At 46.3% G+C, this 57,671-nt stretch carries 54 protein-coding genes (2 of these 54 running past the window's edge); 32 read left to right on the top strand and 22 right to left on the bottom strand.

Going from position 1 to position 57,671, the window contains the following annotated elements:
* The 3 genes from glgC to LY387_RS23370 all read left to right on the top strand — a co-directional run.
* A protein-coding gene (gene glgC / locus LY387_RS23380; RefSeq protein ID WP_234496572.1) for a glucose-1-phosphate adenylyltransferase crosses the window boundary here: on the top strand, positions 1–35 show its final stretch. It extends 1,183 nt beyond the left edge of the window; only the last 35 of its 1,218 coding nucleotides appear in the window; the start codon falls outside the window, past its left edge; it ends in the stop codon at positions 33–35.
* A gap of 196 nt (positions 36–231) precedes the next feature.
* Positions 232–846: a hypothetical protein gene (locus LY387_RS23375; protein WP_234496571.1), complete on the top strand. Its 615-nt coding sequence runs from the start codon at positions 232–234 to the stop codon at positions 844–846.
* A 124-nt stretch (positions 847–970) separates the two neighbouring features.
* A complete protein-coding gene (locus LY387_RS23370) occupies positions 971–2,113 on the top strand; it encodes an iron-containing alcohol dehydrogenase (protein WP_234496570.1) in 1,143 nt (380 codons plus the stop codon).
* A gap of 70 nt (positions 2,114–2,183) precedes the next feature.
* Here LY387_RS23370 and LY387_RS23365 read toward each other — a convergent pair whose 3' ends face one another.
* Genes LY387_RS23365 through LY387_RS23345 form a run of 5 tightly spaced genes read right to left on the bottom strand, consistent with a single transcriptional unit; the run spans position 2,184 to position 5,919 of the window.
* Positions 2,184–3,029 (bottom strand): sugar phosphate isomerase/epimerase family protein, encoded by an 846-nt coding sequence (locus LY387_RS23365; protein ID WP_234496569.1) that lies wholly within the window; start codon positions 3,027–3,029, stop codon positions 2,184–2,186.
* On the bottom strand, positions 3,022–3,810 hold the full coding sequence (locus tag LY387_RS23360) for a triose-phosphate isomerase (RefSeq protein WP_234496568.1): 789 nt from the start codon (positions 3,808–3,810) through the stop codon (positions 3,022–3,024). The genes LY387_RS23365 and LY387_RS23360 overlap by 8 nt, the downstream gene beginning before the upstream one ends.
* Complete coding sequence (gene dhaL / locus LY387_RS23355; protein WP_234496567.1) at positions 3,807–4,442, bottom strand: dihydroxyacetone kinase subunit DhaL; 636 nt, start codon at positions 4,440–4,442, stop codon at positions 3,807–3,809. Before dhaL ends, LY387_RS23360 begins: the two co-directional genes overlap by 4 nt.
* Positions 4,439–5,446 (bottom strand): dihydroxyacetone kinase subunit DhaK, encoded by a 1,008-nt coding sequence (locus LY387_RS23350; protein WP_234496566.1) that lies wholly within the window; start codon positions 5,444–5,446, stop codon positions 4,439–4,441. Before LY387_RS23350 ends, dhaL begins: the two co-directional genes overlap by 4 nt.
* A 14-nt stretch (positions 5,447–5,460) precedes the next feature.
* Positions 5,461–5,919, bottom strand: a complete 459-nt coding sequence (locus LY387_RS23345) for an RpiB/LacA/LacB family sugar-phosphate isomerase (RefSeq protein WP_234496565.1) — start codon at positions 5,917–5,919, stop codon at positions 5,461–5,463.
* 417 nt (positions 5,920–6,336) lie between these two features.
* On the opposite strand from LY387_RS23345, the gene LY387_RS23340 reads away from it, so the two are divergent.
* The 9 genes from LY387_RS23340 (at position 6,337) to LY387_RS23300 (ending at position 15,534) form a co-directional block, all read left to right on the top strand.
* Positions 6,337–6,990, top strand: coding sequence for a GntR family transcriptional regulator (locus LY387_RS23340; RefSeq protein ID WP_234496564.1), 654 nt, complete (start codon positions 6,337–6,339; stop codon positions 6,988–6,990).
* A 68-nt stretch (positions 6,991–7,058) separates the two neighbouring features.
* A complete protein-coding gene (locus LY387_RS23335; protein ID WP_234496563.1) occupies positions 7,059–7,883 on the top strand; it encodes a transketolase in 825 nt (274 codons plus the stop codon).
* A 19-nt stretch (positions 7,884–7,902) separates the two neighbouring features.
* Positions 7,903–8,868, top strand: a complete 966-nt coding sequence (locus LY387_RS23330; protein ID WP_234496562.1) for a transketolase family protein — start codon at positions 7,903–7,905, stop codon at positions 8,866–8,868.
* Between the two features lie 101 nt (positions 8,869–8,969).
* Positions 8,970–9,938 (top strand): sugar phosphate isomerase/epimerase family protein, encoded by a 969-nt coding sequence (locus LY387_RS23325; RefSeq protein WP_234496561.1) that lies wholly within the window; start codon positions 8,970–8,972, stop codon positions 9,936–9,938.
* 70 nt (positions 9,939–10,008) lie between these two features.
* The gene (locus tag LY387_RS23320; RefSeq protein WP_234496560.1) at positions 10,009–11,022 is read left to right on the top strand and encodes a Bug family tripartite tricarboxylate transporter substrate binding protein; all 1,014 of its coding nucleotides are present in this window, start codon (positions 10,009–10,011) and stop codon (positions 11,020–11,022) included.
* A 75-nt stretch (positions 11,023–11,097) separates the two neighbouring features.
* On the top strand, positions 11,098–11,949 hold the full coding sequence (locus LY387_RS23315; RefSeq protein WP_234496559.1) for a hypothetical protein: 852 nt from the start codon (positions 11,098–11,100) through the stop codon (positions 11,947–11,949).
* 12 nt (positions 11,950–11,961) lie between these two features.
* Positions 11,962–13,491, top strand: coding sequence for a tripartite tricarboxylate transporter permease (locus LY387_RS23310; protein ID WP_234496558.1), 1,530 nt, complete (start codon positions 11,962–11,964; stop codon positions 13,489–13,491).
* 9 nt (positions 13,492–13,500) lie between these two features.
* Positions 13,501–14,472 (top strand): D-2-hydroxyacid dehydrogenase, encoded by a 972-nt coding sequence (locus tag LY387_RS23305; protein ID WP_234496557.1) that lies wholly within the window; start codon positions 13,501–13,503, stop codon positions 14,470–14,472.
* 6 nt (positions 14,473–14,478) lie between these two features.
* On the top strand, positions 14,479–15,534 hold the full coding sequence (locus tag LY387_RS23300; RefSeq protein ID WP_234496556.1) for an aldose epimerase family protein: 1,056 nt from the start codon (positions 14,479–14,481) through the stop codon (positions 15,532–15,534).
* On the opposite strand, the gene LY387_RS23295 is transcribed toward LY387_RS23300, so the two are convergent.
* The 5 genes from LY387_RS23295 to LY387_RS23275 all read right to left on the bottom strand — a co-directional run bounded on the left by LY387_RS23295 (position 15,527) and on the right by LY387_RS23275 (position 21,220).
* The gene (locus LY387_RS23295; protein WP_234496555.1) at positions 15,527–16,339 is read right to left on the bottom strand and encodes an ABC transporter ATP-binding protein; all 813 of its coding nucleotides are present in this window, start codon (positions 16,337–16,339) and stop codon (positions 15,527–15,529) included. The genes LY387_RS23300 and LY387_RS23295 overlap by 8 nt on opposite strands.
* Before the next feature lie 25 nt (positions 16,340–16,364).
* The gene (locus tag LY387_RS23290; protein ID WP_234496554.1) at positions 16,365–17,219 is read right to left on the bottom strand and encodes an ABC transporter ATP-binding protein; all 855 of its coding nucleotides are present in this window, start codon (positions 17,217–17,219) and stop codon (positions 16,365–16,367) included.
* Positions 17,220–17,242: 23 nt separating this feature from the next.
* The gene (locus LY387_RS23285; protein WP_234496553.1) at positions 17,243–19,081 is read right to left on the bottom strand and encodes an extracellular solute-binding protein; all 1,839 of its coding nucleotides are present in this window, start codon (positions 19,079–19,081) and stop codon (positions 17,243–17,245) included.
* Positions 19,082–19,153: 72 nt separating this feature from the next.
* Positions 19,154–20,194 (bottom strand): ABC transporter permease, encoded by a 1,041-nt coding sequence (locus tag LY387_RS23280; protein ID WP_234496552.1) that lies wholly within the window; start codon positions 20,192–20,194, stop codon positions 19,154–19,156.
* A 3-nt stretch (positions 20,195–20,197) separates the two neighbouring features.
* Positions 20,198–21,220 carry an ABC transporter permease subunit gene (locus LY387_RS23275; protein WP_234496551.1) on the bottom strand — a complete coding sequence of 341 codons (1,023 nt, stop codon included), beginning with the start codon at positions 21,218–21,220 and terminating at the stop codon, positions 20,198–20,200.
* A 379-nt stretch (positions 21,221–21,599) separates the two neighbouring features.
* Between LY387_RS23275 and LY387_RS23270 the strand changes: the two genes are divergently transcribed.
* Complete coding sequence (locus LY387_RS23270; protein WP_234496550.1) at positions 21,600–22,079, top strand: hypothetical protein; 480 nt, start codon at positions 21,600–21,602, stop codon at positions 22,077–22,079.
* 235 nt (positions 22,080–22,314) lie between these two features.
* Here LY387_RS23270 and LY387_RS23265 read toward each other — a convergent pair whose 3' ends face one another.
* The gene (locus tag LY387_RS23265) at positions 22,315–22,986 is read right to left on the bottom strand and encodes a GntR family transcriptional regulator (RefSeq protein WP_234496549.1); all 672 of its coding nucleotides are present in this window, start codon (positions 22,984–22,986) and stop codon (positions 22,315–22,317) included.
* 151 nt (positions 22,987–23,137) lie between these two features.
* Here LY387_RS23265 and tcuA point away from each other — a divergent pair, with 151 nt between their 5' ends.
* The 10 genes from tcuA (at position 23,138) to LY387_RS23215 (ending at position 35,578) form a co-directional block, all read left to right on the top strand.
* Positions 23,138–24,526, top strand: coding sequence for an FAD-dependent tricarballylate dehydrogenase TcuA (gene tcuA / locus LY387_RS23260; protein ID WP_234496548.1), 1,389 nt, complete (start codon positions 23,138–23,140; stop codon positions 24,524–24,526).
* Positions 24,510–25,643, top strand: a complete 1,134-nt coding sequence (gene tcuB, locus LY387_RS23255) for a tricarballylate utilization 4Fe-4S protein TcuB (RefSeq protein WP_234496547.1) — start codon at positions 24,510–24,512, stop codon at positions 25,641–25,643. Before tcuA ends, tcuB begins: the two co-directional genes overlap by 17 nt.
* A 190-nt stretch (positions 25,644–25,833) precedes the next feature.
* A complete protein-coding gene (locus LY387_RS23250) occupies positions 25,834–26,505 on the top strand; it encodes a response regulator transcription factor (RefSeq protein ID WP_234496546.1) in 672 nt (223 codons plus the stop codon).
* 8 nt (positions 26,506–26,513) lie between these two features.
* A complete protein-coding gene (locus LY387_RS23245) occupies positions 26,514–27,941 on the top strand; it encodes a sensor histidine kinase (RefSeq protein ID WP_234496545.1) in 1,428 nt (475 codons plus the stop codon).
* Positions 27,934–28,992, top strand: a complete 1,059-nt coding sequence (locus tag LY387_RS23240; protein WP_234496544.1) for an ABC transporter substrate-binding protein — start codon at positions 27,934–27,936, stop codon at positions 28,990–28,992. The genes LY387_RS23245 and LY387_RS23240 overlap by 8 nt, the downstream gene beginning before the upstream one ends.
* Positions 28,993–29,085: 93 nt before the next feature.
* Positions 29,086–30,156, top strand: a complete 1,071-nt coding sequence (locus LY387_RS23235; RefSeq protein ID WP_234496543.1) for a 4-oxalomesaconate tautomerase — start codon at positions 29,086–29,088, stop codon at positions 30,154–30,156.
* A 185-nt stretch (positions 30,157–30,341) separates the two neighbouring features.
* A complete protein-coding gene (locus tag LY387_RS23230) occupies positions 30,342–31,469 on the top strand; it encodes a Bug family tripartite tricarboxylate transporter substrate binding protein (RefSeq protein WP_234496542.1) in 1,128 nt (375 codons plus the stop codon).
* 131 nt (positions 31,470–31,600) lie between these two features.
* A complete protein-coding gene (locus LY387_RS23225) occupies positions 31,601–33,586 on the top strand; it encodes a tripartite tricarboxylate transporter permease (protein ID WP_234496541.1) in 1,986 nt (661 codons plus the stop codon).
* Positions 33,587–33,600: 14 nt separating this feature from the next.
* Positions 33,601–34,452: a universal stress protein gene (locus tag LY387_RS23220; RefSeq protein WP_234496540.1), complete on the top strand. Its 852-nt coding sequence runs from the start codon at positions 33,601–33,603 to the stop codon at positions 34,450–34,452.
* A 19-nt stretch (positions 34,453–34,471) separates the two neighbouring features.
* Positions 34,472–35,578: an alpha/beta hydrolase gene (locus LY387_RS23215; RefSeq protein ID WP_234496539.1), complete on the top strand. Its 1,107-nt coding sequence runs from the start codon at positions 34,472–34,474 to the stop codon at positions 35,576–35,578.
* Positions 35,579–35,755: 177 nt separating this feature from the next.
* On the opposite strand, the gene galM is transcribed toward LY387_RS23215, so the two are convergent.
* From galM to galE, 4 genes are all read right to left on the bottom strand, one after another.
* Positions 35,756–36,808: a galactose-1-epimerase gene (gene galM / locus LY387_RS23210; protein WP_234496538.1), complete on the bottom strand. Its 1,053-nt coding sequence runs from the start codon at positions 36,806–36,808 to the stop codon at positions 35,756–35,758.
* A 15-nt stretch (positions 36,809–36,823) separates the two neighbouring features.
* Positions 36,824–37,984 carry a galactokinase gene (galK, locus tag LY387_RS23205; RefSeq protein WP_234496537.1) on the bottom strand — a complete coding sequence of 387 codons (1,161 nt, stop codon included), beginning with the start codon at positions 37,982–37,984 and terminating at the stop codon, positions 36,824–36,826.
* Between the two features lie 64 nt (positions 37,985–38,048).
* The gene (locus tag LY387_RS23200; protein WP_234496536.1) at positions 38,049–39,104 is read right to left on the bottom strand and encodes a UDP-glucose--hexose-1-phosphate uridylyltransferase; all 1,056 of its coding nucleotides are present in this window, start codon (positions 39,102–39,104) and stop codon (positions 38,049–38,051) included.
* A gap of 37 nt (positions 39,105–39,141) precedes the next feature.
* Positions 39,142–40,152 carry a UDP-glucose 4-epimerase GalE gene (gene galE, locus LY387_RS23195; protein ID WP_234496535.1) on the bottom strand — a complete coding sequence of 337 codons (1,011 nt, stop codon included), beginning with the start codon at positions 40,150–40,152 and terminating at the stop codon, positions 39,142–39,144.
* A 679-nt stretch (positions 40,153–40,831) separates the two neighbouring features.
* Between galE and LY387_RS23190 the strand changes: the two genes are divergently transcribed.
* From LY387_RS23190 to LY387_RS23170, 5 genes are all read left to right on the top strand, one after another.
* Positions 40,832–41,449: a Crp/Fnr family transcriptional regulator gene (locus tag LY387_RS23190; RefSeq protein ID WP_234496534.1), complete on the top strand. Its 618-nt coding sequence runs from the start codon at positions 40,832–40,834 to the stop codon at positions 41,447–41,449.
* A 7-nt stretch (positions 41,450–41,456) separates the two neighbouring features.
* Positions 41,457–41,828, top strand: coding sequence for a YidH family protein (locus tag LY387_RS23185; RefSeq protein ID WP_419153460.1), 372 nt, complete (start codon positions 41,457–41,459; stop codon positions 41,826–41,828).
* Entirely contained in the window at positions 41,825–42,145 is a 321-nt protein-coding gene (locus LY387_RS23180) for a DUF202 domain-containing protein (protein ID WP_234496533.1), read from the top strand. Before LY387_RS23185 ends, LY387_RS23180 begins: the two co-directional genes overlap by 4 nt.
* A gap of 8 nt (positions 42,146–42,153) precedes the next feature.
* Entirely contained in the window at positions 42,154–43,455 is a 1,302-nt protein-coding gene (locus LY387_RS23175; RefSeq protein ID WP_234496532.1) for an anaerobic sulfatase maturase, read from the top strand.
* A gap of 166 nt (positions 43,456–43,621) precedes the next feature.
* On the top strand, positions 43,622–44,347 hold the full coding sequence (locus tag LY387_RS23170) for an IclR family transcriptional regulator (RefSeq protein WP_234496531.1): 726 nt from the start codon (positions 43,622–43,624) through the stop codon (positions 44,345–44,347).
* Between the two features lie 72 nt (positions 44,348–44,419).
* Here the strand turns inward: LY387_RS23170 and LY387_RS23165 are convergent, their stop codons facing one another.
* From LY387_RS23165 to LY387_RS23135, 7 genes are all read right to left on the bottom strand, one after another.
* Positions 44,420–45,508 (bottom strand): ABC transporter ATP-binding protein, encoded by a 1,089-nt coding sequence (locus LY387_RS23165; protein ID WP_234496530.1) that lies wholly within the window; start codon positions 45,506–45,508, stop codon positions 44,420–44,422.
* Between the two features lie 55 nt (positions 45,509–45,563).
* Complete coding sequence (locus LY387_RS23160) at positions 45,564–46,439, bottom strand: carbohydrate ABC transporter permease (protein WP_234496529.1); 876 nt, start codon at positions 46,437–46,439, stop codon at positions 45,564–45,566.
* An 8-nt stretch (positions 46,440–46,447) separates the two neighbouring features.
* Positions 46,448–47,317: a carbohydrate ABC transporter permease gene (locus LY387_RS23155; protein WP_234496528.1), complete on the bottom strand. Its 870-nt coding sequence runs from the start codon at positions 47,315–47,317 to the stop codon at positions 46,448–46,450.
* Between the two features lie 59 nt (positions 47,318–47,376).
* Positions 47,377–48,606: an ABC transporter substrate-binding protein gene (locus LY387_RS23150; protein WP_234496527.1), complete on the bottom strand. Its 1,230-nt coding sequence runs from the start codon at positions 48,604–48,606 to the stop codon at positions 47,377–47,379.
* A 251-nt stretch (positions 48,607–48,857) separates the two neighbouring features.
* Positions 48,858–49,496, bottom strand: a complete 639-nt coding sequence (locus LY387_RS23145; RefSeq protein WP_234496526.1) for a 2-dehydro-3-deoxy-6-phosphogalactonate aldolase — start codon at positions 49,494–49,496, stop codon at positions 48,858–48,860.
* The gene (locus LY387_RS23140; RefSeq protein ID WP_234496525.1) at positions 49,474–50,427 is read right to left on the bottom strand and encodes a 2-dehydro-3-deoxygalactonokinase; all 954 of its coding nucleotides are present in this window, start codon (positions 50,425–50,427) and stop codon (positions 49,474–49,476) included. Before LY387_RS23140 ends, LY387_RS23145 begins: the two co-directional genes overlap by 23 nt.
* 30 nt (positions 50,428–50,457) lie before the next feature.
* Positions 50,458–51,603: a mandelate racemase/muconate lactonizing enzyme family protein gene (locus LY387_RS23135; protein ID WP_234496524.1), complete on the bottom strand. Its 1,146-nt coding sequence runs from the start codon at positions 51,601–51,603 to the stop codon at positions 50,458–50,460.
* A 512-nt stretch (positions 51,604–52,115) separates the two neighbouring features.
* Between LY387_RS23135 and LY387_RS23130 the strand changes: the two genes are divergently transcribed.
* From LY387_RS23130 to LY387_RS23115, 4 genes are all read left to right on the top strand, one after another.
* Complete coding sequence (locus LY387_RS23130; protein ID WP_234496523.1) at positions 52,116–53,537, top strand: aldehyde dehydrogenase family protein; 1,422 nt, start codon at positions 52,116–52,118, stop codon at positions 53,535–53,537.
* Between the two features lie 65 nt (positions 53,538–53,602).
* The gene (locus LY387_RS23125; protein WP_234496522.1) at positions 53,603–54,580 is read left to right on the top strand and encodes a hypothetical protein; all 978 of its coding nucleotides are present in this window, start codon (positions 53,603–53,605) and stop codon (positions 54,578–54,580) included.
* Positions 54,577–56,118, top strand: a complete 1,542-nt coding sequence (locus LY387_RS23120; RefSeq protein WP_234496521.1) for a sulfatase — start codon at positions 54,577–54,579, stop codon at positions 56,116–56,118. Before LY387_RS23125 ends, LY387_RS23120 begins: the two co-directional genes overlap by 4 nt.
* A gap of 338 nt (positions 56,119–56,456) precedes the next feature.
* Positions 56,457–57,671, top strand: the 5' portion of a protein-coding gene (locus LY387_RS23115; RefSeq protein ID WP_234496520.1) for an MFS transporter. It continues 369 nt past the right edge of the window; 1,215 of the gene's 1,584 nt are visible here — the first part of the coding sequence; it begins with the start codon at positions 56,457–56,459; the stop codon falls past the right edge of the window.

Raw genomic sequence — 57,671 nt, 5'->3', positions numbered from 1 at the left:
TTGTAGTGATACCTGAAGGGTATGTGTTCGACTAGCTGACTCTCTTCTCCCCCGAAAGATATAGTTGCTCCTTGAATAAAACAATAGCCGCTCCCTAGAGAGCGGCTGCTTCGTTGTAGGTCTAACGCTAATTTGTTGCACCGTGACCCAGATTTCTCACATTACTCGCATACTTTCAAAAATATGGTCCTATAATTCTTGTATTACAGTCAGTTACATAGGAAGTAAACTATGAAGTTAAAGTCGTTTTTGGCTACTGCAATTGCTGCGAGCCTTTTGGTTGGGTGCGGAGCTAACACTACGCAAGGCGCCGCTGAAGGGGCCGCGGTTGGTGCAGTATCGGCGGGCATGCTTGGTGCACTAACCGACCTTATTGTCGATGGTGAGGTTGATACTTATCGTCTTAGCCGAAATGTCACCGCAGGTGCACTCGCAGGTGGTACAGCGGGCGCTATCGACGGTTACTCAAAAGACCAACAAGTAGAGGCTCAACAAGCGGCTCAGTCGGCACCGCCGGCTCCCTCTAAGCCAGCTTTAGAATTCGGACCAGATGTTGAAACGTCTATCGGTGCGCTTGTCGCTTGCCAACATGATGATGCGTATCGAGCAGCGCTAAAGGCAGAACAAGCGTCTCAGCAATCCTATAAAGAAGCAGGCGTCGCAATGCAGGCTCTCATAGACTACGACCGAGGAAACACCCAAGGGGTCGATCGCGCCGTTGATAAATACGTGAAACTGAGCTCCACCATGAACGATGCCAACCAGGCAAAGACTCAACTAGAAGCTCTGCACAAAGAACTGCAGCAAGAGCGTGAAATCGCCGGTTCAGCACCGACCTGCGGATAATCCTTCCAATTATGGGTCAGGTTTACCTTGAAGCCTGATCCATTCGCCCCAAGTATAAGTAAGAGCAATCGAACCGATTTCGATCCATTCGCATAATCGATAATACGATACATGAGGCAATGTCATGAAATTCAGCTATGTAAACCCTACTGTTATTCATTTTGGTCAAGGTCAAATTGAGCAAATTAGTCATAGCATCCCTAAAGATTCAAAAGTATTGGTCATCTATGGTGGTGGCTCCATTAAGAAGAATGGCGTGTACGACCAAGTTGCAACTGCGCTCAAAGACCATCAATGGTCTGAGTTTTCGGGTGTGGAAGCAAACCCAACCAAGGAAACGCTCGATAAAGCCATCGAGATAGTGAAATCCGAGAACATCAATTATCTGCTCGCCGTCGGTGGTGGTAGCGTCATTGACGGAACCAAATACGTCGCCGCAGCCTCTCTACACGACGGAGACAGCTGGGATCTCATCACTGGTAAGTACAAACCAGAGGCTGCCCTTCCATTGGGTGTGGTTCTAACGCTCCCGGCAACGGGCTCAGAATCAAATATGGGGGCGGTCGTGACTAAAAAAGCAACGCAAGAAAAGCTCGGCTTTTTGTCTCCAACCGTTCGTCCCGCGTTCGCTGTACTTGACCCAGATGCGATGAAAACTCTCCCTGAGCGCCAGCTGATCAATGGTCTCGTCGACGCATGGGTTCACGTTTGCGAACAGTACATTACGTCTCCAACAGGACATATGGTTCAAGAAGGTTACGCCGAAGTATTGTTGAGAAATCTTCTCGATCTCGGCAAAGCATTCGAACAAAGAGACGATGCATGGCGTGCGAACTTGATGTGGACAGCTAACCAAGCGCTAAATGGACTCATCGGCACAGGTATGCCTCAAGACTGGGCGACTCACATGATTGGTCATCAGTTAACGGCACTGTGGGATGTCGACCACGCGCGCTCGCTGGCTATCATTCAGCCTTCGCTACTCAGAAGCCAAATGGAGTTTAAGAAAGGCAAGATTGAACAGATGGGTCGCAACGTGTTTGGGCTAACAGATAGCGACGATCTTGCAGAGCGCACGATTCAAGCGATTGAGGCTTTCTACGCGAGTTTGAATGTCGATACTCAGCTTTCAGAGGTGCAAGGTGACAAATCTGAAGCCGTAGACGCAGTTATCAAGAAACTCGAGGACTATGGCTACCTCAAACTTGGTGAAAACCAAGCTATTAGTATTGACGTATCACGTCGTATCCTCGAACAGGCCCTATAAGAGCCATTCTACGATTTAGATAAACGAAATACCTTAAGTGCGGAAACCAAAACGGCTTCCGCACCTATTCTTACAAAATTCGAGCGCGAACAAACTCAATGGAAGAGCGCAACTTCATCTCAATATCTTGAATCGATAGCACTGAGTCCCTTGGCTTCAGCCTCGTTGAACCATCCACTAACCGCTCTAACGAGTATGGTGATTCAATACTGAAAAAAGGCATGCTTTCCTGTTGAAAGGCGACGTCAAAAAGCGCGTCATAGCGACCAGCACCATCACCAACTTCACAACATTGCCAAGCATCACCAGACTGAATTAAATCCTTAATATGGATGTGTTCCGCTACTTCAAGACTAGCAATAGAATGTTCAAGCACATCAAGCTCTGGACGATGAGACAAAAAATTACCTGGGTCGAAATTTATTCCAACAACCGAGCTGTCTACTTGCTCAATAAACGCATCAAAATCATCGGCATCATTGAGTAAGTAAGAGCGTGTATCCCCGACATTTTCTATCAATATCTTAATGCCGGATAACTTAGCGAGATCGAATGCTGCCCTAGCCTCGTTGTAGAACTGCTGCCACGTTGTGTCTCTTGGTGCATATAAGACTAACCTTGGACAAGCGAGCGTACAGCAGAGCTGGACACGCCTTAACAACCGCTCTTTACAGTTGCCTAAGTTCATCTCACAGTGAGCAGCAAAAGAGGTACACTGCATACCTCTTTGATCAAGGCTGCTTTTTACCCACTCGGCCAGTTCAATGGTGATGTCAGACTCTACCAGATCGTGTACCGCTCCTTTAATCAGAGCCAGCTCAATGTTTTTTACACCAATACGATGCAATGACTCTATCGCTTGGTCAAGCGTATAACCCGAATAGGCAACGGTACTGACTGAGAAGTTATCAAGCATAAGCCTGCTCCTCGATGACCTCCGTCACCAGCTGGATTAACCTTGCAAACCCCTCAGGTTGCCAAGCCGTTCGACCAACAAACAAACCATCGATATTCGGCTGTCTCAGCAGCATCTTGGCATTGTGGATGTTTACGCTCCCACCATAAAGAAGTGGAACAGATTGCGCGATCTTGGAGCCATAAAGTGTAGTTAGCCCAGACCTTATCGCAGCAAGACCAGTTTCTGCTTCTTCTGTCGATGCAGGCGTACCATTCTCGCCGATTGCCCACACTGGTTCATAGGCGATGAGCACGTTGGTCACTTGTTGAGGGGAAACTCCGTGTAGTGCAATCTTTATCTGCCGTAAGATAGACTCTTCTGATACTCCCCAACACTTTTCATCTGCAGTGTCTCCAACACAAATTAATGGTCTGAGGCCCGCCTTTAGTGACAGGATCACTTTTTTGTTAACTGTTGCGTCTGTCTCACCGAACCACTCTCGGCGCTCTGAATGTCCGATCTCAACGAGGGACGCGCCTATGTCTTTCGCCATATCTACAGACACTTCCCCTGTATAAGGTCCACTGCTCGCCCAGCCCACATTCTGGACACCCGTTAAGCATCGGGTCTCACTAAGTGCCGTTTCAAGTTGTTTTACATACGGAAACGGAGGTATCAGGAAAGTCTGCAGGTCAGCGCTAAGATTTGAAAGATGAGGTTTTATCAGTTTGCAGTATCTGACCACCTCATCGTTAGTTTTGTTCATTTTCCAGCTAGAGCCCAACCAGACCTTTTTCATGCGGGCTCTCCTTCTACAATTGAAGCTTCCATAAATTCTAAGATCAGTGACATTGAAATTGCCCCAGGATCTGGGTATCCCAGTGAGCGTTCGCCTAATGTTTTGGCTTTACCTGTCGTTGCAATCATAGACTTGGTTGCTTCAACGCCCTGCCTAGATGCCTCTACAATGAGTGGCATTGATTCGTTCAACGGCAAATGCGACAACTCATTGGCTTTTCGAGCCGCTGGAGCGAGAGCATCGATCATCGTTTTCGCGCCTTCATCCGCACCGCCTCGCTTACGAATGCCTTCTAGGCCAGCTGCCAAAAACTCCGCAACGACAGGGGTCGTCAGTTCAGGTTCACCAGCCACAGCCTTTCCGCCATTTCGGAACAAGGTACCGAAGATCGCCCCTGATGCTCCGCCCATAGTGGTCAAGAGTTTAGTGCCAACTTTGGTTAAAACATCACCCACATTATTAGCTTCAAATCCTTGATCAATCATGTCATAGACGTTTTGAAAGCCGCGTTCTATGCCTAGGCCATGATCACCATCGCCAATTGCTTGATCCACCTTAGTCAGTAGTGGCTCACTCTTGACCATATTTAAGGACATAGTTTTCAACATCTGTTTCGTTTCTTGACTGTTCATAGTGACTTCCTCAATGCAAATGACTGGCAAGGAGCCTGATAAAGCGACTTCAACTGCTCATCAAGCTTGAGTAACGAGATAGACCAACCCGACATCTCTAACGAGGTGCAGTAACCACCTACCAGGTTATCCACCACGGATACATTTTTCTCACTCAAATAATGATGAACCGCTCGGTTGGCGATAAGCAGTTCCATCTGAGTCGATGCGCCGAGGTTGTTAATGAGTAACGCTACCTCGTCGCCCTCTTTAAGTTCAGCCTCATGCTCTAGTATGGTCATCACTTCAAAGACCACATCATCAGCATTTGAGAGCTTGGATTTGCCAACACCTGGTTCGCCATGTAGGCCCATTCCTATCTCGATTTCATCGTCCGGGATCTGAAAATTGAAACCCTCGTTTCTAGGTATTGCGCAAGGACCGAGCGCGACGCCAATCGAACTCGTCGATCGAAGCGCATGCTCTCCCACCTCGACGACTTGCTCAAAACTGTCTCCACGAGCGGCAGCAGCACCGGCAACTTTGAGAACGAACAGGGCACCTGCAATGCCTCGGCGCTCTTTACTGTTGTCAAACGGAGCGGAAATAACATCGTCGTTGATGCGAATCGTGTGAGTTCGAACCCCTTCGTCCTCTAGTAGCTCTGCAGCAATATCGAAATTCATGTTGTCACCAGCGTAGTTACCGTAGATAAACACCACGCCATTCTCTGGATTCAGTGCCAAAGCTGTTTCGAAGATCGCATCAGGGGTCGGTGCAGCAAACACGTCACCAATAGCGACCGCATCCGCTAACCCTTCGCCCACATAGCCGCCATACATCGGCTCGTGACCGGCACCTCCACCAGTAAACACGGCTACCTTGCCGTTCAGAGGTGCTTTGCGAATGGCGCAGGTGTGATTTGAGATAGGCTCAAGATCACGACTCATCGCAGCCATAAACCCTTCAAATTGCTCACGAGCAACCGCGTTTCTGTCATTAATCAGTTTCTTTGGTTTTCTCATTATCTATCCCTCAATCACGATTGAGCGTGAAGCTCTGCCTCTATCTCACAAATCCTTTGTACTTTAGGCTTGGATGACTCATCAATCTCATCAGCATTAAGCCAAGCCTCTAAAATGGTTTTAGCAAGCTCCACCCCAATGACTCGCTCACCCATAGTGATGATCTGAGCACCATTACTCTTGCGAGCGCGTACTGCTGAGAAAACGTCGTGACACAGCGCGGCTCTTATGCCCGGCACTTTATTCGCGACAATCGATACCCCAATACCCGTACCACAAACGATAATTCCGCGCTCATGGGTATTATCGGCTACCTTTTTCGCAACACGCTCGGCAATATCTGCATATAAATTAGAAACATCCTTTGGTGCTTCACTATAGTCTGTATATTCATAACCTAACTTTTGTAAATGTTCACAAAGTACATATTTAAGGTTCACCGCCGCATCATCGCAGCCAATTGCAATACTCATATTACCTCCTAACTAATGGAGTAGATTTAACAACACTTATTATTAAAGTACTTTATTTTAGATAGGTCATATTTGAATTGCGTCACAAAGAATTTATTAATTTATTTCTTATTTATTTTGTGCATTAGTAATTAAAATTAGTCAGCTATTATATTTCAGTTAGACATTAATATATCAATCAAACACAATAACAATCCATAAGAATATTTTAATACTCTTTTTTTGTACATTAACTCACGAGGAAAATAAGTTATATTTTGTCTGTTAGCGTGATTCAGATCGCGTTTGAAATTAGCTGCTTATTTTATACTCAATAGCAATTAACGGATGTTTTAATAAATTTTTTAATGAATGCAGTAGAAAATTAATTGATTTTGCTCAGTTTTTGAGTGTCACATGGAGGCAGTGGTAAGCACTATGAAGCTATCAGAACAAGCATACAACAAGCTTAAATGCATGATTCTTGAGAATAAATTTAGAATCAACCAACAACTACTAGTCGATGAAGCGGTTGAGATTTGTGGCTTTAGCAGAACTCCTGTACGAGAAGCTCTGCTAAGACTACAGCAAGATGGACTCATAAAACTCCATCCAAGACACGGCCTTAAAATATGCGCCTTGTCAAGACGCGATGTAGAAGAGCTTTACGAGCTCATTGCACACCTTGAGGTGATGGCACTTGATATTTGTATATCAAAAGGACTTACTCAGGAGCAATTAGATATACTTCGTGACTATACAGCCAAAATGGAACAGGCATTAGATAATAATGACATTCAGCAGTGGGCGATCCACGACTTTGCCTTTCACGACCAAATATTTCAATATACTGAAAACTCTAGACTTATAGAAACCGCTAGAAAATATAACGAACAAAATAAGCGTTGCAAAGACATAGTCATTAAACTTAGACCATTACCATGGGACTCGATCATTGAACACAACAAATTAATCGACAACTTAGAGTCTGGCAACATTAATGAAGCAAGAGAAATGCATTTGGTTCACTGGGAGCAAGTTTCTAAACAATTCATTGAATTTTTAGACAATTACCACTTCCTAGATAAGTGATAATTGACAAGTAGCATTTAGCTTAAAAATAAATTTCTGATTTACATCCTATTTAAGGAGGAACACTTATGTCCAAAATAAGTGTAGAAGAGCTATATCAATTATCGAACGACATCCGAATTGATATTCTCGATATGGTCTATCACGCCCAGTCGGGTCACATTGGTGGTTCGTTCTCTGCTGCTGAAATCGTTACAACACTCTACTTTAGCGAGATGAACAACCTCGATCCTAGCAATCCCAAGCAGAGTAACCGTGACCGCTTCGTGCTCTCCAAGGGTCACGCATGTCCTGTCTGGTATGCCTGCTTATCACGCCTCGGATACTTTGAAAAGTCACACCTCAAGACGCTGCGGCAGATTAACAGCATCTTGCAAGGCCACCCTGATATGAAGAGCACACCAGGAATCGACACTACCACAGGTTCATTGGGTCACGGCTGCGCTGCAGCGACGGGTATGGCTCTGGAGGGTCAGCTCGCTAACGATGGCCGCCGTGTTTATTCCCTACTTGGCGATGGTGAATTGAATGAGGGCGTCGTATGGGAAACCGCGATGGCCGCAGCCAAATACAAACTCGACAATCTCGTGTTCTTCGTCGACAAAAACAACCTGCAGATGGATGGCACTAGTGACCAAATCATGCCACTGCTGAGCATAGAAGATAAGTTTGCTTCGTTTGGATGGAATGTGGTGACGATCGATGGCCATAACATTGAACAGATATTAGACGCATTACAAGCGGCACGTGATTTCAAAGGCAAGCCTACCTGCATTGTTGCTAATACGGTTAAAGGTAAAGGTGTCAGCTTTATGGAAGATGTTCGCAATTGGCATGGTAAGGCGCCAAGTGATGACGAGTTCCATGCTGCTCGTGCTGAGTTAGTCGCTTAATCAATCAAAGGGTATTCACATGCTTACAGTTACTAAATCCAAAAAACCAACCCGCCTTGCGTTTGCCGAGCGAATGGTTGAGTACGGCGAAATTAACACTGACTTTGCAGTATTCGAAGCTGACATTGGTTACTCAACCAACTCGTACCTTTTCAACGACAAATACCCTGAGCGCTATTTTCAGATGGGTATCGCCGAATTTGGCATGATGGCCTCAGCATCTGGCATGGCGGCGAATGGCAGACCCGTTGTGGTCGCGGGTTATGGCGTGTTCTTAACCATGCGAGCTTTGGAGAGCGTACGTAGCTTCATCTGCTATCCAAACCTGAACGTAAAGCTCATGTCTTCGCATGGTGGCACTACCGCTGCTATTGATGGTGTGACTCACCAAGCGTCCGAAGACATGGCGTTGATGTCAACGCTCCCGAACATGCACATCTTCGCCCCATGCGACACCGCATCTAGCCGAGCCTTGTTCGATGTAACGATGGAAACGCAGGGCCCTGTCTATTGCCGACTAATGCGTGACGCCTATTACGAACTCTACAACGAGTCAGCTGAGTTCAAGTGTGGTGGCAGCAATACTTTATTAAAAGGTTCTGACATCACCATCATTTCCTATGGCGACATTCTATTTCAAGCCCTTGAAGCGGCGAATGAACTCAAAGTGGCGGGTATCAGTGTCGAGCTTATCGATGCATACAGCGTCAAACCTCTGGACTGGAAGTCCATTAGCGCATCTATCAAAAAAACAGGTCGCGTCATCATCGCTGAAGGTCACCAGAAGCGTAATGGCATGGCCTACGACATCGCCGCTCGTATGGCAAAAGAGCAAATTCACGCTCAATTCGACCACTTAGGACTGGATGACACGTTCGCAGAGTCGGGCGCCTATCCACTGCTTCTCGACAAGTATGGATTGTCATCCAAGCACATTATCGACTGTGCCAGCGCCATGTTGGTGTCGACAGAAACCTCAGTTTAGTCGAACCCAATGTTTAGTCGAAAACAAGGTTTAATCGAAAACAAGGTTCAATCGAAAACAACGTTTAACAATGAAGTTTAGGCGAATGCCTAGGGAGATTTATGTTTAAACATGCAGTAATTACTCCGTTTCTCGGTCAGCAACGGGATCGTTTTTCTGAGTATAACGAACCAAAAACTCTGGAGCAGAAGCTACAAACGCTTCGCACCATTGATGGTATGTCAGGGGCTGAGTTGGTCTACCCCTATGAAGTGAACTACGACAACCTTACCGAGCTCAAGATTTTGCTCGCTAAGTATGACGTCAAAGTTGCCTGTATCAACGTCAACGTCAAGGTGGAAAAAGAGTTTATATCTGGTGGCCTAACTTCCCCAGATAAGGCTGTACGAGACCGCGCAGTCAGCTTTATCAAAGAAGCAAAAGATTACGCCGAAGAAGTTGGAGCCGACAAAGTACAGTGCTGCCCTCTAAGTGATGGTTACGAGTTCAGTTTCCAAGCGGACTATGTCGAGACATGGCAGCGTCTGTGCGAAACCTTTGGCGAAGCTGGCGAGTACAAGCCGCACATCCCATTGTTCATTGAGTACAAACCGAACGAAGTCCGTGGCCGATGTTATCTCGACAACGCAGCCAAGACCATCTGTCTTATCAAGGACATTGGCAATCCAAATATCGGCGTGACCCTCGATTATGGTCATTCGCTCTATGGCGATAACAACCCTGCGGAAGAGCTCGCCCTACTTAACTCGCTTGATATCAAGTACTACATCCACATCAACGATAACGATGGTAAGTGGGATTGGGATTACTTCTGCGGAAGTCGCAGTTTAATGCAATACATTGAATTTATTTACTATCTGAAGAAGTTTAACTACCAAGGTTGGCTTACATCAGATACCTCTCCAACGCGATGGGATATCGTAAAGATGTTCGAAGCAAACATTCGAATGACCAATCGCATCTCGGCTCGAATCGACGCGATCGGTATGGAGAGTTTTGGCGAAAGTTTGAGAAAGAAAGAGTACATGGATATCTGGGCCGATTTAGAGAGCTATTTCATCAAGATCTAACCCCAGTCTAGTAACCCGCAGTGACAATCTGGCACAAGACCGGATACTGCACTAAAACAAGGTGAAACAAATGAAGACAAGAACTCTACTTACAAGTGTTTTAGCTGCTGCGCTTGCCCTTAGCACCTCATTCGCAAACGCAGATGAACGCTACCCTACACGTAATATTACCGACGTTGTTACTTGGTCTGCAGGCGGTGGTACCGATGTCATCAACCGCGTTGCTACCGCATCGATGGCCAAGTATCTCGGCACAAACATCAACGTGATAAACAAGCCAGGTGGCGTGTCTGGTTCGGTCGGTCTCCTAGAAGGCTATAACTCAGCACCAGATGGTTATACGTTTGTCGGTCTTTCTGAGTCAAACGTTGCTGCTGCCGTGATGGGCGGTTGGGATAATCGTATGGATGTCTTTGACTACTTTATCGTGGCAAGCTCACCAGACGTTATCTCAGTATCTAAAAACTCTCCGTTCAATACCATTGAAGAGCTCGTTGCGCACGTCAAAGAAAACCCAGGCAAAGTCCGTGTTGGCGCAGGTTCAGCTGGCTCACTTCACCACATTAACTACCTAGCGTTTGAAAAAGGTATCGGTGGAGAGATGAACTTTATTCCATTCCCTGGTTCATCTCGCAGCCAAAATGCAGCGCTTAGTGGCGAAGTTGATGTAGTTATCACATCAGTGGCTGAGCAAAACCAACTGATTCAATCTGGCGACTTCAAAGCACTGGCTACGCTAACCGAAAATCCATTTACTGTTGGTGACATCACTATCCCTTCTGGTTTGCAAACCTACCCTGCTCTTCAAGAGTACCTTCCTATCTCACAAGCTATCGGCTTCGCAATGAAGAAAGAAACGCCTGTGGAAATTAAGAAAACCGTCGCCAAGGCATTCGCAAGCGCAATGCAAAGTGACGAAGTAAAAACTTACGCTAGTGAAAACCACTACGAACTCGTTGGTGAGTTTGGCAAAAAAGCGAATGAACGTATGGCTCGTCTTGAATCGCTATTTAGCTGGACGCTATGGGATTTAGAAGCTGCGAAAATCAACCCCGAAACACTCGGCATTCCTAAGCCTGAGTAGTGGACCTATCGACCAGTCACGCAATGTGGCTGGTCAACTCTTTCTTAATTAACTAATTGCTGTTTGGGGGCAACTATGTCTTCTCAAAATAAACTATCTGAACACGATGACGTGGATAAAGAGACGTTAGAGCAACAACAAATGCACGGATGGGACTTTGCCTTCTCATTAGTGGTCATGGTGTTTGCCCTAGTGGTAGTTGCCAACTCTTTAACCATGCCATTCTCTGGTACCGTTGGCGGTGTGACAACTGAATGGTATGAATCACCAGGACTGCTGCCACTCTTTATTGGCTGCTCACTGTTTGCTGCAGGGTTATCGGTATTCCTAAAAAGTAAGGCAGAGCAAGGCAAAGCTCTGTTCGCGAAACACTATAAAAACATCAATCCAACCGGCTTTCTTATCTCCGGTGGCGGCATCATTACTTACATTTACGTACTGATCACTTGGTATGACTTCTTCCTTGCATCTGCCGCGTTTCTTATTTTCTATATTGGTCTTTATTACTTAGATACAGAAAGCATCACCAAACAATTATTGAAGATCTACTCAGCGACCGTGGTTGTCTCTCTACTGTTATTTGGCTCGGGCGCGTCTGAGTATGCCAATGCTATCTACCCATACACAACCGATGTTGTGCTGGTTGTCAGTGCACTTGTCATGTCTAGCTATCTGTTCCACACGGCGAAACAGCATAGTGCTGAGATGACAGCAAAGGTCAGAAGACTGCTAATTATCAGTATCGTTTTTCCGGCAGTACTGTGTCCGATCTTTAGGTACTTCTTGTTAGTACCACTTCCTAACGAAGGTCTGATCGTCGAGCAAGTATTCAACCAAACCTATTACACCTATTTAGCACCACCGAAACAAACAGAAGCAATGCAGCTTTCAGATGAAGACATGCAAGCTCTCGAAGACGCATTCTAACAGGTGAAGAACATGGATATTCTATCTACATTCGGAAGTATGTTTTGGCATATTTTCACCTCCCCACTGCTGATCTTAATTCTCGTTGGCAGTACATTCTTGGGGATTATTTTCGGCGCAATGCCCGGCCTTACCGCAACACTGGGCGTGGCACTACTGACTACCCTAACCTACGGCTTAGACAATCAAACAGCACTGCTGGCACTGCTTTCAATTTATGTGGGTGGCGTTTACGGCGGTATGTATACATCTATTCTACTCAACATTCCCGGTACCGCGGCATCTGCGGCTACAGCAATGGACGGCTACCCCATGGCTCAGCAAGGTCAAGCAGGACGAGCGTTTGGTTTAGCCACGACCTCATCACTGATTGGCTCGGCTATTGGTATGGTGTTTGTCGCCCTGCTCTCTCCGGTTATTGCCAAGGCTGCGCTTCAGTTCACCTCATACGAGTACTTTTTGTTAGCACTGTTTGGCATTCTGATCTCCGGCAGTTTGACCTCTCCAGAGCTAGCAATAAAAGGCTGGATTGCAGGTCTGTTCGGCATTTGGTTATCCACTATTGGCCAAGACCATATGCAGATGTACCCTCGCTTTACTATGGGCATTCACGAACTCGACAACGGCATCGATGTAGTTCCCGTATTGATCGGTGCCTTTGGTATTCCGCAAATCATGTCGGTACTGGAATCGAAGATGAAGATGAAGTCGATGAATGCCAAGTCGATTGGCAGGCTGCTACCTGACTTCAAAACCATGTTCAAAAACACTCGTAATATCATTTCATCCGCGCTTACTGGTGTTGGTATTGGTGCAGTGCCCGGGATTGGCGAGGATATCGCAGCGTGGGTGGCGTATGGTATTTCTCGTAAAACCAGCAAGAAACCGGAAACCTTCGGCAAAGGTGCTCCAGAAGGGGTAATTTCGACTTCGACCGCCAACCAAGCCTGTGTGGGCGGCGCTATGATTCCCCTACTCAGCTTAGGTATTCCAGGCTCTCCACCCGCAGTCATGCTGCTGGGTGCGCTTATGCTGCATAATGTGGCACCAGGTCCAATGCTACTAAAAACCAACCCTTCGTTTATTCCAGAAGTAACGGCAATTCTGTTTGCGGCTGCAATCGCTATGTGGGTGTGCGGTATGATCTTGTCTAAACAGGTTATTCATATTCTGCGTATCCCACAAACGCTGTTCATGCCGCTTATCGCTGTGCTGTGTGTTATCGGTTCATTCGCTCTCGGCATGCGCGTCTTCAACCTGTATTTGATGGGTATCATCGGCATCATTTCTTACTTCTTTATGAAGCTGAAAGTGCCTATCGCACCATTAGTTATTGGTGTCATCCTTGGTCCTATGGCCGATACGTCGCTAAGAACGGGTCTCAAGACGACCGGCGGTAGCTTAATGCCAATGATTGAGCGCCCTATCTCTCTAATTTTGGTGTGTGTGATTGTGATGATCATCTGTAGCCAAATCCCTGCGGTGAACCGTGGGATCCGAACACTATTTAGCACCGTCAAAAACCGACTCGCCACATCTTAAGGAAACCGTATGAAAACCATTGTCTGCTTAGATGGCTACACATTAAACCCGGGTGATAACCCTTGGGCTCCCATTGAAGCTCTGGGCGAATTCAAGAGCTATGACCGAAGCACTGGTGGCACCGAAGAGGTCATTGAAAGGGCAAGAAACGCCAGTATTATCCTGACCAACAAGACCCCAATTAGTCGACAAATCATTGACGCCTGTCCAGAACTAGAGTGCATCGCTGTGTTGGCCACTGGCTACAACGTAGTCGACGTTGAATACGCTAAACAAAAAGGTATTCCGGTCATGAACGTGCCCGTTTACGGCACTGAAACCGTCGCCGAAATGGTGTTTGCTCATATCTTCAATTTTGCTCGCAACGTAAGTGCGATGAGTGATGATGTAAAGCAAAACCTTGGGTGGAGTCGAAACCAAGATTGGACATATTGGTTAACCCCGCAGTTAGAGCTATCGGGTAAAACACTAGGCATCGTCGGCTTTGGCAACATAGGTCAACAAGTAGGTGCGATTGGCTCTGCTTTTGGCATGAACGTTATCGCTCATGATGACTTCAGTACGCAAGTACCGAGTTACGCTCATGAAAAGGTAGCGCTAGAGACACTATTGGCTGAATCTGATTTCGTCTCACTGCACTGCCCTGCTTTGCCCGCCACTGAGAATATGATCAATCAAGCAACGCTAGAGAAAATGAAGCCAAGCGCCTTTTTGATTAACACTTCTCGCGGTCAACTTGTCGATGAAGAAGCACTCGCTGCAGCGCTCAACCAAGGCGTCATCTCTGGTGCGGCACTTGATACATTGTGGCAAGAGCCCCCAGTGGAGAGCAACCCATTGCTCAGCGCGAAAAACTGCATTATCACACCACATATCGCATGGGCAACGCTTGATGCGAGGCAGCGCATCATGTCTATGGTAGCTGAGAACATTCAAAGCTATCTAGATGGCGCACCAATGAATGTCGTCAATCCTCGATAGGAGACTATGATGCCGGTAAGCTCGCAACATATTGGTCAGTTTTACAATCAACCTGTACAAGAAGTGACGCTATCCAATCAGTCAGGGATGTCGGTATCCATATTGACACTCGGAGGCATCATAAGATGCCTTCATGTCCCGGACTCAGATGGCAAAGTGAATGACATTGTGCTTGGATACGATAAGCTCGCTGACTATGCCAAAGACACACATTACATGGGCGCAATCATTGGTCGCGTTGCCAATCGGATAGAAGGTGCCAAGTTCAATTACAACGGCGAGATTACTCAGGTCGACGGTAATGCCTACGATGGAAAGCATTGCGTTCATGGTGGACGCTTTGGGTACCACAACCGAGTGTGGCAGATCGCAAGAGTGGATGAAACTGATGATGAGATATCGCTTTGGCTCGTGCTTGAAGATGGAGATGGTGAAGAGGGCTTCAAGGGAAATGTTACCGTTTCGGCGAAGTATACTCTAACCAATACCAATCAGCTCAGGTTAGACATCAGTGCTAGCTCCGATATCGCTTCGCCAATGAGCATGACTGCGCACAGTTACTTCAACCTTAACGGGCATGAGTCAGGGAGCATTAATAACCATTTATTGCGTATCCCATCTGACCAAACCTTACAACAGAAGCAAGATAGGATACCGAATGGCGAAATTGTCACTGTCCGCCACACGGCTTTTGATTACTCTTCAGGGATGATGCTCGCTGAATGTGTAAACAACGATATTGACATCAACGATTCCTATGTTTTGAGTGAAGCTGAAAAAATTAGATTGGTCGGTGAGCTGCAAACATCGAAATTGGGGCTGAGAGTTTACTCCAATGAAGATACCGTGCACTTCTACAATGGACATAATCTGAATCAAGTATCTGGCAAAAACAACGTGGTTTATCAGAAGTTTGCTGGCGTGTGTCTTGAGCCGAAAGGGTATGTCAATGCGGTCAATATCAAACACTTCCCACTATCTCAGGTAACGCCAGACAAACCCTATCAGCATTCGATTGTTTATGAGTTTTATTACCCTGACGGCAATAAATCTTTTAACTAACAGGCCTAGAGCGGTATTTCGGATGCGTAATCGGTATCGCTGCTAACAGTGTTTTGGTGTACTCATGCTTCGGCGTTTTGTACACCTCTTCACTGGTTCCATACTCCACTACTTTACCCTCCTTCATTACAGCGACATTATCAGAGACATGCCTAACCACAGAGAGGTCATGAGAGATAAAGATAATGGCGAGATTCATCTCTGCTTGTAGGTCCAGCAGCAAATTAAGGATCTGCGCTTGGACCGACACATCCAATGCGGATACCGACTCATCACAAATCAACAGTTTGGGCTTCACCGCTATCGCTCGAGCAATACCAATACGCTGCCTTTGTCCTCCCGAAAATTCATGAGGATAGCGGTCAATCGAGTCCTCAGGCAGACCGACTTTTTCCAGCAGTTCTCGAACCCACTTCTGCCTCTCTACTGCGTTACCGAGTTTATGGATGATAAAGGGCTCTTCTAAGATCATGCCCACCGTATGGCGTGGGTTCAGCGACTCCATAGGGTCTTGAAACACAATTTGCATTTGCCTGCGCAGCGGGCGCATTTCGCGAGTCGATAGTTTGGTGATATCAGCTCCCTCGAACACAATTTTTCCATCATAAGGCTCGAGGAGCTTTAGAATAGTGTGGCCCAAGGTGCTTTTACCACACCCCGACTCACCCACTAACCCAAGCGTCTCGCCACGATTGACGGTCAAGGACACACCGTCCACCGCCTTCATTACGTATCCACGACGAAAAACCCCACCGCCACTACGAAAGTACTGTTTTAAATCGGTGATTTTTAGAAGTTCACTCATTCAGAACCTTTAACTGCCTTATCGATTATCGAAACATAGCGTCAGTGATGGGTTTGATATCAATCTTTTGCTTGGGCGGGTTGTCGATATTTGGAATTAGCCAGAGTAAGCGCTCTGTGTATGGATGCTTAGGGTGATCAAACAGCTCAAACACATCCGCTTGCTCTACAATCCGCCCCGCAAACATGACGGCTACGTCATCGCATATCTCGGCAACAACACCAAGATCGTGAGTAATAAATATCATCGACATCCCCGTCTCCTGTTGAAGCTCTTGCATCAACGTAAGAATCGAGGCTTGCACAGTGACATCCAGTGCGGTGGTCGGCTCATCACAAATCAATATGTCTGGCTTACAAGCCAATGCCATAGCGATCATCACACGTTGACGCATACCGCCAGACAAGTTGTGCGGGTACTCGTTTAATCTTGCTTCTGGCAATGGGATACGCACCTTTTTCAGCATATCGAGACAGGTCGCTTTTCTTTCAGATTTACTCAGTTCAGGTCGATGTAACTCCAATACCTCGTTAAGCTGCTTACCAACCGTTTGTACCGGATTTAGTGCCGTCATCGGGTCTTGGAAGATGATGGAAATACGATCCCCTCTCATCGAATACATCTGACTGGGCTCGAGCTTCAGTAAATCCGTATCTCGATATAAGATCCGTCCTTCTGTCACGACTCCATAAGGTTTGGGCAAGAGTCCCATGATGGACATTGCCGTAACACTTTTACCACTGCCAGACTCACCAACAATCCCCAGCGTCCTACCGGCTTTAAGATCAAAATTGACACCATGCAATACCTCACGGCAGTCATCATCATCGTGAAAACTTACCGCAAGATCTCGCACGCTTAGAATTACCTCATCTTGCATGAACACTCCATCCAGCATTTTGGTTATTGCAGTTTGTAGCTGTCATCAACCACAATCACAGGCTCGAAGCTCTCGCCTTTTTTCATTGCCTGCTTCGTCTGCTTCTTGAGTTCATCGTCAATCCAAAAGTTGGCGATGTCCGTCACCGAGAACATGGCTTGCGTTTGTTTGGTCATCCCATTTTCTGGAAGACGCAACCAGCGCCAATGCGCTTCGCGCGTGTATGGCACCATATATCCTGGAACAATGAGAAACTCCTCAGACACTTTCTGTTGGATCTGATGTGACAGCGCTTGTTTTTTGGCGACGTCAAATTCAACCACATATTGGTCAATGAGTTTGTCCATATCGGGATTTTGATAAAAGGTGTGGTTGTTGGTTTGAGGTTTTGCATTGTCAGAGTGTAGATACTCCCAATAAGCTGGGATCTCACCACCACCCATGTGCAAAAATGCTAGCTGATGTTTTTTCTCGAGCACAAACTTGAACGCCGAAGAGCCATCAACAAGATTAAGGTTAAACTCCAGTCCCGCTTGCTTAGCCTGTTCTTTGAGATAAGCGATCCTTGGTGTATGTGGCGGGAAACCATAAGTAATATCAAAGCTTAGTCGCTGACCTTGGGCATTAACACGAATGCCGTCTGTACCGATGGTATCAAAACCCGCCGCTTCGAAATAAGCGATCGCTTTATCTGGGTCAAAAGCCGGAGCTTGATTGTCTGGTCGATCATAGTCGCCATGCCCTGCTCCAAGCCCGTGAGGCAAACGCAGGTAATCACCGCGTAACACGTTTTTAATCATGCCGTCGTAATCGGAGGCATACATTATACCCGCTCGCACATTACGGTCGTCGAGCATCGGCATTGAGGTATTCATCCATAAGCCGCCCGCCCCCTGTACGGTTTGGTTATAGCCCCAGAACTTTTGGATGTATCCATTTTGATAAGGCTTACCGTCCGCCTTCTCATGCCACAAACTTGGCAGTATTAAGCCAAACGCATCCAAGTCACCCTTTTCAAAACGCTTTCTGGCAATGTCTGCATCACGAATAACGGTAAGGCGCACCTTCTCAACATTGTAGCGATTCTTGTAATATCGATTCTCATACCCCCACCAGTCCTGACCGACATGTTTGAACGTGACGCTCTTACCTTTCTTAACGTCAGACATGTAATACGCCCAAGTCGTTGGCTCAGCCTTGAAATTGAACTTCCTCACAAAGTTATCGTCAATACCATCACCGTTTTTATCGTTTTTGGAATCAGCAAAAAAGTGCTCGGGTCTTGGCTGTACCCCATTGCTTGGCAAGTTAATCTGAATCATCAGCTCATCTTGGCTCATTTTCGAGGCTGACTTAATGGCAATGGTGTAGTCATCAATCTTGACGACGTCGGCGATCTTGTTGGTAAAGAAGTCGTTGTACCATGGGGCAATAATGTCTTTGGATCGGTTGTAGGTCAGCATAAACAAATAGTCGTCCGCGGTGACCATCTCACCATCGGACCATTTTGCCTTCGGGTTCAACTTGAAATAGACAGTTTGATTGTCGTCACCATACGCCCATGCTTCAGCGAGCTGTGGAATCCACTTATTCGTATTAGGATGACGAGCAGCCAGCTTGGGAGTGCCGTCCATGAAGTAGTGACGCAAACCAGAATTTGAATCTGGTCCAACACTTCGAAGCGTTTGCGGGAAACTCGACATATATGTGCGCAACGTACCGCCAAACTGCGCTTCCTCCGACGCAAACAATGGCTCATTCATGTTATCTATCCATTGAAGATCCGCGGGAAGGTCAGCCGCGTTCACGCCCACAGATAGGGTTGTCGAAAGTACCGCCAGAGTCATGTAATTCTTGCTCATGCAATATCCTTATTTTTATTCGCTAAACGTTTCCGTGGTCTAGCTCTATACGATTAATATTAGTCACTTAGTTTAAACATAGCGGGTAAACTTCTTCGGGTCGAAGGCTGCCCTTACCGCTTCACCAATGAATGTCACCATGACTAAAACCGCAACAATGGCGGTTACTACCGAAGCGACGATCCAAGGTGAGTCTAAGTTCGACTTTCCTTGCTGAAGCAACTCTCCCCAGCTTGGCGTCGGTGGCATTAGACCTAATCCCAAATAATCGAGTGCGGTCAGAGCCGTGATATTTGCCGCGATAGTAAATGGTGCGAGTGTCACCACCATCACCATGGTATTTGGGAGGATGTGGTTGAAGACGATTCGAGCATTTGACGCGCCAAGCGCTTTGGCTGCCGTGACATACTCCCTTGCGACTTCTTTATAGGTCATGGTCCTCATGTACCAAGTAATGCCCATCCAACCAAACATGACAATGATGGCGACAAACAAAGTAAAACTCGGCTGAACAATAGAGACCAAAATCATGATGACGTACAAGAAAGGCACCATAGACCAAATCTCAATAAAACGTTGAACGAAAAGGTCAAACTTGCCGCCAAGAAAGCCCATAGCGCAGCCGACAGCCACACCAATCGCATAAGAAGCCGCCATGGCTAATAGTGCAAAACCCATAGCAATTCGAAAGCCGTACACCAATCTTGCCAATATATCTCTGCCGATGATATCGGTACCTAGATAGTGCTTAGTTTGAGCATCGGGCGCATTTGGAGGATAGTCCCCAGAAAAGTCTTGTTCATAAGGATCCCACGGCACTATCGGCATCAACACAAAATCATCACCTGCCGCTTGTTCAAAGGTTAACTTAAGTTGTCTGTAGTCGGCTTCACTGGCATTCGTTTGCCCAAATTCTGTTCCCAGATAGACACGGCTCACCACCGGAAAAAAATAATCACCTTGATACTTCACCACCAGCGCTTTGCTGTTAATAAGAAATTCAGCAAATAACGACATAATCAACATGAGTGACAGCAGAATAAACGACCAATAGCCACGCTTAATCCGTCTAAAATTATTGAGCTTTTTCTTTGTTAAAGGACTGACCTGCATCGCTTATCCCCCAAACTTCACACGAGGGTCGACAAGCGCGACACAGATATCGGAGATGATGTTTCCCAGAAGCAGCAGCACCGCATTAATCGCGACGATCCCCATTACAACGGGGTAGTCTCTTTCGACAATAGACTCATAACCCAGTAGCCCTATTCCATCAATGTTGAAGATGACCTCAATTAAGAATGCTCCGGTCATAAAGAACAGCAAAGAGTTACCAAAATGGCTGGCAATTGGTATTAGGCTATTTCGTAGTGCGTGCTTTCGCACCGCTTGCTTAAATGGCAAGCCCTTTGCGATCGCAGTTCTTATGTAGTCTGCTGACAGGTTTTCCATGAGATTGTTTTTCATCGTCATAGTAAGCGTCGCAAAGTCGCCGATGAGGTAACAGATTAAAGGTAGAATGGCATGCCACATAATGTCAGCAACTTGCTCTGACAATAGCTCAAAATCCTCAAAGTCATCGCTAGTGAAGCCCCCCATAGGCGTCCACTCTAGGTGATAACTAAACAGAGTAATAAGCAACACCCCCACAACGTAGCCTGGCAGTGCATACCCTACAAAGATTGCCACTGAAGAGAGCGAATCAAACACAGAACCATGCTTAAGTGCTTTGTAATAGCCAAGAGGGATGGAAATAAAATAGCTGATGAAGAACGTCATACCACCGTAAAACAGTGATACTGGAATACGCTCCGCAATCATGTCTGAAACCGGCTCGTAGTAGCGAGTAGACTCACCAAGATCCAACTGAACAAGGTTCGAAAGCCATTCCCAATAGGCTTGGGGAACGGGTTTATCGAGTCCGTAAAACGCGTTCAACTCTTGGATTTGATCTTCCGACAACGCAGAGTTACTGCCTGATATCGATAGCGAACCCCCATCCCCTTGTGTATGCAGGTTCGCCAGCATTCTCTCTACTGGACCGCCTGGTACTAATCTGGTGATCGCAAAAATAAGTATCGTCACCCCTAAAAAGGTCGGCACCACTAGTGCCAGGCGACGAAGAAAGTAAGAAAGCATTAATCAACTTCTCCATGTTTGCTGCTCCCTAAGAGAAAGATTAACGAGCTTAGAGCGACAAAACAAGTTACTGCCTTAATTAAGTCACTGAAAGAAAAGCAACTAGTAGAAGGCAACATATATCAAGGATAAGCAAATATTTTCCACACATCAGCAAATACGGACATTACATCAATACCCGAATCTAGCAGAGCATCGATGGACCTGATCCTTCATATTGTAGTTAAGTGTTTTAATTTCTGGGGTTACAGTAAATGGACTAAGAGTAGCAATTAACATCATTTCAATCTGGAGGGCTAGGTCTACAGGTTTTTTGATGTGCGCTAAAACACGAACAACAAAAATCACTCTGCAGCGCGGAGCGCATTAAGGTACAAGAATGAATAAACTTATGATCCCAGCTTTGGCAATAGTCGCACTCTCTGGATGTCAAACGACTAGCGTCAGTGAGATGATGGCTAACCCTAAGTCAATTGATAAGCCGTTTTCTTGCGAACTAGACAACCATGCAAACTTGATCATACAAAAAGACGGTCAAGGTGTTTATCTCTGGAGTGACTCCAATACTCCAATCGAAAACGTCACAGTGACGAATCACGAAATTCGTAAAATGAAAAACGGTTCACAGAACCATAAGTTCTCAATCATGCAGCGAGAGCACATCAGTGGCGACGTATACGGTGGCATAGAAGCAGATCTCACATTCAATGATGATGGTGAGCCAACTATGCGCGGTGATTGGGAGTTCAAATATATTCTAGTTTCAACCGATCATGGCACAAGAGAAAGCAAACCTAACGAGAGAATTATTAAAAAGGCAGTTTGTCGATGGGATACAGAGGCATCAATCGATTGGTAGGTCAACTGAACCATTTACAAATAAGGGTTGTCAGAAACTATACGGAAATAGTTCTAGATGACCTTTTAAATACTAAGCAATAATACTTTTAATTTCTTTGAAGATGTAAAGCAGACACTCGACATCTAACTGAGTTAGCTCAGCGCTGCCTCTGTTTCCATGGTACTTTTCAAAAAGTTTGACTCTAAAGGTAAAGAGTGCAGCGGAAATTGAAACCAATCTACACTTCAATCACTCACCCCTTAACTTCAACCTGTGAAGCCCTTTGCATCCGCATACGAATTCGATGCGCTTGCTGAATGTGATGCCTAGCGGCCTGTTCCGCTTTATCGCCATCGCGCTGGCGAATGGCATCAATGATCGCTTGATGCTCTTGGTACGCAGTTTGAGTTCGTTCGCCTTCTTGTAGCGTTGTTCCACCTAGAAGAGTGAGTGCATTTGATAATGAATTTAGTGCGTCAATTAAGTAGCGATTGTTCCCCGCTCGATATAGCGCTTGGTGAAACAGACGATTCGCCTCAGCGACCTTAATCGGGTCATTGGCATTACTTAACATGATGTCGTTGAAGTCTTCGAGCTCAGCTAATTCAATCTCTGAGGCATGCCGTGCTGCATATCGCGCTGCAGTGCCTTCTAATACCTCACGCACCTCATACAGCTCTATCACCTCTTTCTGATCCAGCTGCTTGATGACCGCACCTTGGCGTGGCAAATGGATCAACAAACCATCACTTTCTAAACGCCGAATGGCATCCCTGACGGGTGTTCTGCTGATGCCCAGCATCTCTGCAACTTCAATTTCTCTAACGCGAGTTCCCGGTGTCAGTTCACCGTGACGAATGGCTTGTAGTAGCTTCTGATAGGCCACTTCGGAGCGAGATTGATTACTCTTTTTTTCTTGTGTCATTTGCTATCGAACTCTAATCGAAGATCGTTCTAGATCTCAGTTGTGAAGTTTTTGTTATTCCAAACTTGACACAGGAATCAATAAGTTTCAAGCTAAAAATACAATTGTATACAATCGTATACATCAATAACCAAAAACAAGGAAGTATCGAATGAGCTTTGAAAGTGAGTCCTACGATGTGATTGTTGCTGGAGGTGGTCAGGCTGGCATCGTTGCTGCGATTGTTGCCGCCGAAAAAGGCGCGAGTGTTTGTCTGCTGGAAGGCGCTCCCAGAACCCACCGTGGTGGCAATACCCGTCACACCCGAAACCTAAGACCAATGCACGACGGCCCTATGTCTGTCTTAAGCGGTACCTACGACGAAGAAGAATATTGGCAAGACCTAATGCGTGTTACCAAAGGCAAAACCAATGAAGAACTTGCACGCTTGACGCTTCACCGCTCAACGGAGGCGGTTGATTGGTTAGAGCAGCGAGGCGTGCAGTTCCAGCCGCCGTTGGGAGGCACACTACATCTAGGAAGGACTAACGCGTTCTTCATGGGAGGCGGTAAACAGCTTGCCAATGCTCTCTATCGTCACGCTGAAAATTTGGGCATTGAGATCCACTACGATGCCATGGTCACCGACATTGAAATAAACAACGATGAATTTAAAAGTGTTTCAGTCGGCGATCAGACGATTAAAGGCAAAACATTTGTCGCCGCCGCAGGTGGTTTTGAGGCGAATGTAGAATGGCTGAAAGAGGCATGGGGCGATATTGCGGAGAACTTCCTGATCCGTGGTACTCCATACAACAAAGGCACTTTGCTGAAAATGCTGCTTAATGCAGGGATCAACTCCGTTGGCGAGCCAAACCAATGCCATGCGGTTGCGATAGATGGTCGAGCGCCACAATTTGATGGTGGGATTTGTACTCGCGTTGACTGTGTTTCTCTTGGAGTCGTCGTCAATAAGAATGCCAAACGCTTTTATGATGAGGGCGAAGATTTCTGGCCTAAGCGTTACGCGATTTGGGGCCGCCTTGTGGCCTCTCAGCCTGATCAGATTGCTCATGTCATTATCGATAGCAAAGCCAAAGGCTCGTTCATGCCTCCGGTGTTTCCAGCGGTGACAGCAAACTCAATACAAGAACTGGCCGAAAAAGTAGGCTTAGACGTTGAGGCATTCACTCAGACCATCGAAGAGTATAACGCCGCCGTTCAGCCGGGTAACTTTGATCACACCGAACTAGACCAAGTACACACCAAAGGACTTGAAGTTAACAAAACTAACTGGGCACGACGAATTGACACTCCCCCATTCTACGCCTACTCGCTGAAGCCCGGCATCACGTTCACCTACCTTGGTGTTGAGGTCAATAAGAATGCTCAGATGAGAATGTCTGATGGCAAGCTTGCCAAAAACCTATTTGCTGCTGGAGAAATTATGGCAGGCAACGTACTAGGACAAGGCTACTTAGCAGGCATTGGAATGACAATTGGAAATGTATTTGGACGAATAGCAGGAAGCGAGGCAGCGGATTATGCGATCAACAATTAAAGTAAAAGAAGTCGACAGAGTAATGACCATTTGTAATGCCTGCCGCTATTGCGAAGGTCACTGCGCCGTGTTTCAAGCAATGGAGCTTAGATTAGAGTTCAATTCAGATGATCTCGACTACTTATCTAACCTTTGCCATAACTGCGGCGCCTGTTACCACAACTGCCAATACGCGAAACCTCACGAGTTTGAACTCAACGTGCCTGGCGCCATGGCCGAGCTTAGAGAAGAGAGCTACGCACAATATGCTTGGCCAAGCTTTATGGGCTCAGCATTCAAGAACAATGGTTTTTGGGTAACTTCGTTATTATTGGTGTTAGTCACAGCATTTATGGTACTCGGTGCCTATTTCACTGGCGACAGTTTTTTCCAAGTACATGACAACGCTTTTTACGGCGTAATATCTCATAACGTAATGGTAGCGATCTTCGGTACCGTGGCGCTATTTGTTGCCATCGCTATGGTGATGTCGATTGTCAACTTCTGGAAGGTGATGCGATTACCTGCACCGTGGAAGCTAGATTGGGGATTGGTAGCCAAAGGGATTAAAGATGGCCTTACCCTCAAATACCTCGATGGAGGAAATGGTCAAGGATGCTCGTACCCTTCAGAGAAGCCATCGATGGCAAGACGTTACTTCCACCAAATGACGTTCTGGGGATTCATGCTTTGCTTCGCTGCAACCTCCACCGCAACAGTGATGCACTATGCGCTGGCGCTTCCTGCCCCGTATGACTTTATCAGTCTACCCAAACTATTTGGTGTGATTGGTGGTTTAGGTCTAATTGTTGGTCCTATTGGTCTAATGGCGCTGAAGCGTCAAGCCGTATCGGATACCAAAGGTAAAACCAACAAGGGTATGGACACGAGCTTCCTAATGCTATTGCTACTAACAAGCGTTTCCGGTCTGGGATTGATGGTTTTGCGCGATACGAGTTGGGTAGGACTTGGGCTGACGGTTCACTTAGGGATCGTTCTTACGCTCTTTATCTCGATGCCTTACGGCAAGTTTGTTCACGGTTTCTATCGCCTCATTGCCTTAATCACTTTCGTGGTAGAAAAAGAGCGTCACCAAGCGATTGTCGGTGTTGAGCCTGTCACCGAGCCAAACGCTTAATCGTATAATACTTTATATAAGCGCCTCAAAATCTGAGTAATTTTGAGGCGTTTTTTGTGTCCCATCACTTTTCTAATCAAGTAGGAATCGATAATCGTGACCTTTTCGGCAGAGACATTTACACCCTCAATGTAAACTACTCGTTAAATAGAAACCATGTATTAACACCCATTACTCCATGGAGGCTGAAATGCGAGTATTAGTAGTTGAAGACGATAAAATGATCAGCCAAGCCATTGAGCAACGCTTCACCGACCTCGGTCACGGCGTTGACTGCGCCTACGATGGCGACGTAGCCTACGCCATGGTCAGCCATACACCTTTTGATCTGATTATTCTTGATCTAAACCTCCCCTATAAATCGGGGGAACAAATCACTAAACGAATTCGACAAGTATCTGATACCCCTATATTGATTCTTACTGCAAGAAACGAGGTATTTGATCGCATCAACTTGCTTGATTTAGGGGCGGATGATTACCTAACCAAACCTTTCGATTTCGGAGAGCTTGAGGCGAGATGCCGGGCAATTGTGCGCCGTAGACAGGGCAGCGACCATAATGTGATTACCTACGGTGATATCGAGTTTGATAGTGTCAGTTGCTCGGTCAAAGTAAAAGGCGAACCTATCGACCTTAAGCAGCGTGAGTTTCGATTACTTGAAATTTTCATCACGCACCTAAACCGAGTGATGAGCAAGGAGGAGCTGATTGAGCACCTTTATGGCTACAGCAGTACGCCAAATCTTAATGCCATCGAAACCTATGTGGGTCGTCTGAGAAAATCGCTCAGTCACAGCAGTGTCGAGATCAAAACACTGCGCGGACTCGGTTATGTGCTGAACAACGCTTGCCCAAGCTAAGGGCCAGTATGTTCTCTCCCACCCGCTCGCTTCGATTCCAACTACTATTTGCTGCGACCCTCTCTCTCTGTGTGGTCGCGCTATTGGCATTAATGGCAGTAAAGCGCTATGCCTACGACACCGCGAAGATGACCTTTGATGAACGCCTAAGTAGTGCGGCGCTGCAAATTATCGATCATGTCCATTTCAATAATCTCAGTTTCAGTGTCGACATTCCCTTTTCTGCATTCAAAAGCCTGGCAAGCTCCGCTAATGACCGTGTGTTTTACTTGGTCACCTCTACAAACAACGAGTTTATTACCGGTTACGAAGAGCTACTCAATAATCCTATCGTTCAAACTCAAATCAACCAACACAACACGGTACTAGAACCAAAGCCAGACTATTTCTACCTGGATTTTATGGGAGAATCAGTGCGATTTAGTGTTGTCAGCCGCGCTATTAATACCATGCAGGGGAAGATCAATGTCTATGCCGTATTGGGACAAACCCTGCAGTCACGTATTGCCTGGGAAAGCGAAATCTACAACCAAGCTATCAAGATGCTAGTGGGTGTGATCCTCTGTTCACTGTTGGTTATTACCGCTTTGATATGGCGTGTGTTGCGCCCTATCAACGAGATAAACAGAAAGATAGCCAAGCGTTCAAACTTGGATCTCACACCGATATCGGTCGAAGGACCTCGTGAGATTAACCATCTGATCGAAACGATTAATGTCTTCATGTCGCAACTGGATGGCACCCTAAATAACCTCAAAAGCTTTACAGGAGAAGCGGCGCATCAACTCAAGACCCCGATAGCAGGAATTAAAGCTCAACTATCGGTGGCGCAAAGCAAAGTCCAAGACCCAGAGGCGCTCTCGTATATCAACAGAATATCAAGTTCAAACGACCACTTGGAACGCACCGTTGTGCAGCTTCTTAACCATGCCACCATCAAGCATCGCTTTCGTCGTGTCGAACCCCAGTCCGTTCAGTTTAACCAACTGGTAAAAAACTGCTGTCGCGACTTGGCAATGAATGCATTACAAAAAGGTGTGGAGTTGGATTATCAAGAGTCGGTTCAGTTTGTCATTCAAGGTGACGATTTTGCCTTAGCTCAGATGCTCAACAACTTAATTGAGAATGCGATCAAGTACTCTCCCAAAGACAGTAAGGTCGAGGTAGAAATCACCAAAATTGGTAGCAAAGCCACGCTTTACATTAGAGACCATGGGATCGGTATCGATGATAAGGACAAACCTCATGTTTTTGAGCGCTTCTATCGCAGTCCAAATGCACGTGAAAGTGGCACAGGCCTTGGTATGAGTATCGCCCTTGATGTTGCAGAAAAATCGAATGGCCAATTGATTCTGGAAGACACAGTACCGACTGGGCTTACAATAAAACTGCAATTTCCTCATTCAGTCTGGAAAGAGGTCTCTTCGGATGAATAACTTAACTAGACTCTTAACCTTATTATCTTTGGCTATTACTTCCAATGGATACGCTGCACTGACGTTGGAGCAAGACACACTGCACCCAGTCACTTTAAAGGTTCATGCCGCAGCCTATCTCTCGGAGATGCAGCCGCTAATCGATGATTTTGAGCGTCGCAATCCCGACATTCTTATTGACTATAAAGCAGTAAGCAGCAATCGACTTACCCAACAAATTCGAGACCCCGCTACCCCGCCGCCAGACGTTACTATCAGTTCAGTCATGGATCAGCAAATCCGTCTAGTTAATGATGGTTATGCACTGCGAACGCCCTATACCGATAAAAGCGTACTCCCTTCTTGGACCCATTGGCGAGAAGAGCTTTACGGCTTTAGTTATGAGCCAGCGGTGATTGTCTTCAATCGTGCTTTCCTCGACGGTAAACGCACGCCAACCAACCGTGTTGAGCTGATTCATTTTATTCGGCGCCATAGCAACGAACTGCAAGCAAAAATCGGTTTGTTTGATATTCGGAAAGTGGGCATGGGTTATCTACTTTGGTCATTTGAGCGCGCCCAAGCCACTAATTACGGTCAATTTTTAGAGCTGTTTAACTCCCATGATGCGCTGACGTTCAATAGCTCAGCAGCCATGCTTGAAGCCGTCAATCGGGGCGATATTAATATGGCCTACAATGTCATCGGCTCTTATGCTAAGTCCTTTGAAGAGGATAACGATGGCATCGTGGTAGTCGCTGCTACCGACTACACCCCGGTAATTATTCGAAGTGCCTTTGTAAACAAGACAACAGAAACGCCGATCCATGCGCAACGCTTTTTAAACTATCTCCTTTCTTATCAAGGGCAAAAAGTGATGGCAGAGCAAACTAACATGCCGCCAATTCGCTTGGATGTAGAAAGCGAAAAGACTGCCCACGTAATGAGAAACCGACTTGCCGAACAGCTAAAGCCTCTGCCTCTCGATGTCAGTTTGTTAGTCATTTCAGACCAAAGCAAAAAACAGATCGTCATTTCCGAATGGGAAAATGCATTAAAAGACTACGAATAGTCGTCGTGTCAGTTTGACGACAGTTTCATCTCTTAATCTGGCTTTAACAGTTGCCAAAGAGCAACAGGAATAGCCAGCAAAAGGAGTGAAGTTATGTCGAGTCAAAGTCAAATTTCATGCATGTTAATACGCGGTGGTACCTCTAAAGGTGCGTATTTTCGAGGAGAAGATCTACCAAACGATGTCCATGAGCGTGATGAAGTTTTGTTGCGCGTAATGGGCTCTGGCGATATCAGCCAGATTAATGGCATTGGTGGTGGTACGACACTGACCAGTAAGGTCGCCATCGTGTCTAAATCCACAGAGCCAGATATCGACCTAGAGTACTTGTTTGCTCAAGTCGGTGTTGAAGAACGAGTTGTCGATACTAAGCCATCGTGTGGCAATATTCTTTCAGGCATTCTGGCTTTTGCTGGCGAGAATAACCTCGTCTCTCTAAAGTCCCCCACTACCACACTGCGCGTTAAAAATACCAATACTAATACGATCATCGAAGTGTCTGGGGAAACACCCGAAGGTAAGCTCCAATACGAAGGTGACATGTCCATCGACGGCGTCCCAGGAACCGGCTCTCCTATTATGCTTAACTTTCTGGATGTGGGAGGGTCCAAAACGGGAAAACTATTCCCAACTGGAAAAAAGTCCGACATCATCGACGGCATGGAAGTCACATGCATCGATGCTGCCGTTCCTATGCTACATATAGCCGCTGAGTCTGTTGGCGTCACTGGCTACGAAACAAAACAAGAACTCGACAGCAATCAGGCGATGTTGGAACGAGTCGAACACGTAAGGCGAATCGCAGGCGAGCTGATGGGACTTGGAGATGTCTCAAACAGTGTCGTACCTAAAGTTTCGTTGCTTACTTCTCCAAAAGCGGGTGGGAACATAAGCTCTCGTTACTTTGTCCCCCACAATTGTCATGCCAGTCATGCCGTCACCGGAGCCATCGCTGTGGCAGCAGCATGTTCAATCCCTGGCACGGTGGCAAGTCGCTTAGCGTCCAGTTTGACTGATGACACGATAACGATAGAACACCCCAGCGGTCGCATCGACGTCAAGCTACAAGTCGAAGAAGGAGAGCTTGAACCCAACTTAAAGCAGGCCGCTTTGGTACGAACTGCCCGACCACTGTTTAAAGGCCAAGTTTACCCCGCAAGGTAGAAGCAGGTTGCCACCCAATTAGGGTGGCTTTTTTTTGTTTTGAACATCAATAATGTTGAGCCATGTAACGTTTTTGTTAATAACTCCTGCCGTGTCAGTTTAGTGACAGGTTGGCTTTCTAAGTTGAAGGAAATCGCCAAATAACCGAGAGCGATGAACACAGAGAAAGTACAAATGGAGGCAACATGCTTAACATGACATCTCTCAACACAATCAAAGGAATGACTGGTCGTCGTTTTCTTCAAACCCTGTTAATTGCAGCGTTTGGTATTTCTGCCATTCCCTCAAACACTCATGCAAAAGACGTTTCATTCTCGGGAGAGCGCGTCGAGCTCTTCATGCCATATAAAGAAGGTGGCGGTACCGACACTTGGGGTCGATTCTACGCACCTTACCTCAGCGAAGCGCTACCTGGCCAACCTGTGGTCGTAGTCAAAAATATCCCAGGCGGAGGCTCAACGAAGGGTGCAAACCAATTTGCTCGCCGTGGCAAAGCCAATGGTTTAAACATCTTTGCAAGCTCAGCATCAACTCAGTTCCCGTACCTACTTAAAGACCGCCGCGTTAAATACGATTATAACGACTGGCGTGTCATCCTTGCCTCACCAACTGGCGGTGTGGTTTATGTCTCACCATCGACTGGCATCAATAGTGTTGACGATCTAATCGCCAAACGTGATGAGATTAAGTTCAAATACGGAAGCCAAGGTGCAACCTCTCTCGATCTTGTGCCTATTCTAGCGATGGATCTTCTAGGTATGGATGTGCAGCCAACGTTTGGTATGAAAGGGCGTGGCGCTGGTCGTTTAGCTTTTGAGCGTGGAGAGGTCAACATCGACTATCAAACCAGTTCTGCCTACATCAAAAAGGTCACACCGCTGGTTGAAGAAGGTAAGGCAATTCCACTATTTAGCTTCGGCGTCCTCAATGAAGAAGGCAAACTTGAACGCGATCCAAACTTCCCTGATCTTCCACACTTTAGCGAAGTATACGGGCAGCTCTACCCTGACCAAGACCCAAGTCAAGGTTACCAAGCATGGCGTTCATTCTTTGTCGCTGGTTTCGCGGCTCAGAAGATGATTTTTGTACCGAAGGACACTCCAGATGAGCTTGTACAAGCATGGCGTCAAGCCGCGACGGAAGCAATCAGCTCACCTAAGTTCTCTGAAGAGTCTGTACAAGTGCTTGGCGAATACCCACAGCTTACTGGCGTTCAAGCTGAAAAGGCACTTGAAGCCGCACTATCTCTAGAAGAGCGCAACCTCAAGTGGGTACGCAACTGGCTCACTGAAAACTATAACACCAAGTTTTAATCACCATTTTGGAGCCTGCGGTTTCGGGCTCCCTTTTTCTTATCACAGGTTTGGTAAAAACGTGACGCCGTGAAATCGAGCGCACCTTTTACATCAGCCTAAACATCCATAATTATTAGAAGGCAATAGTGATGCTTGATGAACTCTTTGTCGCACTAGGCACCATACTCAGTGTTCAGCATATGGCATTTATGCTGGGCGGCGTCGTACTAGGTCTTGCCATCGGGATTTTCCCCGGTCTTGGTGGGATAGCCGGCTTATCACTGCTTCTCCCATTTCTGTATGGGATGGACCCCATTTCCGCTCTGGCAATGCTTATCGGTCTCGTTGCCGTTATCCCTACTTCGGATACCTTTACTTCCGTCCTTATGGGGATTCCTGGCTCGAGTGGCTCTCAGGCAACCGTGCTAGACGGGTTTCCAATGGCCAAAAAAGGTCAAGCAGCTCGCGCCCTTTCCGCCGCGTTTACCTCCTCTCTCTTTGGTGGCTTGTTCGGCGCGGTTATCTTAACCGGATTTGTGCTAGTAGCTCGCCCAGTCATTCTCGCTTTTGGCTCAGCCGAACTGTTTATGCTGACACTGCTTGGCTTAACTATGGTAGGTGCTCTAGCCGGAAAGAGCCTAATTAAGGGTCTTACTGCCTGCGGGCTCGGTGTCTTGCTCGGCAGTGTCGGCAGTGCACCGGCGACGGGTGAGTATCGAATGACGTTTGATAACTTCTATTTGATGGATGGTTTGCCTCTGGTCGTTGTTGGTTTGGGTATTTTTGCGTTACCAGAAATCATCGACCTGCTGCGTCAAAACAAACCTATCGCAAGTGCAAGTCAACTCGGTAGCGGCTGGCTAAGTGGCATCAAGGACTTTTTTAAAAACAAATGGTTAGCGATGCGATGCAGTATCATAGGCTGCGTGGTTGGCGCACTTCCTGGCTTAGGCGGGAGTGTTGTTGACTGGATCGCTTACGGCCACGCCGTTCAAACTACCAAGAAAGACGCTGATTTTGGACATGGTGATGTCCGAGGCGTTATTGCTCCTGAGTCCTCAAACAACGCCAAAGAAGGCGGTGGCCTTGTGCCAACACTGCTATTCGGGATCCCAGGTTCTGGCGGAATGGCGGTATTCCTTGGCGGTATGGTATTAGTGGGCTTGGAGCCAGGCCCGGCGATGGTGAGTACAGACCTAGATGTCACCTACACCATTGTGTGGTCACTGGCGATTGCTAACCTATTTGGCGCGGCAGCGTGTATGTTTATCTCCCCTTGGGTCGCTAAACTCACCACGATTCGCTACACCCTTCTCGCTCCGTTTATGGTGATGGTGATCTGTTTTGCGGCTTACCAAGCAACTCGCGATCTAGGTGACCTAGTTTCACTCTTGGCGATCAGCGTTCTTGGTGTCCTCATGAAACGATTCGACTGGCCACGCCCAGCATTTCTTATCGGCTTCGTATTGGCTAGCGGCATGGAAACCTATCTCTACCAAGCTGTGCAGTTTGATGGTGTTGGCTTCCTGCTCCGTCCAGGTGTCATGATCATTGGTGCGATTACACTATTATCTCTGTTCTTTATGATTCGTTCGAATGCTAAAAAGAAAGCGGCAGATGAGCCTAAGCCAATTGTGAGCGCGCAGCCCCATGTCCGTCGTCCACAACAACTGTTCGCTATCGCGGTTAACCTTGTTTTCGCTTACGCAATTTACGACGGTTACCAGCAAAGCTTCTTAGGCGGGATCTTTACTATCGTCATTGCGAGCTTTATGTGGCTACTCTCAGCCATCATCACCTATCGCTTGTTTACCGACTCTGAGTTCAATCCCATTTACTTCGACAATGAATACGAACAAGGGTATGCCTATGACACCGATACAACCAGCCTGTGGCACTACCTCTACTGGCTTGCCGCTCTAATTATCGGTTGCTACTTCGTAGGTTATGTCATCGCAATTACTGTGTTCTTCTGTGTGTTCTTAGTCAATAAAGCGGGCGTGTCTTTGGTACGTGCAGTGTCAATGACAGCTGCGGCATCAGGCTTCCTTCTTGGGTTAACGCACTTGATGGTGCTCGACTTACCAATCGGCCTTCTTCAAGAGAATGTCGATTTACCGTGGCCTATTGGATAACTGGGAGAGAAACTATGTCGATAAGAACCATTTTAATGCCATTCGCCACAACTCAAAATGCTCAAGAGCGCCTCGCCGGCGCGCTTGAAGTGGCTAAGTATTTCGAAGCTCATTTAGAAGTCATGCACGCGCAAGTTGGCGCTGGGCAGCTACTGCCATCTGAGAATCGATTGATAAGCAGAAGCCTCTATCAAAAAATCGACCAAATGGTAAATGAGTACATTGAAGAGAGCATCTCTGAGTCTAAAGAAGTGTTTAACCGACTTTGTGACGATCACAGAGTCAAGGTTTCAGAGCCTGTTCTAGGTGAGACGACAGCGCTTTGGCACGATATTTTTCGCTATCGTGCTGAAGTTGTCAGCGAGCATGGCAAAGTCTCCGACTTAATCGTTATTCCTAAACCCAGTAACGGCAAAACAAGCGTTAGCTTTGAAGCGGCAATTAAACACAGCGCACGTCCAGTGCTGCTGATGCCGCGCAAACAATCTCATTTCAATCCACAGACCATCATGATTGCATGGAATGGCGATGCCGCAGCAGCGAGAGCCGTTCACGCATCTCTGCCAATTCTCAAAAAAGCTAAAGAAGTGGTGGTCGTGAGTAGTGAGCGCTCTTTAGTGGATAAGCCAGATCAATACGCCTTGGCTAAATACCTAGAGGCTCACGATGTGCAAGTGTCAAACTCTGTACTTGATACTAATAAAAGGGAAACACCAAAAGCCCTACTCGACTTTGCACAAACATTACCCGCTGATCTCATCATTGCTGGCGCATTCGCACACCGCAATTTAAGCAGATTAGTATTTGGTGGCGTTACCAAGAAGCTGCTTTTTAACCAGACTATCCCATTACTTGTGATGAGTTAACGAACCACTAGGAGCAACGATGATTAAAGGACTTATCAAACTGTTAGCGCTATTATCGCTCACAGTCAGTGCAGCCAACCCGTCTACAAACCAGTATCAGAGCGAGGTATTTTTTGTTGGGGGCAACTATAAAAAGGTAAATGGCTCTACCTTATTTACCGGGCAAATGTTTGTAGAAAAGTGGACTCCAGAGAAAGTAACCCAGCCTCTGCCTATCGTTCTAATCCACGGTGCTGGTCAATCTGCCGTCAACTGGATGACAACACCAGACGGTAGAAAAGGTTGGGCACACTATTTCATTAACCAAGGATATGTTGTCTACATGGTTGATCAACCAGCGCGATCCCGCTCGGCCTGGCACCCTGCCACAAATGGTGATTTGAGAATCTTTAGCGCTGAGGTGATCGAGAAGAAGTTTACCGCATCGGCCCAGTTTGAAGGGCAATGGCCTCAAGCCGGGTTACATACTCAATGGCCAGGTTCTGGACGACAGGGCGATCCGGTTTTTGATCAGTATTATTCAAGCATTGTCGAGTCTTTGAAATCACACGTTGAAAGCAGCGAGCTTGTTAGTGCTGCAGGAGTCGCTTTGCTCGATAAGATAGGTCCCGCCATCCTACTTACACACTCACAGTCAGGCCCCTTTGGATGGCTTATTGCTGACAAGCGCCCTAACCTAGTTAAAGCCATCGTCACTATCGAGCCTAGTGGCCCACCAATTAAAAACAAAGCAGGAAAATCAAGCTTGCCTTGGGGAGTGAGCGTTATACCAGTGACCTATGAACCAGCAATAGCTATGCCCGAAGAATTAGTCGTCGCTCAACAACCAATAGCAGACAGCAAAACCCTTGTTCGTTGTTGGGAACAGCAAGAACCTGCACGACAGCTTGTTAATCTCAAAGGAATACCGGTCTTGTTTATGGTGAGTGAGTCTTCATATCATGCCGAATATGACCACTGTACTTCGAACTGGCTAACACAAGCGGGAGTGAACAATGACTTCCTTCGACTTGAGCAACAAGGCATACACGGAAATGGTCATATGTTAATGCTAGAGAAAAACAATATGGAGATAGTAAAACTAATCAATAGCTGGTTATTGAAAAAGACCGCTGCGTTAAATTGATTAGAATATTACTAGAAGATTGGAAGGCAAGAATTGGAGCGTGCAGCGGGAATCGAACCCGCTGCATCAGCATGGAAGCGCTACACCTTCTCAAATAACGAACATGATCGACACAAAAAACCATCGTTCAATCAAGGATTGATTAGCTAGAAAGATCGCCGTAGTGAATCGTTATAGTTAAAAGTCAAAGCCAAATATCGTTTGATAACGGTAATAATTCTCAGGTTCCAGTATACAACTCGGTTGATTCCACTCTCGCTGATTCGGCGAGTCTGGTAAAAACTGAGTCTCTAATGCAACACCTGCATACTGGTCGTAGGAACCGCCTTCTCGATTTGGTTCACCCTCTAACCAATTTCCCGTATAAAGTTGTATAGCCGGCTTGTTTGTGATGATTGATAAAGTCACCAAGTTATCCGGTGCGACTAACGTCAATACTGGTTTAGAAACAACACGCTTAGGATCAAAAAGGTAGCAATGGTCATAACCGTGTGCAATACACTGCTGCTTATCTTTAAGGAGGTCGTCTCCAATCTGTTTCGAAGTACGAAAGTCGAAACCTGTTTCTGACACATCAGATAACTCCCCCAATGGGATCCCTTTATCATTGGTCGGTACGTAGTAATCTGCATCTATCTTCAATTGGTGCGTGAGGCAGTCTCTGTTTTGTGCCGAAAGGTTGAAGTAGGCGTGATTAGTCAAACCAACAGGTGTAGCCTTATCAGTTCTGGCCAAATACGTCACCTCAACCTGGTTGGTGTCAGTTAACGTATAGGTCACGCTTACGCAGAGGTTACCGGGGAAGCCTTGGTCGCCATCGGGTGAATCTAGAGCAAAGGTCACCTGTTGCCGAGATTGATTCAGAACCTCCCACCTTCGTTTATCAAACCCTTGGCTACCACCATGCAGGCAGTTACCCGCCTGATTTCGACTGACACTGTATCTCTTCCCTGAAATGGTAAACTGACCGTTAGCTATTCGGTTCGCATAACGCCCCACTGTCGAACCCATAAAACTGGTGTGTTGATTAAACTGCGCAATACTGCCAACTCCCAAAAGCACTTCACGTATCTCGCCGCCGGATAGTGGCAGGCGACAACTTAACCAAGTCGCACCGATGTCCATAAAGCTCACGGTCATCCCATAGCTATTCTTGAGCTCGATAAATTTGGCTGGCATGCCGTCGCTGAATGCGTGCTGGGTTATCGTTGACTCTAAAGTTTCATTCATTTTCTCACCAACTACTTACTCAGCCAACACCAAGCCTGCGCCGTTCTTAGCCTTACAAACATAAATGGACTCTTTTAGGCCAGTTTCACGTTGATAGTTATCTTGAACTGCGGTGGTAACTTGCTCCACTAACTCTGGCGGAACAAGTGCAACAATACAGCCACCAAAACCGCCGCCGGTCATACGCACTCCTCCCTCCTCGCCAACAACGCCTTTAACTATGTCTACTAGAAGGTCAATCTCACTCACTGTAATTTCAAAGTCATCACGCATCGAAGCGTGCGACTCTGCCATCAATGCCCCTAGACCTTTTATATCGTGGTCACGCAGCGCCTGAGCGGCTTTTAGTGTGCGATCGTTTTCTGTTATTACATGTCGAGCACGACTTGCTACGATGCTATCTAACAATGAACACTTTTCGTTAAACTGTTCAAGCGAGACATCACGTAGTGCTGGCACACCAAATACACGAGCAGCCTCTTCACACTGCTCCCGGCGGGTATTGTATTCACTATCAACCAAACCTCGCTTTTTATTTGAGTTGATAATCATGACCGTCATGTCTTCAGGCATCGGCACCAACTCGGTTTCAAACGTTCTGCAATCGAGAAGCATGGCATGGTTCTCACGCCCCTCTGCAGAAATCATCTGATCCATAATCCCGCAGTTACAACCAACAAACTTGTTTTCTGCTTGCTGCCCATTGAGAGCAATTTCCGCTTGGCTGATCTCAAGGTTGTAGAGCACCTTAAACGTCTGCCCGATCACGACCTCAAGCGCAGCGGAAGAGCTCAGTCCAGCACCTTGCGGTACATTGCCGCTGATGGCAATATCTGCACCGCCAAACCTATAGCCTCTTGCTAGAAGGCATTTAACGACCCCTCGAATGTAGTTAGGCCACATCTGATCTTGTTTGAATGTAATCTCTTCATTAAGGTCAAACTCATCAACCGCATTGCCGTAATCCGTAGAGACAACACGAACTAATGTGTCGTCACGTTTAGTGGCGGCTACGACGGTCTTATAGTCAATGGCGCACGGCAATACGAAGCCATCATTGTAATCGGTATGTTCACCGATCAAGTTAACACGCCCAGGTGCTTGAACAATGTGGCTAGGCTTGTATCCCAATACAACTTCAAAAGAAGCAGTGACATTTTGAATTAACTCGGACATAGGGTTGTTCTCTTATTATTTACTAGCGAACAAAAGGCGTTGTTCTGCCCTTTGATAACAACAATTACAGCTGCTCTTTATAATGAACATCACTCAAGTCACGTAGACGCTGTGCCGCTTGTTCTGCGGTCAAGTCTCGCTGGCTTTCAGCAAGCATCTCGTAACCAACCATAAACTTTCGAACCGTTGCACTACGTAACAATGGTGGGTAAAACAATGCATGAAGCTGCCAATGCTCAATATCGGTTCCTTGCTCAAAAAACGGCGCATAATGCCAACCCATTGAATATGGGAAAGAACAGTTGAACAAGTTGTCATAACGACTGGTTAGTTTTTTCATGGCCAAAGCTAGGTCGTCGCGCTGCTCATTATTAAGTTCATTCATGCGACGGACATGCGTTTTAGGCAATAGCATGGTCTCGAAAGGCCACGCCGCCCAATAAGGCACTACCGCAACCCAATGCTCAGTTTCAACGACAATACGCGAACCATCTTCAAGCTCAGCCTCGACGTAATCGACGAGCAAATTTCTCCCGTGCTGTTGATAGTATTCCTTGAGATGGACTTCCTTATTAGCAATCTCATTGGGTAAGAAGCTATTTGCCCAAATCTGTCCATGTGGATGGGGCTGCGAGCACCCCATCGCTTCTCCCTTGTTTTCAAAAGCTTGCACCCACAAGTATTCTTTACCCAATTCTTCAATCTGCTCGTTCCAAGTGTCTACAACACCACGGATCTGAGTCACAGACAGTTCAGGTAATGACTTGCTGTGATCTGGAGAAAAACAAATTACGAGACTGAGGCCTCGTGCACTTTGAGCTCTAAACAGTGGGTGATCACTTTCTGGTGCATTAGGTGAATCAGACATCAACGCAGCGAAGTCATTGTTGAACACATACGTGCCTTGATAGTCGGGGTTAACATCACCGGAGATACGCTCGTTGGTAGGACACAAAAAACACTGGCCATCATAAGCAGGTAACTCATCGGTTGCAGGCTTCTCGTCGGCTCCACTCCAAGGACGCTTTGCTCGATGAGGAGACACCAACACCCAGTTTCCCGTCAAGGGGTTGAAGCGGCGATGGGGATGATCAACAGGATTAAACTCAATTTTCGACATTTCTATTTCTCACTATTTAAATACTGGTTGAGCCGCACTAGTAACCGCTCGGATTATTGGATTGCCAATGCCAAGTATCTCGCGCCATTTCATTAATAGTTCGCGTCGCCTTCCATTGGAGATCACGTTCTGCCTTACCTGGGCTCGACCAGCACTCAGCGATATCTCCTGCCCTACGCTCACAAAGCTCATAGGGGATCGGTTCTCCGCAAGCAGATGAGAAAGCCGATACCATGTCGAGTACACTGGAACCACGACCAGTCCCAAGATTGTAAACATGCAAACCGGATTCTTGACCCACCGTTTTCAATGCAGCGATGTGTCCATCGGCCAAATCCATGACGTGTATGTAATCACGAACACCGGTACCATCATGAGTTGGGTAGTCACTACCAAATACGGAGAGTTTTTCTCGGCGCCCGACGGCAACCTGAGCAATATAGGGCATTAGATTGTTGGGTATGCCCTGCGGATCCTCTCCTATAGAACCAGACGGATGCGCTCCAACAGGATTGAAATAACGCAACAAAGTAATACTCCATTCTTTATCTACATTAAACAGATCCCTCAGGCACTCCTCTACCATGTACTTGCTGCGTCCATATGGGTTGGTAGTAGCGCCTGTTGGGGCATCTTCAGTAATTGGCACACTTTGCGGATCACCATAAACGGTCGCCGATGAGCTGAAAACCAATCGCTTAACACTCGCCTTGCGCATACAACGAGCCAAGACCAAAGAACCGTTGACATTATTGTCATAGTATTCGAGAGGCTTAGCGACAGACTCGCCAACCGCTTTTAGCCCTGCAAAATGAATAACGGCATGAATATCATGAGCTTCAAACACCGAATCGAGAAACGCTTCATCGCGAACATCTCCCTCGCAAAACGTCGGCTGTTTCCCAGTAAGTAATTCAATTCGACTGAGCACCTCAACTTTCGCATTACACAAGTTATCAACGATAATAGGTTCAATACCTGCCTCTATCATCTGTACACAAGTGTGGCTACCGATATACCCTACGCCGCCTGTCACCAGAACTTTCATTTTCCCTCTCCACTCATTTTCGATGTTGAGCATCACTCAGTTGTCAAAACACTCTTTGTAGCGTTTTCAATCTGCTTAAAATACTAACAACCATTCAGAATGAGTTTCCGTGATCAAGATCGACTTAGTGTAAACGTTACCACTAAAATCCCACCTAGTGAAACGCCTGATTCATTGTGTAGACCCTCATTCGGAGTATGAAAACACCAAAACACGCAGGACAAGCAATGAACCATATGGAAACGTTTACAAAGATGAAGGATGTTTCTCATTGAAGTGAGTAAGCCCACAAAGATAAGCGGAGGCTAAGGAGGGAAAAGCTGGCACCAGTCCGTTGCCGTTAGATACCAAAAAAGGCTAGAAATCACATCGTGTGAATTAGCAATAGCAACATTCGAATTGCTCGAGTTGGAGTGCATATTGCTCGTGTTTGTCGGGAATATGCTAGTCGCTTTGGGTAGTGTTTTACCATGCTTCTGCATTACCGAATTAGGTGTAGTTTCTACACCTGAGACCACTATCCAGACGCTAGGTTAGACACTTACCAACTGATTCTTATAGCTTTTCAATTGCTAACATTTTATTCGCAGTCTTAATTATCATTTTATGGCGATAGTCATATTTAGTCATTACTTTATGGAGTATCTTAACAACAAGTTTCAAATAACGGCTGGTGCCAATGATCTTAGAATCCATTTACTCATTTGAATCACACACCGAATTAACCCGTTTTTCAAAAAAGCAGGTAGTGTACCGTAATGGCAAGTCAGCTAAAGGGTTCTACTATGTTGAACGTGGTCAGATTGGTTTGTATCAAGTCACCGAAAGTGGCAAAGAGTCACTGTTAAGAATCTATGGCCCTGGCAGCTACTTTGGCTATCGCTCGCTGTTTACTGGCCAAAACTACCCTTCAACCGCCAGAGCTATGCTAGATAGCGAGATCGTTAAGATTACTGTAAACGATTTTAAATCGCTTGATGAACTCGCCCCTAGCCTTGCCAGTTACCTAATGAAAGAAGTCTGCTTTGAACTTGGAGAAGCAGAGAAAAGGTTAATGCAGTTCAACGCTTTTAGCGCCAAGAAACGTATTCTCGATACTATCTCGCATTTCTTTGAAATGTATCCAGATTACCCGTGGACCTATCGAGAAATTGCGGAATACAGTGGAACAGATATCACGACAGTTATACGTTATTGCAAGACTTTAAAAGAGACCGGAGTGTTGCAAAAAGAGAGCCGCAAACCGAGTCCAGTTGATTTGAATTTGTTAGTCAATTATCGCAAATCCCTAGCTTAGAACCATCATGATGAAAAAACTCAAAAACACCAACCATCACTCATGGCGCGATCATGGCGAAGCGCCGGATTACCGTTTTTCTCTCGCTAACGAGCGAACCTATTTAGCATGGATAAGGACTTCACTTGCATCGTTAGCTGGTGCAATTGCTTTAGACCAGCTTGCGCCAGGTTTAGCTAGTCCATTAGTACGTGTGTTAATTTCTTCATTTTTGTGTTTGTGCGCAGGGCTACTAGCTGTGTTTGCCTACCGCCGATGGGCCGACAATGAAAAGGCAATGCGAAATAAGGCTCAGCTAAGATACACCAGCTTTCTCAAAGTCATAAGTGGCACTATGTTGCTGTTAACACTGACTGTCATACTCGCGATTACACTATGAACTTGATTCGCGACAAAGGACTTCAACCCGAGCGAACCTCGATGTCGTGGCTAAGAACCCAATTAGTGTTGTTCTGCGTTGGCTTGATATACATAAGAGGGACGGTCGAGTTCGTCCCCTTAGTATGGATAGGCTTGACGGCCATGGTATTTGCATCAGTGAGTACTTTGTACAACAAGATCCGTTTTACTCGCCAATTCTTTGATCGTATGGCGGTCTCTCACGATGAAGCGCGAGTGAAAGTCGCTCTAAGCGCTGTGATTTTGCTGCTGTCAGGCAGTTATCTGCTTTTCATCTGGCACCAATTTTTGTTTTAGGATTACCCATGCAACAAATACCCTCTTGTCACGTCATGGCGAAGCCTTCTGGCTCTGTCTGCAATATTGACTGCAAATACTGCTTCTATCTTGAGAAGGACATGCTCTATCCTGAAAGGCAACAGAACTGGCGTATGTCAGATGAAACGTTGGAGCAATTTGTTCGACAACACATTGAAGCTCAGCAAAGCGAGTTCGTTGATTTTGCTTGGCAAGGTGGTGAGCCGACTCTATTAGGTTTGGAGTTCTACCAACGAGTGGTGGAGCTTTGTGACAAGTATGGCGGTGGAAAGTCTATTCGACATGCTTTTCAAACTAATGGATTAGTGCTTAATGACGAATGGTGCGAGTTTTTCAAACGACACCAATTTCTGATTGGTGTCTCAATTGATGGCCCAGAAGACCTACACGATCACTATCGAGTGACCCGCTCCAAACGCGGAACGCACAATAAAGTTATGGAAGCCATAAAGCTTCTAAACAAACACGGTGTCGAGTTCAATACGTTAACGGTAGTCAATGCTAAAAATGTACAGCAGCCAATGCGCGTATATGAGTTTTTGAAAAGCATCGGTTCTACATTTATCCAGTTTATCCCTATCGTCGAGAGAGAAACGACTCAAAGTGAACAGCTTACGTTAGCTGCACCGGGTGAGACCATGTCTCCTGTCACACCCTGGTCAGTCACTCCTGACGCTTACGGCAAGTTCCTCAATGCCATCTTCGACCACTGGGTAAGACATGATGTGGGACACACTTTTGTTCAGAGCTTCGATTCCACACTTGCTAGCTGGCTAGGAGAACCGGCGGGAGTGTGCATTTTCTCTCAGCGTTGCGGTCACGCTTTTGCACTTGAAGCGAATGGCGACCTCTATCAATGCGATCATTATGTCTATCCCGAATACAAACTCGGTAATATTCACCAAGCCTCTATTCAAGAGATGAACAACTCACAAGAAGCGATTCAGTTTGGCAAAGACAAGTCAGAAACGCTCAACCAAAAATGTCTGGACTGTCGGTATCGCTTTGCCTGTCACGGTGGATGCCCAAAGCATCGTTTTGAGCTCGGTCCAAGCGGTAAGCCAGATCACAACTATCTATGTCACGCCTACTTTAGCCACTTTAAACATACTGAAGAGCCCATGAAGATCATGGCACAGTTGCTCAAACATGGAAGACCAGCGTCAGACATTATGATTTACTTGAAAGAGCGTGCGCTTTCGCAAAGCAACCAGAAATCCATCGGTCGAAACAGCCCTTGCCCTTGTGGAAGCAGCAAAAAGTATAAGCGTTGTTGCGGTGCAAACTAGCCGCCATCGACACCCTAGCATTTGCGGGTAGGCAGATAAAACCACTCAGCTCTGTTCCACATTATGGGAACATATTTCTCTTGAAAGGAACAATGATACCTATCACGGTTGTAAAGCAACAAATCCAATACGCTTTGTTGATAAGGAAATCAAAGAGGTAGATTAAATGTCTCAAAATCTTGGTAATCAAGCACTAAACAAAGCCATCGATGTTATCGACGCAATTGCCGATGGTCACCGACAGCTCAAGACGATATGCCAACATACCGAGCTACCGAAGTCGACTGTGCACCGTATCCTCCAAGGGCTCATTGAAGCTCGATACATTCGTGAAGTGAAAGGGTTAGGTTTGGTACTCGGCACTAAGATGATTCAGCTTGGCAACCGTGCTCAGAAGGATATGCCACTAAAAGAAATTGCTCATCCACTGCTGTGCGAGCTGGCAGAAGAAACCAAAGATACCGTCCACCTTGGTATCAAGGATGAGGACCACATTTTTTATCTCGATAAGATTTCTGGGAAACGAGCAATAGAGCTACGCTCGCGTATTGGTGATCGACTGCCTTTAGCAGCGACTGGTATTGGTAAATCTCTAATGATCGATATGCCGCAAATGGAGTGGCGTCGACTGATTAAAAAGGAAAAGAATCTCGATCTCAACGAAATGTTGGATCGTATGGCCAACTACTCAAAACATGACTTTAGCTTTGACTTAGAAGATAACGAAGAGCTGGTACGCTGCGTTGCGGTACCGATTCGCAACAAGTATGGCAACATCATTGCTGCTATCTCGGTGACCAGTATTAAGCCATACATGCCCGATGAACGAATGGACAGCTTAATCGGCACACTGAAGCATTACAGTGACTTAATTTCCAAACGTATTAACTAAAGAGGTCCGCCAAATGGCGGACCTTGTTTTTGAGGACTATCGCTACGAGAAACTTCTATAGCTGCGAGTAATTTAATTCGTAAGACATATCCCTTGGTCATTGAATAGGTGACAATTATCAACGCTGAAGCTTAACTCCAGATTGGAGAACTTACCCAAATCTTCATCCCCAGCAAGATGCACCTTAAAGCCATCCATACCCCCTGCCTGACCAAACAAGTAGGTACTGTTGCCTAGCCTCTCAACGACTTCACTTTGAAACTGTATTTTGATGTCGTTGCTGCTATCAACCGCAATATGCTCTGGGCGAACCCCCAACGTCACCTTTGACCCTGGCACTAAATCGCTATCGAGATGCTTAGGAAGGCGGATAAACTGGCCGTTGCCCGTCTTAAGTACGACAACGCCCTCTTGCTGACTGTCGACTTCACAAGGAACAAAGTTCATTTTCGGTGAACCGATAAAGCCAGCGACGAACTGATTCGCCGGTTTATGATAAAGCTCCAGTGGACTTCCGACCTGCTCTATTCGACCATCTCTCAATACTACAATTTTGTCAGCGAGCGTCATCGCCTCGACCTGATCATGGGTCACGTAGACCATAGTGTTTTGCAGGTCTTGGTGAAGCTTGGCAATCTGCAAGCGCATCTCTACCCTCAACTCAGCATCAAGGTTAGAGAGCGGTTCATCGAACAAGAACACTTTTGGATTTCTGACAATAGCGCGCCCAATAGCAACACGCTGACGCTGACCTCCCGAGAGCTCCTTCGGCTTACGGTCAAGCAGCTTTTCCAGCTGTAGCGACTTTGCCGCAGCTAACACTTGGCGCTTGATCTCTGGTTTATCAACACCTGACATCTTAAGGCCAAAGCCCATATTTTCTTCTACCGTCATATGTGGATAGAGCGCATAGCTTTGGAACACCATCGCTACGCCACGCTCGGCAGGGTCCACCTCGTTCATGAGTTGATTGTCGATATAGATCTCGCCATCAGTGATCTCCTCAAGCCCCGCGACCAGTCTCAGCAGCGTTGATTTGCCACAGCCAGAAGGGCCGACAAATACCACAAACTCACCCTCGTTAATACCAAGATCGACACCGTGGATTGTTTGAACATCTCCAAAGCGCTTAATTACATTTTTCAGTGCTATTTCAGCCATGATTTACTCCAAATATAATGTCTTGCGCGACGTCATCGCCGCGCCGATGTTCAAACTACTTCACCGCTCCAGCCGTCACCCCTGAAAGGATACGTTTTTGGAAGAACACAAACAGTACAAGCAAAGGTAGTGAGCCTAATACCGCTGCAGGAAATAGCATGTCAGGCTCGATATTACGGTTACCAACAAATCGATAGACCTCGATCATTACAGTAAACTTACTGCTGTCACTAAGCAGTAGCAGTGGATAGATAAAGTCGTTCCAAACCATCAGCATCACAAACAGAGACAGGGTTGCCGTCGCAGAAGTCAAAAGTGGCCTAATGACATGCCAATAGATTTGCCAATCATTACAGTTATCTAGCCTAGCAGCTTCTTCGAGGTCTTTTGGTATCGCGCCGATAAATCCGGTGTAGAAAAATACGGCTAATGGCAGGTTGAGTGCCGTAAATACAATGATGATGCCAGTAAAACTGTCGAGCAGGCCAAGCTCCCTAAACATCACATAAATGGGTGTGATATTGACAAAGTTAGGCATCGCCAAACCCAGTGCGACCATCATGATAAACAGGCGTGAATAACGACCCGTTTTACGTGCCAAAGGATAAGCCGCCAGAGATCCCAGAAAAGAGACCAAAAGGGTCACGGACAAGGTGATTCCAACTGAGTTAATCACACTCGAGAAGTAGTTCATGCTATCCAGCGTATTGATATAGTTTCCGAGATAAAGCCTGCCAGGGAATCCAAGCGGGTTCTCCGCTATCTCCGCGCCAGTCCGAAATGACATCATCACCATGTAAACCACGGGAATTAGCATTGACAACACCATACAAAGAACAAAAGCGTTGGCCCCAATCTCACCAACCTTCTTCCATCGAATAGTACGTGGTTTTTGCAAGTTCTTGGATTGACTTGCTGTAGTTTGACTCACGGCGACACTCATACATTTGCCTCACGATTTTTCAAGAACTTGTTCATAAAGAACACCACAAACACGATGATGAACAGCATCACAATAGAGAGCGCGCTGGCAAAGCCGAACTTGTACTGACCAAACAGGTTATTCATGATCTCGAGACTCAAGGTCCGAGTCGCACCGGCAGGGCCACCGTTGGTCATAATGAACGGCAGTTCGAACGTCTTTAGTGTCCCGATCGTGGCAAGCACAATATTGATAGTGATACTTGGTGCCAGCAATGGCAGTTCTAAGTGCCTGAATCGTTGCCAAGAGGAAGCACCATCCAGCTTACCTGCCTCTTGGATATCGTTTGGAATATTGGCAAAGCCCGCTAGGAAGATGGCACAAGAGTAGCCTACAAACATCCAGATATGCGCCGCCGTTATCGCAAACAGAGCCGTCGATGGATCACTTAACCATGGGCGAATCAAGCTGCTCATACCCAGCATTTCAAGTGCTGCATTTAAACCACCGTTAAACGGTGAATAGATAAACTGCCAGACGTAGCCAACAATCACGAACGACATCATCGCTGGAGTAAACAAAGCAGCGCGACTAAAGTTACGAATTGCAGGCATTCGATACAACAAAGCAGCAAACATCAATCCAATAAGGTTTTGAATAATGACCACAATTGCCGAGAACGAGAACGTCACTGTGACCGCGTCAAAATAACGCTGTCGCGAGAAAATACGATCGTAGTTCTTAAAGCCTACGTCATTAGCAACACCGACACCGGCAAAATCGGTAAAACTCATTTGAAATGAAAGGAAAATTGGATAGATAAAAAATACGCACATCACTACAAGTGCTGGCAAGGTAAACCAATAGCTATTGATTTTACTTTTCACGATAGCATCTCCCTGAAAATAACCCCTCCGGCACCACTGCTGATGCCGGAGGTAGACGCTTACATACTGTCTTCAACCGTTTCGTCCCAAACCTCTAAAATATCGCTGTTTGAGATCTTCGGATTGAGTAGGAAGGTGGCAACACCGTCTATCGCCGCTGGCTGCATCGTTGACGGCCAGTGGTTCATAAATACTGGCCACATAACGATGTTTCCAGCATCACGCGCGCTGTCATAAGAGGCAGCGAGCTCTGGCAAGCCATTGGTACCACCAACGTAAGGGTTATAACCAGAGTCTGCTTTTAACATCAACGATAGGTTTTCATCTTTGGCGAAGAAATCTAGGAACTTACGGGCAGCCTCCTCATGCTTGGTGGCAGAGCTAATAGCCCAGCCCATACCAAAGGTATCCAGTGCTACCCCCGTCTCTACGTCTGCTGGCATTGGAGCGAATACAAAGTTAAGCCCTTCTTGCTGCTTGAAGCTCACAATGTTCCACGCACCCTGTGGCAACATTGCAACATTACCTGAACGGAACTCGGTTAGAGACGTAGTCCAAGGGTCAAGGCCAGCTTGCAGTCTCGGCTCAAAACACTTGGCGTCAATCAAGTCACGTACTAAATCAAAGGATTTATTGAAACCTTTGTCATCAACAAACGACGCTCTGCCATCACCCAACTCCCAAGGTTTAACCTCGCCATTACGAACGCCGTTGGTGACCACAAACATCAATCCGGATAGCTCTGGGGAGAACAACATTGGCTTGATGCCCTCTGCATCAAGCTTCTGGCACGCAACCAGCAGTTCATCGACTGTATGAGGCACTTTCTCTACGCCAGCTTGTGCCAACAGGTCGAGGTTCACAAAGTTGCCCAGCCCCACCAACTCCAATGGTTGAACATATAAACCGCCATTGACAGTGAGAGACTCTTTGATAGACGGCGTCGTATTAGCATACCATTCACTGTCAGTACCCAAGTCTTTCAGTAGGCCCACCTCACCCCATGTCTTCACCAGAGGCATATCTACCATCATTACATCAGGCGCGTTTTTTCCACCTTGCAGACGCGGCGGTATAACCAGGTCAGTATCACCACGACTGATATAGCTCAGTTTGACTTTGATATCAGGGTTTTCTTTGTGGAATTTATCGAGAAGCTCCGGCATTCCCGCCGGCTCGGCTTCATTGCCCTTCCACGCTGTGACATCTAGTGTAACTGTCTCAGCATGAACATATGAAGCGCTCAGGGCGAGCGCGATAGAAACGCCTAGTGCACGCAATTTAGTCATTGTAGGTCCCTTTTAATTATTTGTTATATTCATTACACGTTATTGCACACCAAGTAAGTGTTAACGTTTACATTTTACTGCGAATTGAGCTTTACCGTAGTTGGTTTTATTGTTTGAGTTATCAGGAAATGAATTATCCCACTATGTGGAACTGGGGAGCTATTAAATGAGAAATAGAAAATAGGGTGCAAAAACCCTAAGGTGTGCACCCTATAACATGGAAGGAGTATAATTAAAGCGATATATTGATATTAAATACTTGCGCGATATATTTCTACAAACTGACGCGCGTTGGTTCTTATTTCATCTAATGTCATCGTTGGTGTATAGAGCGCTGCACCCAAGCCAAACCCCGACACCCCAGCTTCTATCCAAGGCTTCATAGATTCAACCGTTGGCGATATGCCACCTACTGGAATACACACGGTCTCTTTGGGCAGCACTGACTTGAGAGCCTTATACCCACCCAGCCCAACCAAATTAGCAGGGAAGAGTTTGATCCCTGTTGCCCCACTCGCAATGGCGCCAAACGCCTCAGATGGTGTTACAACTCCAGGGAACACGTAGCAACCTTGGGCAGCGGCATAGCTCACGACATCGGCGTTAAAGTTTGGTGTGACAACTAGATTCGCACCAGTTTCAATGACTGCTGTTGCTTGCTCTAATGTAGTCACTGTACCAGCGCCGACAATGGCCTTATCACCAAACTCATTCACCAGCATCTGGATACTTTCAAGCGCATCTGGGCTGTTGAGAGGCACCTCAATCAGAGTAAACCCTTCCTCCAGTAACACTTGTGCCGTTTGAATAATGTTCTTTGGCTCGACACCTCGAATAATGGCAATAAGTGGAATATGTTCAGATAAATCAAACGACGGCTGATGTTTCATTTGCTATTACCTTCTGTAGCTGTTTCATACCTTCGATGAAGCACCGGTCTCCATCCAATATTTGAGAAGTTAGGCCAACAGCATTAAAAGCCAATTGGTACTTCTCATTCAAACCATGACTGCCAATAATATTTACCGGCTTCGTCAAATCCTTGGAACTGATTAAAGTCGCCACTGATTTAATTTCATGGCCAATCAATAACCCTGATAAATAATCTAATACCTCTTCTTGTTTTAGGTTTTCAAACAAACGATGTGTTCGAACCAGGAACAGTTGGCGTGTCAGTTGTTCAGGGCTGCTCTCTTCGACTCCTTTTAGGAATGCTTTTGCGCTCTTGGAAGCTGTATCGGTTGATAGCCCGCGCCCAAGTATCGTGTGCTGGGATAACACCGAGTACATCTCACCCGTCATAAAGGTCGAAAATGCTTTAAGGCAACTATCTTCCATCAGTGCATATTTACTGTGAGTACCAGGCATAACGGCATGAAATGTCGATTCACCGAGCAAACTCGCCGCACCAATCAGCTGCACTTCTTCTCCGCGCATCACATCGTACTGGCCTTTGCCGCGCTTGTGGCAGACGCCAGGGTAGATAGTCGCAGGGGCCCCCCAAGGAAGAATAAAGCTATGTCCTTGTCCAGCGAGCTCATTTAGGTCAACAGGTGTGGCTGCATAAGGGACGTCAACCCACCCTTGCTGGGAACCCACCATGCCTGCCATAAATACAGGTAACGAGGTATAGTTTGGCAACCAAGACTCAAGCAATCGTTTTAGCTCGTTGGCAAACTCTCCTTGTTTTACTTGCAGCAGCCCTTTTTTGGCCTCCTTTCGTTTTATTACTTTACCACTAGAACTCATGGCAAATGCTCGGAAGTTCGTGGTTCCCCAGTCAATCACTAACCAACTTGCGTCGGCAGATTCATCTGTCATGTTGTCTCTCCGTAAGGCTATTTTCCGGCCTTAGTTAATTTTAAATTTGTTAATTACTTCTCGATTTACCTCAACACCGATACCTGGAAGGCTTGGGATCGCGACTTTGCCATCAGCAAACTCGATACCATCGAAAATCAGGTCGGTTCGGAAAGGATGAGAAGATTGGTCAAACTCCAACATTGGCTCGATTGGATTGAGAGAAAGCGGAGTGGTAGGCAAAGAGGCAATAAACTGCAAAGAGGCTGCAATACCAATTCCTGACCCCCAAACGTGTGGAATCATCATGGTGTTACTCGCCTGTGCAAGCGCCGCTATCTTTTTACACTCAGTGATCCCGCCGGATGAGCATAAATCAGGCTGTAAAATGTCTAAGGCATGACCAGAAATCCAAGGCTGGTAGCCGTGCTTACCAAATACCTGCTCACCTGCTGCTATATATGTCTTGGACAGGTTTTTGAGCTGCTTGTACCCTTCGATATCTTCAGGAGCTAACAACTCTTCTAAAAAATAGAGGTTGCACTGTTCGGTCTCTTTGATGATACGTCGCGCAGCGCCAACGTTATAGGCCGCATTGGCATCTGCCATAATGCGTACTTCATTACCTACGGCTTCTCGAACTTGATGAATGAACTCGATATCTTCTTCAACACCAAAACCAATTTTTAGCTTGAATGCCTTAAAGCCTTTATCCACGTACTGCTTGGCTTCTCGTATTAAATCATGAGGATAGTTGGCATCAGCTACTCGATAAAATCCGGTTGCGTAGGGTGTAACCTCTGTTCTGAATGCACCGCCAATGAGCTTATGAATTGGCTGATTCAAGGTCTTACCAATCACATCCCACAACGCGATGTCGACGCCACTGATTGAGTTCACTGCCGCACCACCTTGACCATACGGGCGCGTTTGGTTGTACATCTCTTCCCACAGCACTTCTACATCAAAAGGATCTCGCCCAATTAGCATCGGCTTAAAGATATTCTCAATGAACGATGCGGCAATCATTGGCGACTGCAGGCCATGACACAATGATTCTCCCCAACCTGTAACGCCCTCATCGGTGACAATCTCAACAATTAAGGAGCTACGGGCATGAACCCAACCTTGAGAAAAGTAGAATGGTTTGTCTAGAGGGACAGATATAGCGTGCGCGATAACATCAGTTATTTTCATATTTATACTCTTAGGCTAATTTTCAGTCTGAGGCGCTACTTTTCGGCCTCAATAATTCACTGCGTGACAGGAGTTAACTCCCCGAACATAAATGTCACGACTAATAATTGCTCAACCTATCCATTATCTCTCCCTGTACAAATTTTAGCCACCACATCATTGGTGATTTAATAACCGACTCAGAGTGAAATTAGTGGATTTTCAATAATGCTTTTAACGGAAATCTACTATCGTAAGCCTTAATTCATGCAGCTGCTTTGGCTGTGAAACTTACAATCAGTATCCAGTCGTTCCCCCTATATTAATGTGATCTATTCGTCAATTTCCAGGGAGTGAACGTTGTTCCCGCATTATGGAATCATTGCGCTTTTTTGGCTATTTCAGCAGTTCCACATCTTGGGAATTTCGTCTCTAAAACAAGAATGGAGATCATCATCACACCTTTTTTAACCCGCAACGAATAACGTAGTTTGGCTTTCCTTAATCCGTTTTGTTTAAAAGTAAGAGTTGTTATGAACTATTCAGAAATGTACATCAATGGTGAACTTACGGGTTCATTGTTCAAGTTCGAGGTAATAAACCCTGCCACCGACGACGTGGTTGAGGAAATCTCTGTTGCAGACAAGCAAATCGCATCACAAGCCTTGAGTGCAGCAAAGCAAGCTGAAACAACATGGGGGAAAACATCCATCGCTGAACGCGTAACATGGATGAAAAAACTGCGTTCTAAGGTAGTCGAAAATCAACATAATCTGCGCATGGCGGTTCACTTAGAGACGGGCAAAAGTTGGGCCGGTACAGAAGAAGATTATCAGTCGTTGGTCAACAGCCTAGAGTTTTACGCAGAAGAGATTAAACGCTATACCCCACCGGGTCTTAACGATATTGATGGAAGCCATCAGCATACCCTTAGACACCTCCCCATCGGCGTGGTAGTCGCGTATCTTTCTTGGAACTTCCCACTGCTGAATCTCGGCTTCAAGCTAGGTCCGGCCCTAGCTTCGGGGTGCCCAATCATCCTAAAGCCTAGTCTAAAAGCTCCACTATCAGCCTATTTGGTTGGCGCATTATGCCAAGAAATAGGACTCCCCCATGGTGCGGTGAACGTCATCGCTGGTGACGACAATGAAATCGGCAATCATCTCTCTTCTTCAACCATTCCAGCGATGCTTACGCTTATTGGCTCTATTGCTACTGGTGTAAAAATCATGCAAGCAGGTGCAACATCAATCAAGCGCTACTCGATGGAACTGGGGGGTAACACACCGTTTATTGTCTATAAAGATGCCGACCTTGATCTGGCGGCAGACATTGTCACAGCACTCAAGTTTGGCAATAGCGGTCAGATTTGTGTGGCTCCAAATCGCGTGTTTGTCGATACTGCGGTTAAAGATGATTTTGTTCAAAAAGTCCTAGAACGTACCGACCAAGTCAAAGTTGGCTTTGATAAAAACGCAGACATTACGATGGGTCCTGTCATCGATAAAGGGTCTCGTGCCCGCATTCATGAACTTGTCGACAATGCGATTCAAAGCGGCGCAACGCTGCTTCGTGGTGGTGAAATTGATTCCAAACTAACTGGTTCATTCTATCCACCTACTGTGATTTGCGATGTCACCAAAGAGATGACTATCTACCAAGAGGAGATCTTTGGGCCTGTTATCAGCATCATCCATTTCGATTGCGAACGTAGTGTCGTGGAAGAAGCAAACCGCACCGATACTGGACTTGCCTCCTATGTCTTTACGACAGATGCGGCGAAGGCACAACGCACGGCAGAAGCATTGGAGTTCGGTGAGGTGCAAATCAATGGCGTGAAGTATGGTATCGACCTACCACACGTCGGGATCAAGCAATCAGGAATTGGCTGTGACTGCTCTAAGTACGCGCTCGACGATTATCTATATCTAACTCGAATCACTCGGGCACTTTAAGTGCTCCGTTTTTGAAGCGCCGTATGGCGCTTCTTTGTTCTCGAAACAACCATTAGGGAGTAGTGATGCAAACTCGGTTTTATGAAGATAGTTATAAAGGTATTAACTCGATCGTATTGGAAAACGATCAAATCAGAGCCGAGTGGCTACCGAGCAACGGAGCCAAACTCGCCTCGCTGATCACCAAAACCCCACAAGGGAATATCGAGCTGCTGTTTCAATCAGAGCAGACTGAGATAGCAACGCCAAACTATGGAGATTGCTTTGCTGAGTTTGATACCAGCGGCTTCGACGAGTGCTTTCCTACAATTCAAGAATGCGACATTGTCTTAACTGAACAATCGTCGAGTTTACTGATGCCCGACCACGGTGAAGTGTGGGCGATGCCATGGAAGTTTGAGCGCTTAGCAGAGAATCGACTTGCTTTTTCCGTATTTAGTGAGCGCTTTGGCTACATTCTCACTAAGCAAGTCACTCTTACCGCCGACGGACTTGACTCTCACTATGTGGTTTCTATTGCCAATGACCGCCCTGCTCTGCCTTTTATCTGGACGCCGCACGCCCTATTCGCGGTTTATGACAACCATCGTTTCATCACACCCGAGCGCATGAATGAGATCATTAACGTTTGTGAAGGAGGTGGTGAGCTGGGTAAATTCGGCACAATTTACCAGTATCCAAAAACCACCACTCCGGCAAAGCGAGCTATTGACTTGTCACTGATGGAGCCAGTAGAGGCCAATAACTGTGAAAAATATTACTTCACCGATCTACTCGAAAAAGGCGACCAATTTGGATTCGAAAACTGCCACTGCCGGGTCATGATGATGGTCTCTGAAGAAGTAGTGCCGTATTTGGGCATCTGGAAAAATCAAAGCGGCTTTAAGGGTCACTACAACTTTGCTCTTGAGCCTTGCTCTGGTGCTTATGACTCTACTGCTTCAGCCTACAAAAATGGTCGCTGTGCGATCTTAGAGCCAGGAGCGACCGTGAGTTGGCACTTTGACATGACTATCACTAGCGCTGTGGAGCAGACACAATGAACATCGTCTATATTCTGTGCGATGAACTAAGAGCCGACTCCCTCGGCTACATGGGCAATGCAGAAGTACAAACCCCGCATATTGATGCCCTAGCCCAAGATTCAGCTATCTTCGAAAACGCCTATTGCAACTCTCCTATGTGCGTACCGTCACGGGTGAGTTTAGCGACTGGCAGACATGCACTTAGTCATGGCGCTATTGATAACATGCTAAAGCCCAAACCAAGTGAAGTATCACTGGCCAGCCTACTACAACAAGCGGGCTACGATACCTTCAACCATGGTAAATGGCACAGCAATATAGACCCATTAGAGTTTGGTATGGCGCGCTCACATTCTGGATTATCAGATTTGCGAGCACCTGAATCACATGTCTCTTGCTTTGGTATCTCAGATAAAGCTACCCGTGAAGGAGCCGAGTACTTTAAGAACAATGGTGAGGTATCATTGATCATCTCTGGAACACGGCCTTCTCATAAAGACGACACGCTTGATACTGTCGTGACTAAGAACTTTATACGAGAGATCGAAACCGTCAAAGATCAAGGTAGCCCCATGTTCGCGCACTTGTCGATTATGGACCCGCATACCCCTTACCTGCCCGCGGAACCTTATGCATCGATGTATGACCCAAACAGTTTGGCCATGCCTGAATCGATCAATGATGATTTAGCGAGCAAACCGAGACTACAAAGATACTTCTATCACGCACGCGGTTTTGAACAGCTTGAGGAGCGAGACTATCGCAAAACTAAGGCCTCCTACTATGGCTCAATCAGTCATGTAGACGAACGAATTGGGATGGTTACCGACTACCTAAAGGAACAAGGTCTATACGATTCAAGTCTTATCGTGTTTACCGCCGACCATGGTTCAATGATGGGCGAACATGGGTTTGTTGAAAAATGGGGCCACTTGTATGAACCTGTTATGCGAGTTCCGCTACTTATCAAACTGCCTGGCAATCAATTTAGAGGAAAACGTCTGAACAGCTTCGTGGAGTCGGTAGACATCATGCCGACAATCCTCGATCTGCTCAAACTACCTATTGCGAATAATGTGCACGGTGTATCTCTACTGCCCTACATTCAAAGTCAAGTCAGCTTACACAAAGAGCGCGTGTTTGCTCAGTACTTCTGCCAAGGGTTGCAAGATGAACCCGCTTTGATGATGCGGGATGAGAAATGGAAGCTGACTGTTTATCCTTGCGGAGCATCACTAGAAGATAAGTTGTTCATTGACCATCCGCTACGAATGAGCCCGCTGTTCGATGGAGAGAATGTTTTAGGTGAGCTATATAACTTGGAGACAGATCCTAATGAGCGCATAAATCTATTTAATGACCCCAACTTTAGCAATATAAAGTTTCGTTACATTCAAGATATTGACAACTGGATCACATCTCTTGGCGATAGTATTAGTTTCAATGGTAAACTGCCATCAAGAATGTGCGGAATGTACAGTTTATTACAGGGAGCTAATATGCAACGGTTAGATTACGTATTAAGTGGTGAAAATAAACTCAATTATATTATTTAGAGTTCATGCGAATCTAAAAGAGAAGCTAAAGTCGATTAGCTTCTCTTTTTTATTACTTAATGATTACAAAAACCACATAAGCGCATAAAATGCCAACTTGTTTTTTATAGCGAAGACCATAAATGACACAAAATCCCAGAAAATGGGAACTTACTCCCGTAAAAAGTAGACGTGATCAAGCTCTAAATATGTCCTCAGACCACGTGCTAGATTTATATCCAGCCCGTTAGCTATTCAACGGAAAATTACTATCAATAATATCGAACCTCAACAAGGGACTATTAGGGTCTATATTGCATCGATCGTTGTTGGTGACAATAACAGTATGGGAAAAAACAATGGGAAATAATAAAAACTTATTACTCTATATGACAATAATCGTCTTAAGCGGTTTTGTCTTCGGCGTGGACGCAGGCATTATCTCTGGTACGGTAAAATTTATTAGAGCTGAATTTAATCTAACTTCACTTGAAATCGGTACTGTGGTGAGTGCTCCGGCATTCGGTGCTATCATCGCTCTAGCGTTTAGCGGCAGCTTGGTGGATAAGATTGGTCGTAAGAACATGATGATGGTGATTGCGGGCATGTACCTTATCTCTGCTATTGCTTCAACATTTGCGACTAGCTACGTAATGCTTGTTGCTGCACGTATGCTTGGCGGCATGTCATTTTGTTGTCTAAGTATTGCGGCGATGTACATCGGTGAGCTTGCGCCTAGTAAAGAGCGAGGCAAGTTTGTCGCCGCTAACCAGGTGATGATCGGCACTGGTTTCTTTGTCGCTTACCTTATCAACTATGGTTGTGTGTTGCTGCTGAATGAGAACTCACTGTTGTTCTCTACAGAAAACGTATGGCGCACCATGTTTGCAAGTGAAATCCCAGTGGTCATCCTTTGGATCTTCACTCTGTTTAAACTGCCAGAGTCACCTCGTTGGTTGATGAAAAAAGGCCACAAGAAAGAGGCCGTCGCCATCATCGCTCAAGTTAACGCGAAGGATGAGGTCGAGTCAGTAGTACAAGAAATCGAAGATAACTTGAACAACGTTAAGCAAGACATCTCTCTTGCCCAGCAGTTCAAGACCATGGTTTCGCCACGCATGAAGAAGATCCTTGTGATTGGTGTGGGTTTGGCTTTGGTTCAATCATTCAGTGGAATGGGCGCCGTCTCTTACTACTCACCGATGATTTTTGAGCAAGTTGGCCTTGGTGAAAACAGCGCCTTCTTCCAAACGACGCTTTTGGGTCTGTTGAGTATTCTCTTCGCTTACATCGCAATGAAGCTTGTTGATAAAGCAGGTCGTCGTGCCCTACTGCTTGTCGGCCTAGCGATGATCGCATCAAGCCACGCGGCAATTTGGTATGGCTTTAGCAGCGCGAAGTACGAAGTGACGCAAGAGAGCCTAACTTCACTTAGCCAAACAGTTGATGTTGCACCACTTCAAACGCTGGTTGGCAGCAAGTTTGATACTGACCGTGAGCTTAAAGATGCGATTCAACCGCTTTACTCAGAAAGAGAGATGACGCTACATGAAGGGGCATTTATCAAAGAGTTC

This window comes from Vibrio maritimus, assembly GCF_021441885.1.
Lineage (GTDB): Bacteria > Pseudomonadota > Gammaproteobacteria > Enterobacterales > Vibrionaceae > Vibrio > Vibrio maritimus_B.
Note: the sequence above shows the minus strand (reverse complement) of the source record. Positions and strands in the feature narration are given on the sequence as shown.

What these genes read in the sequence shown, in the direction of transcription:
- LY387_RS23150 (WP_234496527.1), bottom strand. Translation starts at nt 48,606, where the DNA reads ATGACTAAATTGCGTGCACTAGGCGTTTCTATCGCGCTCGCCCTGAGC.
- LY387_RS23345 (WP_234496565.1), bottom strand. Translation starts at nt 5,919, where the DNA reads ATGAGTATTGCAATTGGCTGCGATGATGCGGCGGTGAACCTTAAATAT.
- LY387_RS23285 (WP_234496553.1), bottom strand. Translation starts at nt 19,081, where the DNA reads ATGAGCAAGAATTACATGACTCTGGCGGTACTTTCGACAACCCTATCT.
- LY387_RS23310 (WP_234496558.1), top strand. Translation starts at nt 11,962, where the DNA reads ATGGATATTCTATCTACATTCGGAAGTATGTTTTGGCATATTTTCACC.
- LY387_RS23200 (WP_234496536.1), bottom strand. Translation starts at nt 39,104, where the DNA reads ATGTCGAAAATTGAGTTTAATCCTGTTGATCATCCCCATCGCCGCTTC.
- LY387_RS23240 (WP_234496544.1), top strand. Translation starts at nt 27,934, where the DNA reads ATGAATAACTTAACTAGACTCTTAACCTTATTATCTTTGGCTATTACT.
- LY387_RS23295 (WP_234496555.1), bottom strand. Translation starts at nt 16,339, where the DNA reads ATGAGTGAACTTCTAAAAATCACCGATTTAAAACAGTACTTTCGTAGT.
- LY387_RS23305 (WP_234496557.1), top strand. Translation starts at nt 13,501, where the DNA reads ATGAAAACCATTGTCTGCTTAGATGGCTACACATTAAACCCGGGTGAT.
- LY387_RS23370 (WP_234496570.1), top strand. Translation starts at nt 971, where the DNA reads ATGAAATTCAGCTATGTAAACCCTACTGTTATTCATTTTGGTCAAGGT.
- LY387_RS23365 (WP_234496569.1), bottom strand. Translation starts at nt 3,029, where the DNA reads ATGCTTGATAACTTCTCAGTCAGTACCGTTGCCTATTCGGGTTATACG.
- LY387_RS23350 (WP_234496566.1), bottom strand. Translation starts at nt 5,446, where the DNA reads ATGAGAAAACCAAAGAAACTGATTAATGACAGAAACGCGGTTGCTCGT.
- LY387_RS23300 (WP_234496556.1), top strand. Translation starts at nt 14,479, where the DNA reads ATGATGCCGGTAAGCTCGCAACATATTGGTCAGTTTTACAATCAACCT.
- LY387_RS23320 (WP_234496560.1), top strand. Translation starts at nt 10,009, where the DNA reads ATGAAGACAAGAACTCTACTTACAAGTGTTTTAGCTGCTGCGCTTGCC.
- galM (WP_234496538.1), bottom strand. Translation starts at nt 36,808, where the DNA reads ATGAATGAAACTTTAGAGTCAACGATAACCCAGCACGCATTCAGCGAC.
- LY387_RS23175 (WP_234496532.1), top strand. Translation starts at nt 42,154, where the DNA reads ATGCAACAAATACCCTCTTGTCACGTCATGGCGAAGCCTTCTGGCTCT.
- LY387_RS23330 (WP_234496562.1), top strand. Translation starts at nt 7,903, where the DNA reads ATGCTTACAGTTACTAAATCCAAAAAACCAACCCGCCTTGCGTTTGCC.
- LY387_RS23120 (WP_234496521.1), top strand. Translation starts at nt 54,577, where the DNA reads ATGAACATCGTCTATATTCTGTGCGATGAACTAAGAGCCGACTCCCTC.
- galE (WP_234496535.1), bottom strand. Translation starts at nt 40,152, where the DNA reads ATGAAAGTTCTGGTGACAGGCGGCGTAGGGTATATCGGTAGCCACACT.
- LY387_RS23340 (WP_234496564.1), top strand. Translation starts at nt 6,337, where the DNA reads ATGAAGCTATCAGAACAAGCATACAACAAGCTTAAATGCATGATTCTT.
- LY387_RS23360 (WP_234496568.1), bottom strand. Translation starts at nt 3,810, where the DNA reads ATGAAAAAGGTCTGGTTGGGCTCTAGCTGGAAAATGAACAAAACTAAC.
- LY387_RS23230 (WP_234496542.1), top strand. Translation starts at nt 30,342, where the DNA reads ATGCTTAACATGACATCTCTCAACACAATCAAAGGAATGACTGGTCGT.
- LY387_RS23180 (WP_234496533.1), top strand. Translation starts at nt 41,825, where the DNA reads ATGAACTTGATTCGCGACAAAGGACTTCAACCCGAGCGAACCTCGATG.
- galK (WP_234496537.1), bottom strand. Translation starts at nt 37,984, where the DNA reads ATGTCCGAGTTAATTCAAAATGTCACTGCTTCTTTTGAAGTTGTATTG.
- LY387_RS23270 (WP_234496550.1), top strand. Translation starts at nt 21,600, where the DNA reads ATGAATAAACTTATGATCCCAGCTTTGGCAATAGTCGCACTCTCTGGA.
- LY387_RS23190 (WP_234496534.1), top strand. Translation starts at nt 40,832, where the DNA reads ATGATCTTAGAATCCATTTACTCATTTGAATCACACACCGAATTAACC.
- LY387_RS23235 (WP_234496543.1), top strand. Translation starts at nt 29,086, where the DNA reads ATGTCGAGTCAAAGTCAAATTTCATGCATGTTAATACGCGGTGGTACC.
- LY387_RS23185 (WP_419153460.1), top strand. Translation starts at nt 41,457, where the DNA reads ATGATGAAAAAACTCAAAAACACCAACCATCACTCATGGCGCGATCAT.
- dhaL (WP_234496567.1), bottom strand. Translation starts at nt 4,442, where the DNA reads ATGAACAGTCAAGAAACGAAACAGATGTTGAAAACTATGTCCTTAAAT.
- tcuA (WP_234496548.1), top strand. Translation starts at nt 23,138, where the DNA reads ATGAGCTTTGAAAGTGAGTCCTACGATGTGATTGTTGCTGGAGGTGGT.
- LY387_RS23140 (WP_234496525.1), bottom strand. Translation starts at nt 50,427, where the DNA reads ATGACAGATGAATCTGCCGACGCAAGTTGGTTAGTGATTGACTGGGGA.
- LY387_RS23250 (WP_234496546.1), top strand. Translation starts at nt 25,834, where the DNA reads ATGCGAGTATTAGTAGTTGAAGACGATAAAATGATCAGCCAAGCCATT.
- LY387_RS23325 (WP_234496561.1), top strand. Translation starts at nt 8,970, where the DNA reads ATGTTTAAACATGCAGTAATTACTCCGTTTCTCGGTCAGCAACGGGAT.
- LY387_RS23170 (WP_234496531.1), top strand. Translation starts at nt 43,622, where the DNA reads ATGTCTCAAAATCTTGGTAATCAAGCACTAAACAAAGCCATCGATGTT.
- LY387_RS23290 (WP_234496554.1), bottom strand. Translation starts at nt 17,219, where the DNA reads ATGCAAGATGAGGTAATTCTAAGCGTGCGAGATCTTGCGGTAAGTTTT.
- LY387_RS23245 (WP_234496545.1), top strand. Translation starts at nt 26,514, where the DNA reads ATGTTCTCTCCCACCCGCTCGCTTCGATTCCAACTACTATTTGCTGCG.
- LY387_RS23215 (WP_234496539.1), top strand. Translation starts at nt 34,472, where the DNA reads ATGATTAAAGGACTTATCAAACTGTTAGCGCTATTATCGCTCACAGTC.
- LY387_RS23145 (WP_234496526.1), bottom strand. Translation starts at nt 49,496, where the DNA reads ATGAAACATCAGCCGTCGTTTGATTTATCTGAACATATTCCACTTATT.
- LY387_RS23335 (WP_234496563.1), top strand. Translation starts at nt 7,059, where the DNA reads ATGTCCAAAATAAGTGTAGAAGAGCTATATCAATTATCGAACGACATC.
- LY387_RS23265 (WP_234496549.1), bottom strand. Translation starts at nt 22,986, where the DNA reads ATGACACAAGAAAAAAAGAGTAATCAATCTCGCTCCGAAGTGGCCTAT.
- LY387_RS23275 (WP_234496551.1), bottom strand. Translation starts at nt 21,220, where the DNA reads ATGCTTTCTTACTTTCTTCGTCGCCTGGCACTAGTGGTGCCGACCTTT.
- LY387_RS23225 (WP_234496541.1), top strand. Translation starts at nt 31,601, where the DNA reads ATGCTTGATGAACTCTTTGTCGCACTAGGCACCATACTCAGTGTTCAG.
- LY387_RS23130 (WP_234496523.1), top strand. Translation starts at nt 52,116, where the DNA reads ATGAACTATTCAGAAATGTACATCAATGGTGAACTTACGGGTTCATTG.
- tcuB (WP_234496547.1), top strand. Translation starts at nt 24,510, where the DNA reads ATGCGATCAACAATTAAAGTAAAAGAAGTCGACAGAGTAATGACCATT.
- LY387_RS23315 (WP_234496559.1), top strand. Translation starts at nt 11,098, where the DNA reads ATGTCTTCTCAAAATAAACTATCTGAACACGATGACGTGGATAAAGAG.
- LY387_RS23125 (WP_234496522.1), top strand. Translation starts at nt 53,603, where the DNA reads ATGCAAACTCGGTTTTATGAAGATAGTTATAAAGGTATTAACTCGATC.
- LY387_RS23135 (WP_234496524.1), bottom strand. Translation starts at nt 51,603, where the DNA reads ATGAAAATAACTGATGTTATCGCGCACGCTATATCTGTCCCTCTAGAC.
- LY387_RS23220 (WP_234496540.1), top strand. Translation starts at nt 33,601, where the DNA reads ATGTCGATAAGAACCATTTTAATGCCATTCGCCACAACTCAAAATGCT.
- LY387_RS23280 (WP_234496552.1), bottom strand. Translation starts at nt 20,194, where the DNA reads ATGCAGGTCAGTCCTTTAACAAAGAAAAAGCTCAATAATTTTAGACGG.
- LY387_RS23375 (WP_234496571.1), top strand. Translation starts at nt 232, where the DNA reads ATGAAGTTAAAGTCGTTTTTGGCTACTGCAATTGCTGCGAGCCTTTTG.
- LY387_RS23165 (WP_234496530.1), bottom strand. Translation starts at nt 45,508, where the DNA reads ATGGCTGAAATAGCACTGAAAAATGTAATTAAGCGCTTTGGAGATGTT.